50 protein-coding genes, 1 tRNA gene and 1 pseudogene (1 of these 52 running past the window's edge) are annotated in these 57671 nt (G+C 47.5%); 47 read left to right on the forward strand and 5 right to left on the reverse strand.

Annotation, left to right across the window (positions count from 1 at the left end; all coding sequences use genetic code 11):
• On the forward strand, nt 1-206 hold a 206-nt coding region (locus tag BUB35_RS04465), incomplete at its 5' end, for a transposase (RefSeq protein ID WP_200777568.1).
• A 118-nt stretch (nt 207-324) separates the two neighbouring features.
• On the opposite strand, the gene BUB35_RS20340 is transcribed toward BUB35_RS04465, so the two are convergent.
• The gene (locus tag BUB35_RS20340) at nt 325-543 is read right to left on the reverse strand and encodes a hypothetical protein (RefSeq protein WP_330391083.1); all 219 of its coding nucleotides are present in this window, start codon (nt 541-543) and stop codon (nt 325-327) included.
• A gap of 75 nt (nt 544-618) precedes the next feature.
• Here BUB35_RS20340 and BUB35_RS04470 point away from each other — a divergent pair, with 75 nt between their 5' ends.
• The 5 genes from BUB35_RS04470 to BUB35_RS04490 all read left to right on the forward strand — a co-directional run bounded on the left by BUB35_RS04470 (nt 619) and on the right by BUB35_RS04490 (nt 10225).
• Nucleotides 619-8310, forward strand: a complete 7692-nt coding sequence (locus BUB35_RS04470) for a MutS N-terminal domain-containing protein (RefSeq protein ID WP_330391084.1) — start codon at nt 619-621, stop codon at nt 8308-8310.
• Between the two features lies 1 nt (nt 8311).
• Entirely contained in the window at nt 8312-9118 is an 807-nt protein-coding gene (locus BUB35_RS04475; RefSeq protein ID WP_002578490.1) for a DUF3848 domain-containing protein, read from the forward strand.
• Entirely contained in the window at nt 9115-9459 is a 345-nt protein-coding gene (locus BUB35_RS04480; protein WP_002578491.1) for a plasmid mobilization protein, read from the forward strand. The genes BUB35_RS04475 and BUB35_RS04480 overlap by 4 nt, the downstream gene beginning before the upstream one ends.
• A 152-nt stretch (nt 9460-9611) precedes the next feature.
• Nucleotides 9612-9917: a hypothetical protein gene (locus BUB35_RS04485; RefSeq protein WP_002578492.1), complete on the forward strand. Its 306-nt coding sequence runs from the start codon at nt 9612-9614 to the stop codon at nt 9915-9917.
• The gene (locus BUB35_RS04490) at nt 9914-10225 is read left to right on the forward strand and encodes a CD1845 family protein (RefSeq protein ID WP_002578493.1); all 312 of its coding nucleotides are present in this window, start codon (nt 9914-9916) and stop codon (nt 10223-10225) included. Before BUB35_RS04485 ends, BUB35_RS04490 begins: the two co-directional genes overlap by 4 nt.
• 33 nt (nt 10226-10258) lie before the next feature.
• Here the strand turns inward: BUB35_RS04490 and BUB35_RS04495 are convergent, their stop codons facing one another.
• Complete coding sequence (locus tag BUB35_RS04495; protein WP_002578494.1) at nt 10259-10498, reverse strand: helix-turn-helix domain-containing protein; 240 nt, start codon at nt 10496-10498, stop codon at nt 10259-10261.
• A 120-nt stretch (nt 10499-10618) separates the two neighbouring features.
• On the opposite strand from BUB35_RS04495, the gene BUB35_RS04500 reads away from it, so the two are divergent.
• The 6 genes from BUB35_RS04500 to BUB35_RS04530 all read left to right on the forward strand — a co-directional run bounded on the left by BUB35_RS04500 (nt 10619) and on the right by BUB35_RS04530 (nt 15018).
• Nucleotides 10619-11056 (forward strand): hypothetical protein, encoded by a 438-nt coding sequence (locus BUB35_RS04500; RefSeq protein WP_002578495.1) that lies wholly within the window; start codon nt 10619-10621, stop codon nt 11054-11056.
• 136 nt (nt 11057-11192) lie between these two features.
• A complete protein-coding gene (locus BUB35_RS04505; protein WP_002578496.1) occupies nt 11193-11786 on the forward strand; it encodes a type IV toxin-antitoxin system AbiEi family antitoxin domain-containing protein in 594 nt (197 codons plus the stop codon).
• Nucleotides 11783-12637 (forward strand): nucleotidyl transferase AbiEii/AbiGii toxin family protein, encoded by an 855-nt coding sequence (locus BUB35_RS04510; RefSeq protein WP_002578497.1) that lies wholly within the window; start codon nt 11783-11785, stop codon nt 12635-12637. Before BUB35_RS04505 ends, BUB35_RS04510 begins: the two co-directional genes overlap by 4 nt.
• The gene (locus BUB35_RS04515) at nt 12634-12966 is read left to right on the forward strand and encodes a hypothetical protein (protein ID WP_002578498.1); all 333 of its coding nucleotides are present in this window, start codon (nt 12634-12636) and stop codon (nt 12964-12966) included. Before BUB35_RS04510 ends, BUB35_RS04515 begins: the two co-directional genes overlap by 4 nt.
• A 55-nt stretch (nt 12967-13021) precedes the next feature.
• Nucleotides 13022-14437 carry a relaxase/mobilization nuclease domain-containing protein gene (locus BUB35_RS04520; protein ID WP_002578499.1) on the forward strand — a complete coding sequence of 472 codons (1416 nt, stop codon included), beginning with the start codon at nt 13022-13024 and terminating at the stop codon, nt 14435-14437.
• Nucleotides 14438-14721: 284 nt separating this feature from the next.
• Nucleotides 14722-15018 carry a hypothetical protein gene (locus BUB35_RS04530; RefSeq protein ID WP_002576327.1) on the forward strand — a complete coding sequence of 99 codons (297 nt, stop codon included), beginning with the start codon at nt 14722-14724 and terminating at the stop codon, nt 15016-15018.
• Between the two features lie 80 nt (nt 15019-15098).
• On the opposite strand, the gene BUB35_RS04535 is transcribed toward BUB35_RS04530, so the two are convergent.
• Nucleotides 15099-15452 carry a helix-turn-helix domain-containing protein gene (locus BUB35_RS04535; protein WP_002576326.1) on the reverse strand — a complete coding sequence of 118 codons (354 nt, stop codon included), beginning with the start codon at nt 15450-15452 and terminating at the stop codon, nt 15099-15101.
• Between the two features lie 165 nt (nt 15453-15617).
• Between BUB35_RS04535 and BUB35_RS19880 the strand changes: the two genes are divergently transcribed.
• The 27 genes and pseudogenes from BUB35_RS19880 (at nt 15618) to BUB35_RS04665 (ending at nt 43867) form a co-directional block, all read left to right on the forward strand.
• Nucleotides 15618-15815, forward strand: coding sequence for a helix-turn-helix domain-containing protein (locus BUB35_RS19880; protein WP_009246557.1), 198 nt, complete (start codon nt 15618-15620; stop codon nt 15813-15815).
• Nucleotides 15805-16419 (forward strand): bacitracin resistance transcriptional activator BcrR, encoded by a 615-nt coding sequence (gene bcrR, locus BUB35_RS04545; protein WP_072849625.1) that lies wholly within the window; start codon nt 15805-15807, stop codon nt 16417-16419. The genes BUB35_RS19880 and bcrR overlap by 11 nt, the downstream gene beginning before the upstream one ends.
• A 180-nt stretch (nt 16420-16599) precedes the next feature.
• Complete coding sequence (bcrA, locus tag BUB35_RS04550) at nt 16600-17517, forward strand: bacitracin ABC transporter ATP-binding protein BcrA (protein WP_002576324.1); 918 nt, start codon at nt 16600-16602, stop codon at nt 17515-17517.
• On the forward strand, nt 17510-18259 hold the full coding sequence (locus tag BUB35_RS04555; protein ID WP_002576323.1) for an ABC transporter permease: 750 nt from the start codon (nt 17510-17512) through the stop codon (nt 18257-18259). Before bcrA ends, BUB35_RS04555 begins: the two co-directional genes overlap by 8 nt.
• Nucleotides 18259-19086 carry a bacitracin resistance undecaprenyl-diphosphatase BcrD gene (bcrD, locus tag BUB35_RS04560; RefSeq protein ID WP_002576322.1) on the forward strand — a complete coding sequence of 276 codons (828 nt, stop codon included), beginning with the start codon at nt 18259-18261 and terminating at the stop codon, nt 19084-19086. Before BUB35_RS04555 ends, bcrD begins: the two co-directional genes overlap by 1 nt.
• 167 nt (nt 19087-19253) lie before the next feature.
• Entirely contained in the window at nt 19254-19724 is a 471-nt protein-coding gene (locus BUB35_RS04565) for an RNA polymerase subunit sigma-73 (RefSeq protein ID WP_033125331.1), read from the forward strand.
• 476 nt (nt 19725-20200) lie between these two features.
• Nucleotides 20201-20431 carry a hypothetical protein gene (locus BUB35_RS04570; protein WP_002576320.1) on the forward strand — a complete coding sequence of 77 codons (231 nt, stop codon included), beginning with the start codon at nt 20201-20203 and terminating at the stop codon, nt 20429-20431.
• Between the two features lie 84 nt (nt 20432-20515).
• Entirely contained in the window at nt 20516-21727 is a 1212-nt protein-coding gene (locus tag BUB35_RS04575; protein ID WP_002576319.1) for a tyrosine-type recombinase/integrase, read from the forward strand.
• Between the two features lie 145 nt (nt 21728-21872).
• Nucleotides 21873-23084 carry a tyrosine-type recombinase/integrase gene (locus BUB35_RS04580; RefSeq protein WP_002576318.1) on the forward strand — a complete coding sequence of 404 codons (1212 nt, stop codon included), beginning with the start codon at nt 21873-21875 and terminating at the stop codon, nt 23082-23084.
• 648 nt (nt 23085-23732) lie between these two features.
• Nucleotides 23733-24026 carry a hypothetical protein gene (locus tag BUB35_RS18825; protein ID WP_143158941.1) on the forward strand — a complete coding sequence of 98 codons (294 nt, stop codon included), beginning with the start codon at nt 23733-23735 and terminating at the stop codon, nt 24024-24026.
• Nucleotides 23975-24403, forward strand: coding sequence for a hypothetical protein (locus tag BUB35_RS04585; protein ID WP_143158942.1), 429 nt, complete (start codon nt 23975-23977; stop codon nt 24401-24403). The genes BUB35_RS18825 and BUB35_RS04585 overlap by 52 nt, the downstream gene beginning before the upstream one ends.
• Complete coding sequence (locus tag BUB35_RS04590; protein ID WP_072849629.1) at nt 24404-24859, forward strand: phage holin family protein; 456 nt, start codon at nt 24404-24406, stop codon at nt 24857-24859.
• A 202-nt stretch (nt 24860-25061) separates the two neighbouring features.
• The gene (locus BUB35_RS04595; RefSeq protein WP_084730569.1) at nt 25062-25514 is read left to right on the forward strand and encodes a MarR family winged helix-turn-helix transcriptional regulator; all 453 of its coding nucleotides are present in this window, start codon (nt 25062-25064) and stop codon (nt 25512-25514) included.
• A 39-nt stretch (nt 25515-25553) separates the two neighbouring features.
• Nucleotides 25554-27302, forward strand: coding sequence for an ABC transporter ATP-binding protein (locus tag BUB35_RS04600; protein ID WP_072849633.1), 1749 nt, complete (start codon nt 25554-25556; stop codon nt 27300-27302).
• 8 nt (nt 27303-27310) lie between these two features.
• Nucleotides 27311-29203, forward strand: coding sequence for an ABC transporter ATP-binding protein (locus tag BUB35_RS04605; RefSeq protein WP_242949203.1), 1893 nt, complete (start codon nt 27311-27313; stop codon nt 29201-29203).
• Nucleotides 29204-29530: 327 nt separating this feature from the next.
• Nucleotides 29531-30328: pseudogene (locus tag BUB35_RS20065) on the forward strand (FAD binding domain-containing protein).
• The gene (locus BUB35_RS04615; protein WP_072849681.1) at nt 30328-30789 is read left to right on the forward strand and encodes a (2Fe-2S)-binding protein; all 462 of its coding nucleotides are present in this window, start codon (nt 30328-30330) and stop codon (nt 30787-30789) included. The pseudogene BUB35_RS20065 and the gene BUB35_RS04615 overlap by 1 nt, the downstream one beginning before the upstream one ends.
• Nucleotides 30790-30791: 2 nt before the next feature.
• Entirely contained in the window at nt 30792-33068 is a 2277-nt protein-coding gene (locus BUB35_RS04620; RefSeq protein WP_084730570.1) for a xanthine dehydrogenase family protein molybdopterin-binding subunit, read from the forward strand.
• Complete coding sequence (locus BUB35_RS04625; protein ID WP_072849639.1) at nt 33065-33646, forward strand: nucleotidyltransferase family protein; 582 nt, start codon at nt 33065-33067, stop codon at nt 33644-33646. Before BUB35_RS04620 ends, BUB35_RS04625 begins: the two co-directional genes overlap by 4 nt.
• Before the next feature lie 305 nt (nt 33647-33951).
• Entirely contained in the window at nt 33952-35313 is a 1362-nt protein-coding gene (locus tag BUB35_RS04630; protein ID WP_072849641.1) for an APC family permease, read from the forward strand.
• Between the two features lie 245 nt (nt 35314-35558).
• Nucleotides 35559-35930: a DUF134 domain-containing protein gene (locus tag BUB35_RS04635; RefSeq protein ID WP_072849642.1), complete on the forward strand. Its 372-nt coding sequence runs from the start codon at nt 35559-35561 to the stop codon at nt 35928-35930.
• Nucleotides 35927-36751 carry an Mrp/NBP35 family ATP-binding protein gene (locus BUB35_RS04640; RefSeq protein ID WP_072849644.1) on the forward strand — a complete coding sequence of 275 codons (825 nt, stop codon included), beginning with the start codon at nt 35927-35929 and terminating at the stop codon, nt 36749-36751. Before BUB35_RS04635 ends, BUB35_RS04640 begins: the two co-directional genes overlap by 4 nt.
• A 12-nt stretch (nt 36752-36763) precedes the next feature.
• Entirely contained in the window at nt 36764-37168 is a 405-nt protein-coding gene (locus BUB35_RS04645) for a NifB/NifX family molybdenum-iron cluster-binding protein (RefSeq protein WP_072849646.1), read from the forward strand.
• A gap of 216 nt (nt 37169-37384) precedes the next feature.
• Complete coding sequence (locus BUB35_RS04650; protein WP_072849649.1) at nt 37385-38941, forward strand: amidohydrolase; 1557 nt, start codon at nt 37385-37387, stop codon at nt 38939-38941.
• A 12-nt stretch (nt 38942-38953) separates the two neighbouring features.
• Nucleotides 38954-40033 (forward strand): endonuclease/exonuclease/phosphatase family protein, encoded by a 1080-nt coding sequence (locus BUB35_RS04655; protein ID WP_072849651.1) that lies wholly within the window; start codon nt 38954-38956, stop codon nt 40031-40033.
• A 481-nt stretch (nt 40034-40514) separates the two neighbouring features.
• Complete coding sequence (locus BUB35_RS04660) at nt 40515-41882, forward strand: alanine/glycine:cation symporter family protein (protein WP_072849683.1); 1368 nt, start codon at nt 40515-40517, stop codon at nt 41880-41882.
• 617 nt (nt 41883-42499) lie between these two features.
• Nucleotides 42500-43867 carry an alanine/glycine:cation symporter family protein gene (locus tag BUB35_RS04665; RefSeq protein WP_072849685.1) on the forward strand — a complete coding sequence of 456 codons (1368 nt, stop codon included), beginning with the start codon at nt 42500-42502 and terminating at the stop codon, nt 43865-43867.
• Nucleotides 43868-44006: 139 nt separating this feature from the next.
• Here the strand turns inward: BUB35_RS04665 and BUB35_RS04670 are convergent.
• Both BUB35_RS04670 and BUB35_RS04675 read right to left on the reverse strand, forming a co-directional pair.
• Nucleotides 44007-44080, reverse strand: a tRNA-Arg gene (locus tag BUB35_RS04670).
• 126 nt (nt 44081-44206) lie between these two features.
• Nucleotides 44207-45523, reverse strand: a complete 1317-nt coding sequence (locus BUB35_RS04675) for a glycosyltransferase family 4 protein (RefSeq protein ID WP_072849653.1) — start codon at nt 45521-45523, stop codon at nt 44207-44209.
• Nucleotides 45524-45698: 175 nt separating this feature from the next.
• Here BUB35_RS04675 and BUB35_RS04680 point away from each other — a divergent pair, with 175 nt between their 5' ends.
• The 8 genes from BUB35_RS04680 to BUB35_RS04715 form a co-directional block, all read left to right on the forward strand.
• Complete coding sequence (locus BUB35_RS04680; protein WP_072849655.1) at nt 45699-47573, forward strand: ATP-dependent helicase; 1875 nt, start codon at nt 45699-45701, stop codon at nt 47571-47573.
• A gap of 82 nt (nt 47574-47655) precedes the next feature.
• On the forward strand, nt 47656-50175 hold the full coding sequence (locus BUB35_RS04685; protein ID WP_072849657.1) for a hypothetical protein: 2520 nt from the start codon (nt 47656-47658) through the stop codon (nt 50173-50175).
• Nucleotides 50168-51094 (forward strand): ABC transporter ATP-binding protein, encoded by a 927-nt coding sequence (locus BUB35_RS04690; RefSeq protein ID WP_072849659.1) that lies wholly within the window; start codon nt 50168-50170, stop codon nt 51092-51094. Before BUB35_RS04685 ends, BUB35_RS04690 begins: the two co-directional genes overlap by 8 nt.
• Entirely contained in the window at nt 51091-51972 is an 882-nt protein-coding gene (locus BUB35_RS04695) for an ABC transporter permease (protein WP_072849661.1), read from the forward strand. Before BUB35_RS04690 ends, BUB35_RS04695 begins: the two co-directional genes overlap by 4 nt.
• 3 nt (nt 51973-51975) lie before the next feature.
• Nucleotides 51976-53442 carry a coiled-coil domain-containing protein gene (locus BUB35_RS04700; protein ID WP_072849663.1) on the forward strand — a complete coding sequence of 489 codons (1467 nt, stop codon included), beginning with the start codon at nt 51976-51978 and terminating at the stop codon, nt 53440-53442.
• 17 nt (nt 53443-53459) lie between these two features.
• Nucleotides 53460-54047, forward strand: coding sequence for a hypothetical protein (locus BUB35_RS04705; RefSeq protein ID WP_072849665.1), 588 nt, complete (start codon nt 53460-53462; stop codon nt 54045-54047).
• A gap of 21 nt (nt 54048-54068) precedes the next feature.
• Nucleotides 54069-55865 carry a vWA domain-containing protein gene (locus BUB35_RS04710; protein WP_072849667.1) on the forward strand — a complete coding sequence of 599 codons (1797 nt, stop codon included), beginning with the start codon at nt 54069-54071 and terminating at the stop codon, nt 55863-55865.
• Nucleotides 55855-57671 carry the 5' portion of a vWA domain-containing protein gene (locus BUB35_RS04715; protein WP_072849669.1) on the forward strand. It continues 940 nt past the right edge of the window, so the window shows 1817 of its 2757 coding nt (coding positions 1-1817); the start codon lies at nt 55855-55857; the stop codon falls past the right edge of the window. The genes BUB35_RS04710 and BUB35_RS04715 overlap by 11 nt, the downstream gene beginning before the upstream one ends.

Raw genomic sequence — 57671 nt, forward strand, 5'->3', positions numbered from 1 at the left:
TGATGATATTTGATCGGCATGCAAATCTAAAATATAAATATGGGAGAAGAAATTTCTGGGCAAGAGGATATTTTGTTGACACAGTAGGGCGAAATGAAAAGGTGATAAAAGAGTACATAAAAAATCAGTTGGAAGAAGATTATATGGTAGATCAGATTTCATTAAAAGAGTATACAGACCCGTTTACGGGTAATAGAGGAGAATAAGGCGAAAAAAGACAGCCACTTTTAGTGGCTGCCTGTAATCGTAATGCGATGCCAAATCTTCAATATTCCCTTTTAGGGAATCAGCACGTAATACCCCTTCTAGGGGTTGTTCAAACCACTAGTTTACTAGTGGTTTTGATTTGCCCAGGCTGACATCGACCATGTGCTGCGGCTGGGCGGCAACACCTATCGCCAGAGAGAGCGCATTGTCGCGGCCTTTGAGGAGCAGAAGTCCACCACCGAGATCGCAGACACCCTGAAAACCCTGTACCATGGCGGCAACGGGATTGGCAGCATCACTGCATGGTATGCCGAGGATGGAATCCATCTTTCCCACGGCAAAACTGCCCGTTACGATAAGTCCGCCCAGGTCATTTCCTGGGAGAGTGCCGCTGAGCGTATCGGCCAGCTTTTGCAGGACGGCCAGTTTGCCACCAATGTGGAGCTGGCTGAGGCTGCGGGCTATGAACGCTCCCTCCTCGCGGAAAAGTTCTGGAATCTGTACCACGATTTCAGCGAGGAAGCCAGAGAAGCTGGGTATCTGCCCATCCTTTCCAACAATCCGGGGCGCGGTTTCCCGGAGGAATCTGCATGGCTCACCGAACAGCTGAAAAGCCCGGAGTTTCGCCAGAACCTTGCGGAAGAATATGCTGCCTTCTGGACGGCCTACCAGCAGGATCGGGATTTGCTGCGCTTCCACTACCATAAACCCAAAGAAATTTGGGAGAACCTGCAAGATCTGTCCTTGCCTCGCACCACCTTTACCTCTCAGTTGACGGAAGTACCTTCGGTCAAGCAGTTTATCTCTGAGGACGAGATCGACGCCGCCATGACCAGAGGCAGCGGATTTGAGGGCGGTAAGGGCCGAGTTTTCACCTTTTTCCAGGAACCCCATACGGATAAGGAAAAGGTGGATTTTCTCAAACATAAGTATGGTATTGGCGGTCACTCCCATGCCCTGTCCGGTGCAATGAAAAGCGATGAAAGCCACGACGGAAAAGGTCTGCACTACAAAAAAGACGGCTGCCCGGATGTGCATTTCACCTGGGAGAAAGTCGCCAAACGGATTACCGACCTGATCCAGAAGGGACGCTATCTCACAGAACAGGAACAGGCGGAGTATGACAAAATCCAGGCAGAAAAGGCCCTGGCGGAAGAAGATGCCCTGCAAGCCCAGCAGCCGGACCCGGCTGTGTGGGAATACAACGGCGTCAAGGAGCGCCACCCGGATGATATAATCCTCTACCAAATGGGGGATTTTTTTGAGCTGTACGGTGAGGACGCCAAAACTGCTGCTGCGGAACTGGACCTCAATCTCACGACCCGCGCTATCCCCGGCGGTGGCCGTGTGGAAATGTGCGGCTTTCCGGCAAACCGGCTGGAGCAGGTTGTGGAACAGCTGCGGGATAAGCATGATGTGACCATTTCCGCTGTCCCGAAGGGCGGCAGGGAGCGGCAGGAGTATTCCATGCCCTCTATCGACCATGAGGCGGAACAGCACATCAATGCCCAGGAAGCGGAGTTTGGCGCAGACGGGACCAGAGTATTTCAGGAGACCGAAGCAGCCGCAGCCCCTACGATTCGAGAACTGCATGAGCAATACAAGCCCATTGTACTTGCCGCTGTTATGGAAGATGTGCCATATCGCAATGCCTGCGGTCACAGTGACCATGAGAACGCCGTGATCGAGGGCAATGCCGCTATTCGCCGTGCTGTCCTGGGATCTGGCAACATGGAGCTGCTCCGCCTCTATTCCGACACACCGGAGTTCCGCCAGCGCCTTCATCGAGAAATCATCGACGAGACCTATCCCAAGCTCCATGAGCTGCTGCACCCTCTCACGGACAATGACATCGACAAGGCTATCCAGGACTGGAACGGCAAAATCGAAAGTAAACACGCCGTTGTCCGTTACATGGAGAAACATGGGCGGGAAAAAGATACCGCTGCATGGCTGGCCCATGAGTTTGACGGCGGCGATGGCAAAACCCCGTTTTCGGTTCGCCCGGAAAGCCCCGAAGGAACGGTGCTGCCCTGGCCCAAGGTACAGCGCCGGATCGCTCAGCTTATCAAGGAGGACCGGTTCTACACCGAAGCGGAACAGGACCGGTTCGACAACATCGACCCCATCGCCATTCGGGAGGCTTTGGCCGAGCGCGGCATTGTGAATGGTGAACTGGTGGATGAGGAAAAACTGGATAATGACCCATTCATCCAGCGTGTTATGGCGGATGTGGAGGCCATATCCAGAGAGAGCGTCCCGGCAGATGAGCCGGAACAGCCTTCTCCCCATAATTTGCGTGTTCTGGTTTCAGATGAGGAATACGCTGCGGCTCGTGGCACACTCCGGGAGCGAACCTCCTACGATCCAGCGGTTCCTCCTTACAATGTGGGTGATATTGTCTATCTGGATGACCGGCCCCATCAGATCACAGAGCTGCGGGATGACACGGTGCAGCTGCTGCCCACCGGCATGAGCTATCCCATCTACCGGGCTGAGAGCCGGGAACGGTTTGAGCAGCTTTTGCGGGAGGATAACCGCAACGACTTCTATACCGAATTCCTGCCTGCAAATCTGGATACGGTGGACCAGGACCTTCGGGATGTGCTGGCCCATGGCCTGATTGGTGAGGCGGACAAGGCGGAGCTTTCCGAGCTTCTTCGCAACGGCAAGAGTAACCAGGAGGTAGCCTTGTGGCTGAGCCGGGCCTATCCCAACATCGTGGAAACGATGGAGCTGGAGACCGGCGAGACCGCCGATTACCGCACGATGCCGGAAGGTATCGAGCTGGAAGTGCTGGATGCAGATGAAAAGCGTCTGGCCATGCTGTTCTTCCAGTGGAGCGAGGTTGCGCCTTTGCTGCGCGGGATGTATGCCCGTCAGTTGGACGGTTTTGAGCAGGAACGCCCCGAACCGGCTGCCGAAACCCCGGCCTTCCAAGCCGAGACTGTGGCTGTCTATCCGGGCGATAAGAACAATCTGCCCTATGATGTGGTTGTTCAGACCCTGCGAACCAATGAGCCGGAGCCGCCCACGCCTGCTGTCGAGCCGGAAAAGACTCTGGATGAGGTACTGGACGAACACCCCGTTTCCATTCAGGTAAACGGCGAGTGGCAGACCTTCCCCAATGTCAAAGCTGCCGAGGAAGCCTCTTATGAGGAATACAAGGCCAATCTGCGTCGCACCGCCGAGAATTTCCGTATCACTGACGATCACCTGGGCGAAGGCGGCCCCAAGGCTAAGTTCCAGGCCAATGTCGAGGCAATCAAGCTGCTGAAATACCTGGAGGAAACCACCGAGCAGGCAACGCCGGAACAGCAGAAAATCCTTTCTCGGTATGTGGGCTGGGGCGGCCTTGCCGATGCCTTTGACCCCGACAAGGAAAGCTGGAGCAAGGAATATGCCCAGCTGAAGGAACTGCTGACCCCGGAGGAATACGCTGCTGCCAGAGGTTCCACCCTCAACGCGCACTACACCAGCCCTACGGTCATCAAAGCGATTTACGAGGCTGTGGGCCGCATGGGATTTGAGACCGGCAACATCCTGGAGCCGTCCTGTGGTGTAGGCAATTTCTTCGGTATGCTGCCGGAGGAAATGCGAAACAGCCGTCTTTACGGCGTGGAGCTGGATTCCATCAGCGGGCGTATTGCCCAGCAGCTCTACCCCAAGGCCGACATCACCGTGGCAGGGTTTGAGACCACCGACAGGCGGGATTTCTACGATCTGGCGGTGGGTAATGTACCGTTTGGCCAGTATCAGGTTCGGGATAAAGCCTATGACAAGCTGAATTTCAGCATTCACAACTACTTTTTCGCCAAGGCTCTGGATCAGGTTCGTCCCGGTGGCGTGGTGGCCTTTGTCACCAGCCGCTACACGATGGACGCCAAGGATTCCACCGTGCGCCGGTATCTTGCTCAGCGCGCCGAACTGCTGGGGGCCATCCGTCTGCCCAATGACGCTTTCAAAAAGAACGCAGGTGCCGAGGTCGTTTCGGACATCATCTTCCTGCAAAAGCGTGACCGTCCGTTGGACATCGTGCCGGAGTGGACGCAGACCGGGCAGACCGAGGACGGCTTTGCCATCAACCGCTATTTCCTGGACCACCCGGAAATGGTGCTGGGCCGACAGGAACCGGAAAGCACCGCCCACGGCATGGACTACACCGTGAACCCCATCGAGGGGCTGGAGCTTGCCGATCAGCTGCATGATGCCGTGAAGTACATTCGCGGCACCTACCAGGAGGCCGAGCTGCCGGAGCTGGGCGAGGGCGAAGCCATCGACACTTCTATCCCTGCTGACCCCAATGTGAAAAATTACTCCTACACCGTTGTGGACGGCGATGTGTATTACCGTGAAAACAGCTGTATGGTACGGCCTGACCTGAATGCCACCGCCGAAGCCCGTGTGAAAGGACTGGTGGGTCTGCGAGAATGTGTCCAGCAGCTCATTGATCTGCAAATGGACGCCGCCACACCGGACAGCGCCATCCAGGACAAACAGGCCGAACTGAACCGGCTCTATGACAGCTTCTCTGCAAAATATGGTCTTATCAATGACCGGGCGAACCGGCTGGCCTTTGCTGATGATTCCAGCTACTATCTGCTCTGCGCGCTGGAAGTCATTGACGAGGACGGCAAGCTGGAGCGCAAGGCGGATATGTTCACCAAGCGCACCATCAAGCCCCACAAGGCGGTGGACACTGTGGATACCGCAAGTGAAGCTCTGGCCGTATCAATTTCCGAAAAAGCCTTTGTCGATATGGCGTATATGGCGGAGTTGACCGGCAAGACCGGCGACGAACTGGCCGCCGAGCTAAAAGGCGTGATCTTCCGTGTACCTGGGCAGTTGGAGAAAGACGGCACTCCCCATTATGTAACAGCCGACGAATACCTGTCCGGCAATGTGCGGCGCAAGCTGCGTCAGGCACAGCGGGCCGCACAGCAGGACCCTTCCTTTGCAGTCAATGTGGAGGCCCTTACCGCTGCCCAGCCCAAAGACCTGGATGCGTCGGAGATTGAGGTGCGCCTGGGCGCTACCTGGATCGACAAAGAGTACATCCAGCAGTTTATGTATGAGACCTTCGACACGCCGTTTTATCTCCAGCGCAATATCGAGGTCAACTATTCTTCTTTCACCGCTGAGTGGCAGATCACCGGCAAAAGCTCTGTAAGCCAGAACAATGTGGCAGCCTATACCACCTACGGAACCAGCCGTGCCAATGCCTACAAGATTCTGGAGGACAGCCTGAACCTGCGGGATGTCCGTATCTACGACACCATAGAGGATGCAGACGGCAAAGAGCGCCGGGTGTTGAATGCCAAAGAGACCACCCTGGCCGCCCAAAAGCAGCAAGCGATCCGGGACGCTTTCAAAGACTGGATTTGGAAAGACCCGGACCGCCGCCAAGCTCTGGTCCGCCAGTACAATGAGGAAATGAACTCCACCCGTCCCCGTGAATACGACGGCGGACACATTACTTTCGGTGGTATGAACCCGGCCATCACCTTGCGGGAACACCAGAAAAACGCTATCGCTCATGTGCTGTACGGCGGCAATACGCTGCTGGCACACGAGGTAGGCGCTGGCAAAACCTTTGAAATGGTGGCTGCCGCCATGGAGAGTAAGCGCCTGGGCTTGTGTCAGAAATCCCTCTTTGTGGTGCCGAACCATCTGACCGAACAATGGGCGTCGGAGTTTCTGCGGCTCTATCCTTCCGCCAACATTCTTGTCACCACCAAAAAGGACTTTGAGACCCACAACCGCAAGAAGTTCTGCGCCCGCATTGCCACCGGCGATTATGACGCCATCATCATGGGACACAGCCAGTTTGAGAAAATCCCCATCAGCCGAGAGCGTCAGGAACGGCTCCTTCAGGAGCAGATCGACGAGATCACCGAGGGCATTGCCGAGGTGAAGTACAGCGGCGGTGAGCGTTTCACGGTCAAGCAGTTGGAACGCACCAAGAAGTCCCTGGAAGCCCGGCTGGAGAAATTGCAGGCCGAGAGCCGCAAGGACGATGTGGTAACATTCGAGCAGTTGGGTGTGGACCGCCTGTTCGTCGATGAGGCGCATAACTATAAAAACCTGTTTTTATACACCAAGATGCGGAATGTGGCAGGTCTCTCCACAAGCGATGCCCAAAAGTCCAGCGATATGTTTGCAAAGTGTCGCTATATGGATGAACTGACCGGAAACCGTGGTGTGATTTTCGCCACTGGCACCCCCGTATCGAACAGCATGACCGAACTTTACACCATGCAGCGGTATCTCCAGTATGACCGCCTGCAAGAGCTGAACATGACCCACTTCGACTGCTGGGCCAGCCGCTTCGGAGAAACCGTCACGGCGCTGGAGCTGGCACCGGAAGGCACCGGCTACCGGGCAAGAACGAGATTCAGCAAGTTTTTCAACCTCCCGGAGCTGATGAACTTGTTCCGTGAAGTTGCCGACATCAAAACCGCCGATCAGCTGAACTTGCCCACCCCGGAGGTGGAATACCACAACATCGTGGCCCAGCCTACTGAACACCAAAAAGAGATGGTGCAGGTTCTCTCCGAGCGCGCCTCCAGGGTACACAGCGGCAGCGTTGACCCCTCAGAGGACAATATGCTCAAGATTACCGGCGATGGCCGCAAGCTGGGTCTGGACCAGCGTATCATCAACCAGCTGCTGCCGGATGAACCCGGCACCAAGGTCAATCAGTGTGTGGGTAATATCATGCAGATCTGGCGGGACGGCGAGGCTGACAAGCTGACCCAGCTGGTATTCTGCGACATTTCCACGCCCCAGGCAGCCCCCTCCAAAAAGGCAGCCAAACAGCTGGATAATCCCACACTTCATGCGCTGGAACAGGCTGTGCCGTTGGATGAGCCTGAGCCTGCCTTTACCATCTATGAGGACATCCGCCAGAAGCTCATCGCCCAGGGAATGCCCGCCGAGCAGATTGCTTTTATCCACGAAGCCAAGACCGAGGTGCAGAAGAAAGAACTGTTTTCCAAGGTTCGCACTGGGCAGGTGCGCGTCCTGCTGGGCAGCACCTCCAAAATGGGCGCTGGCACCAATGTGCAGGACCGGCTTGTGGCGCTCCATGACCTGGATTGTCCGTGGCGTCCGGGAGACCTTGCCCAGCGCAAGGGCCGTATCGAGCGCCAGGGCAACCAGAATCCGCTGGTCCATGTGTACCGCTATGTTACCGAGGGAACTTTCGATGCCTACCTGTGGCAGACGGTGGAGAACAAACAGAAATTCATTTCGCAAATCATGACCAGCAAAAGCCCGGTCCGCTCCTGCGATGATGTGGACGAAACGGCGCTGTCCTTTGCCGAGATCAAGGCCCTGTGCGCCGGAGACCCCCGTATCAAGGAGCGCATGGATTTGGATGTGGAGGTTGCGCGTCTGAAGCTGATGAAAGCTGACCATCAGAGCAAGCAGTACCGCCTGGAGGATCAGTTGCTCAAATACTTCCCCCAGGAAATCGAAACTAACAAGGGGTTTATTAAAGGCTTTGAAGCGGATCTGGAGACCCTGGCCGCCCATCCTCACCCGGAGGATGGCTTTGCTGGAATGGAGATCCGGGGCGATGTGCTGACTGACAAAGAAAACGCCGGTGCAGCCTTGCTAGACGCCTGTAAGGAGGTCAAAGGCTCCGAACCGGTGCAGATCGGCAGCTATCGGGGCTTTACTATGTCCGTGGAGTTTTCCGCTTGGAAACAGGAATATACGCTCCTGTTGAAAGGCCAGATGACCCACCGGGCAAGCCTCGGCACAGACCCGCGCGGAAACCTCACCCGTATCGACAATGCACTGGCTCAAATGCCTCAGCGTTTGGAAGCCGTGAAAAACCAGCTGGACAACCTTTACCAACAGCAGGCCGCAGCCAAAGAGGAAATCGGAAAGCCGTTTCCCTTTGAGGATGATCTGCGAGTCAAGTCCGCCCGTCTGGTGGAACTGGACACGCTGCTGAACATTGACGGCAAGGGCCATGCCCAGCCGGAAACTGTGGTTGCCAAGAGCGCACGGCCTTCGGTGCTGGACAGCTTGAAGCGCCCGGTGCCACCCCGTAGCCCTGAAAAGAAACCGAAACAACATGAGGAGGTGCGATAACATGAATACCAACGATCTGAATACGGCCCTTTATGAGAAGATGGCCGCTGAACAGGACAAATACCGGGACTGGCTGAAAAGCCAGCCCCCGGAGGAAATCCTGCACCATACCTATGAGTACACCGTCCGGGAGGACATTGTGATGGCGATGGAGGACTTGGAGCTGACCGATGCCCAGGCCCAGGCGCTTTTGGATTCGCCTACACCGCTGGCCGATGTGTACCGTCACTTTGAGAAGCTGGAGACCGGCTACATGGATGTGATCCGGGACAGCATTGAAAACCGAGCGGATGATGTGTGTAAGGTTTTGGAAGAACAGCGGTCCATCCCTCTCTATCTCCATTCTGCCGCCTATGCGTCCCAGCATGGGGAGATGGCACAATATAACCGCTCTTATCAGGCAAACTTTGACTGTAAAGAGGCCATTGAACACGCCATCAGCGCCCACTATGCGGATAACCGACTGGATACGGAGTCTGCGGTTAAGGCGGTGCTGGAAAAGTTCGGGTCGGAACGAGTACAGTTCATCCTTGCCAACACCATCCAGCATAAGGACAGCGACGGTCGCGTTTCCCGTGACAACAAAGCCTGGGCAAAGACCATTCCCATGCCGGAGGACAGCGGCACTTCGCGCCACTGTGCTTATCTGGTTGTGGATGAGGTCAATCTTGGTCTGACCGATCTGTTTACACGGCAGGCACGAAAAACGCTTCAGGAACCGGAGAAAGGCTCTGTCTTGCAAAAGCTCAAACAGGAGCCTACCACCCACAAGCCTGCTTTATCGAAGAAACAGGAGCCGGAACGATGAGCGCCAAAAAGCGTAAACGGGATGTGCCGGTCCTGTTTTGGGTTTCCGATGCGGAGATGGAAGCGATCCAGCAGAAAATGGCACAGTTCGGAACAAAAAACCTGAGCGCCTATCTGCGGAAGATGGCTGTGGACGGCTATGTGGTACAGCTGGACTTGCCGGAGCTGAAGGAACTGGTATCCCTGTTGCGCCGAAGCAGCAATAACCTGAACCAGCTCACCCGACGGGTACATGAAACGGGGCGGATTTATGATGCTGACCTGGAGGATATAGCCCAACGGCAGGAGCAGTTATGGGAGGGCGTGAAAGAAATCCTAACCCAGCTTTCCAGGCTTTCGTAACAGGGATATATGCCCCAACTGCGGAGGGAGGAACGGCGTTCTTTTCGCCGCGCCTTCCTCCGTTTTTTCTTTTGCCCATATCCTTGTCTTTTTGAAATGTTGGAAGGATAATATGGGTAGAAAACAGATTGCCGCAAAGGAGTTGAGAATAGATGAAAACCTTTGAGAAGGTGTTGGAGATTTTTCGTGAGTATTTGGACTGTGATCTAGAGGAAGAAGTCCTCCCTTGTCGAGAAGGTTATCTCCGCGTCACATGGAATGGAGATTCCCGCTACTGTGTGGATGGACTTCTCAGCCGGACACCGGACGAACTATTCGAGGTGCTGTTATCTGATTATCGCAGCTATGAGGAACTGCGGCTAACCAAAGGATGCCGAGAAGTGACGGAAGAAGATGAAAGACAGGCAGAAATTCTCTGTCAGAGCTTTCGGGAACGATGGAAGGAGGAAGAAAAATGAGGGCGATCTGGTTCATTCTGAAACTGCCGTTGAAGATTTTAATGGCTCCGGTGATTCTGTCGCTGACCCTGTTCGTCTGGATTTGTGTGGGGATTGTCTATGTCTCCGGTTTGGTGCTGGGGCTTATCAGCATGGTGGTTGCCCTGCTGGGTGTGGCAGTTCTGATTACTTACTCCTTGCAAAACGGCATTATCCTGCTGGTGATAGCATTTCTCATTAGTCCCTATGGTTTGCCAATGGCTGCAATCTGGCTACTGGGCAAGGTACAGGACTTGAAGTTTATCATTCAAGATTTGGTTTATGGATAATATGAAAACCTCCGACGAATTTCGTCGGAGGTTTTATGGTTCTAGGTTATCTTCTTGAAAAAGCGGCGATGCAAAAAAGGTATCTATCCCAATCCCCATTCCTTGGCACATCTCATGAATGATCCGTAGCTTAACCGAATCATACGAGCAGTTGATGACATTTCCAATCGTAGACTTGGGAACACCGCTTTTCATATACAGTTGATATTGTGTCATTTTTCTTTCATCTAGTAATTCTAACAGACGTTTGCTTACCGCCTCGTTTAGCTTCATTCTATACACCGCCCCTGTGACTGTACTATATTTAGTATATGGGCAGTTTTGCTAAAATTGGTCCCTGTACCTGTACTAATAGAGCTATTTGCAGTATGATGGTAATAGGGGTGCCATCGTATGAACGTAACTTTTTGTGGCCATTCGCAAATCACAAAGGCAGACAATATTGCGAATTGGCTTCGCAATGTAACACAAGACCTAATTGAGCAAGGAGCAACAACTTTTTATCTTGGAGGATATGGAGAGTTCGACAGTTTAGCAGCGTCTATTTTACGGGAACAAAAGAAAAAGTATCCGCAAATCGAGCTGGTTCTTGTATTGGCATATTTGAACACTGGCCGGGATGTTTCTGGCTATGACAGTACCGTGTATCCACCGCTGGAAAACGTACCGCGCCGTTTTTCGATTTCTCATAGAAATCGCTGGATGGTAGAGTCCGCCGATGTAGTGGTGGCCTATGTTCTCCATGATTGGGGCGGAGCAGCCACAACGTTACGGTGTGCCAAACAGAAAAAGAAGCAGATTATTTCATATCGTGATGAAATGGGCAGCTGAGGTTGTCTATTTTGCTGCCACTTCATATTTCCAAAACTGTTGAACGTTAAGCTGTCGGTAAAATTATGCCGAATTTTCATCACTTTACTTTTGAACTAATATTGCTTATAATATTAGTGTGAAAGGAAGTGGTACGGTGGGACAATTTGAACAGCTGGATCAGCTGCTGGAAACACAGGATGGGATGCTGCGAACAGCTCAAGTAGTATCTGCTGGTATTTCTAAGCCTGTTTTTTATGATTATGTGCACTCACGGGAATTGGAGCGGGTCGCGCATGGAATTTATCTTTCCAAGGATGCCTGGGTCGATGCCATGTACTTACTTCATCTGCGGGTCGAACAGGCAGTGTTTTCCCATGAGACAGCTTTATTTTTTCACGATCTGACAGACCGCGAGCCGCTGGAATATACGGTCACAGTCAAGACCGGATATAATCCCTCCAAGCTGAAAGCAGAGGGCGTACAGGTATTCACCATTAAGGCGGAACTGCATGGGGTGGGCCTGACAACGGCTCAGACACCATTTGGGCATACAGTTCCTGTCTATGACCTGGAGCGCACCATCTGCGACCTGCTCCGCAGCAGGAACAACATGGAGATGCAGACTTTTCAAGGGGCATTAAAGATGTATGCCAGAAGAAAAGACAAAGACCTGCGGACATTGATGCGGTATGCCGGTATGTTCCGGGTAGAAAAAATTCTGCGGCAGTATTTGGAGGTGCTTTTATGATAAAAACAGCAAGGCAGTTGAAGGATCTGATCCGCAATCTTTCCAGAAAAAAATCTGCGGACGCCCAGCTCTTGATGCGGAACTACATGATGGAGCGTTTTCTGGAGCGTATCTCCCTTTCTGAATATCGTGACAAATTTATTCTGAAAGGCGGTATGCTGGTAGCGGCTATGGTTGGTCTGGATGCCCGTTCCACGATGGATTTGGACGCTACTGTAAAAGGAGCCAATGTCAATGTGGAGGACATAGAGAATTTGATTTCCGCTATTGTGAGTGTCCCGCTTGATGATGGCGTCAAATTCCAGCTGAAAAGTATTTCGGAGATTATGGATGAGGCGGAATATCCGGGGATTCGCGTAAATATGACTACAACCTTTGACGGTGTGGTGACGCCTTTGAAGATTGACATTTCCACAGGGGATGCCATTACCCCCAGGGAGATCCGCTACTCTTTCAAGCTGATGCTGGAAGATCGCTCCATTGATATTTGGGCGTACAATCTGGAAACGGTTCTGGCCGAAAAGCTGGAAACGATCATTACCAGAACTACCACCAACACCCGCATGAGAGATTTCTATGACATTTATATTCTGGAACAGCTGCATGGGAATACATTGGACCCTCAGATTCTCCATGATGCGCTGCGGGCCACTGCTCACAAACGCGGGACAGAACGACATCTTGCAGAAGCTGCCGAAGTTTTTGAGGAAGTGGAGAACAGCTCGGTTATGCAGAAACTTTGGGAATCGTACCGCAAAAAATTTTCCTATGCGGCAGATCTGGAGTGGAACATCATCATGGGGGCGGTGCGCAGTTTATACGCTCTCAGTGAAAAGGAATCGAGCCTATGAAGAAGCACGGCCATTATTGTAAAGTCTGCGGAGAATATAAGGCTAATGAAAAATTTTCCGGCAAAGGTCATGCGGCGCACGTCTGTAAATCCTGTGCTTCTTTGCCGCCGGAGAAGCAAGCGGAGCAAATGACAATAAACCGCTTGCTGAATCTCCCATGGAGATTATCAAAGGAGCAGATTTCCTGGCTGAAGAACCGAATGAAAGATAAGCGCCGGGAAGTTCGTGCGCTGGCAAAAGAACAATACGAGATGAGGTTTCCTCCGAAGCGGTTAGAGGACATCGAGGACAATTTTGATTTTCTCGATGAGGACGATTTAATAGAATAACAAAAGCGGTCTGCACCATGCAGGCCGTTTCTTTTTTGGAAAGGAGGTCTCCCTTATGGCAACCACACGCATCATGCCGCTGCATATCGGCAAGGGTCGGACTGAGAGCCGTGCCATCAGCGATATTATTGACTATGTGGCAAATCCCCAAAAGACCGACAACGGAAAATTGATTACCAGCTATGGATGTGACAGCCGCACTGCTGATGCAGAGTTTCTGTTGGCAAAGCGGCAGTATATTGCCGCCACCGGACGAGTGCGCGGTACAGATGATGTGATCGCCTACCATGTGCGCCAGTCGTTCAGGCCCGGAGAGATCACACCGGAGGAAGCCAACCGGCTGGGCATAGAATTTGCCAGGCGGTTCACCAAAGGCAATCATTCCTTTGTGGTCTGCACCCACATCGACAAATCGCATATTCATAATCACATCATCTGGTCGGCGGTCAATATGGATTGTGACCGGAAGTTCCGTAACTTTTGGGGAAGCACCAGAGCTGTTCGACGTTTAAGTGACACCATTTGTATCGAGAACGGACTATCCATTGTGGAGAACCCCAAGCCCCACGGAAAAAGCTACAACAAGTGGCTGGGCGAACAAGCCAAGCCCTCCCATCGGGAACAGCTACGGGTGATGATTGACCGGGCGCTGGAGCAAAAGCCAGCAGACTTTGACACACTTCTGCAACTGCTTTCCGAGATGGGCTGCGAGGTATCTCGGCGCGGGAAAGCAATCCGCCTTAAAGCTCCCGGCTGGAAGAATGTAGCCCGTATGGATGACAAGCTGGGAGCCGGGTACAGCGAAACAGAAATCCGTGCGGTGCTGGCTGGAGAAAAGCAGCACACGCCCCGCAAGAAATCCACCGTGCAGCCGGAGCCACCCAAGGTCAATTTGCTGGTGGATATTCAGGCAAAATTGCAGGCCGGGAAAGGTGCTGGATATGCACGCTGGGCCAAGGTTTTTAACTTAAAACAGATGGCGCAGACCGTGAATTTTCTTACCGAACATCACCTACTGGACTATACAGAGCTGGAAGAAAAAGCGGTGGCGGCTACCGCCCATCACAATGAGCTGTCAGCGCAGATTAAGGCGACGGAGAAACGCATGGCAGAGATCGCCGTCCTGCGTACCCATATCGTTAATTATGCCAAGACCCGCGAGACCTATGTTGCCTATCGCAAGGCCGGTTATTCCCGAAAATTTCGGGAGGAACATGAGCAAGAAATTCTGCTCCATCAGGCGGCAAAAAATGCCTTTGATGAGATGGGAGTGAAGAAGCTGCCCAAGGTCAAAGACCTGCAATCTGAGTATGCCAAACTGCTGGAGGAAAAGAAGAAAACCTACGCCGAGTACCGGCGTTCCCGTGAGGAAATGCGGGAACTTTTGACGGCAAAGGCCAATGTGGATCGGCTGCTGAAAATGGATGAGGAACAGAAAAAAGAACAAGAAAAAGACCACGGCCAGCGGTAAGCCGGTCATGGTCATAAGCGTCCATCGGACGCGTAGCCGCAGAATGAAATTCTGCGTTCAAAGGGGCTTGGGGGCGCTGCCCTCAACAAGCAAAGCAGAGGGGGAAATCACGTCAGGATTTTTCCCTCTGTGGGCCGAGTGTATTAACACCGGCATTGCTTGCCACTTTTGTTCGCAAACAATATCCGTATCCTTTACACGATGATTTACTTTTATTATCATAGTCGTAATAAGTATATAAACTACTTACATATAAGCACCTAAAATATGAAAGGGCTGATAAAATGATGACCTTTGAAAAGGTTTTAGAAGTATTCAACGATTACCTAAATAAAGATAGTGTTTTGGAGGTGGTGAACACTAAGCGAGGATACACCGTTATGATTTGGGATGAAAAAGATGAGCAATGGTTTGGTGTGGAACATTGCAAAGCCCCCGAGCTTTTACGGGATGCCTTACTTGATGGCTATCGTGATTTTTTAGAGCAACAACTTACTCATAACCGCAGGAGTTTAACCGAAACAGAAATCTTAGATATTCAAAACCGATGTGAACAGCTTTATGATTTGTGTGGAGAATAAAAAAATAACCTAAAAAGTGCGATAGCCTGTGTAGGTGTCGCACTTTTTTCAGTTGGCTTGGCTTACGAAAACAGCGTTAATTATTCCGCAGTTTCTCTTGCCTTTTTCAAGCCTTGAGCCGTAGCTTCCATCACGATAAGCTCCTTTTCTTCCATATCATTCAACAGTACATCAACTTGTTTGCGGCGATTGTTGTCGCCATCTTCATTGCATGGAAAAAAGAACTGGTCTACAGAGATGTCAAGCAAGGTAGTAATGAGATAAAATTTGTTAAGCCTTGGGTGCTGCCCCCTGTTCTCTATATACATAATAGAGCGTGGCGTAAGGTCTACCAGTTGGGCAAGATATTCCTGTGTCCACCCTTTTGCTTCCCGAGCTTTTTTTATCGCTATACCTAACGGCTTAAAATCAAGTTTTCTTTCATCTTGGTACATTTTAATATCATCCTATATCATTGTACATTTCGGGTGATGATATTTGAACGAAGTATGATTTTATGTTTAGTAGTGTATAATTTCGTATTAGTGGAGAGAAACTTGCTATTATTCGTCATTCCGTATATAATAATTATATACTCTTTGCGAAAGGAAGTTGATATTATGAATTACATTTCTGTGAAAGCCGCTTCTGAAAAATGGGGCATATCGGAAAGACGGATACAAAAATTATGTGAGGAAAATCGCATTGACGGAACTGAAAAATTTGGTCGTGCATGGATGATACCAAAAGATGCAGAAAAACCCGTTGATGGACGTATGAAAACAAGGAACAAACAGGAGGAGAATCATGGAATTTAATGAAAAGCTACAACAGCTTAGGACTGGAAAGAACTTAACGCAGGAACAACTTGCGGAGCAATTATATGTATCAAGAACAGCCATTTCAAAATGGGAAAGCGGCAAGGGTTACCCTAACATTGAGTCGCTCAAGTGTATTTCTAAATTCTTTTCTGTGACCATAGATGAACTGCTATCGGGCGAAGAACTGATTACACTTGCCGAAACTGAAAATCGTTCCAACTTGAAAAAAATTTACAGTTTCATTTATGGAATATTAGATATGATGGCGGTTACTTTTATACTTTTGCCGTTGTATGGTAACCTTGTTGACGGATATATTTATTCTGTCAATCTACTTTCATTTACAGACACTACCCCAATATATCTTGCAATCTATTGGATTGTTTTTATTGTTTTGATTGCACTTGGGATAGCGAAACTGATGTGTGTTTGTTTTGAAAAGGAATCATGGAGCAACATAATCACAAAATGCTCTCTCGTGCTGAGTACGCTTTTTATCTGCTTCTTAGCTGCGGCAAGACAACCCTATGTAACCGCCCTTATGTTTCTGCTATTTGTTGCTAAAATATTTGTCTGGATAAAGCAAACCCAAACAAAGTAAAATGCCATAAACCCTTTAAAATAGGCTCTGACACGATAAGTGTCGGAGCTTTTTTCGTGCTGACATCTATTGTGTCGGCATTGTGACGGTAGATTTCTTGGCTTCTATGCAATACTCGTGGATAATAAGATTGTGGTCAGCGAAAACAAGAACAGCAACCCACGGAAAGGAGAATCAAATATGGATTATATCATTGAAACAGAAAATCTTACGAAGCGATACGGAACAGCCACCGTTGTCGATAAGGTAAATCTTCATGTGCCAAAGGGCAAAATTTATGGTTTGCTCGGCAGAAACGGAGCAGGCAAAACCACAGCAATGAAAATGATGTTGCAGCTTGCTTTCCCAACGGAGGGAACGGTACGCTTGTTTGGCACAAACTATAAGGAAAATATCCATACCCTTTATAGCAAAGTAGGCTCTATTATCGAAACACCGGGATTTTACAGTAATTTAACAGGGTATGAGAATTTGCAAATTCTCGCTAAACTGCGAGGGGGAGTATCTAAAAGTGGAGTAGAAAAAGCTCTTGAAGTTGTGGGGCTGCATAAGGAGAAAAGAAAAGTCTTTTCCGATTATTCCCTCGGAATGAAGCAACGGCTTGGTATTGCCGCCGCCATTATGCACGAGCCGGAGCTTTTAATACTTGACGAACCGATTAACGGACTTGACCCCATTGGAATAGTTGAAATACGCTCATTTTTATCTGAACTTAGTCACAATCATGGCATTACCATTTTTATCTCAAGCCATGTTTTAAGCGAGATTGAACAGATAGCAGATATTATCGGCGTTATGCACGAGGGGCATTTAGTAGAGGAAGTGAATATATCCGAGCTTCACAAAAGGAATCGAAAATACATTCAATTTGATTTATCTGACAGTGAGATAGCCGGAAAGATTTTAGAAAACCACTACCACATGACGGATTTTACAGTGCAGGACGGTACGGTGAGAATTTATGACTTTAGCCAAAGTGTTGGAGAAATCAATCGAGAATTTGCACGAAATGGACTGCTCGTGACAAGGATAAATGATAGTGAGGAAAACTTAGAGGACTACTTTTCTAAACTGATTGGAGGTGGCGGTATTGCTTAATCTTATTTCTTGTGAATTATTAAAACTAAAGCGTTCAAAAATGGTGCTAATTAGTGTGGCAGGGGTATTATCTACCCCACTTTTGATGTTAATAGAAGCCTTGCAAACACATTTTGATAAGCCGGAGATTATCTTTACCTTGTCTGACATATACAGCGACAGTGTACTGTATATCATGCTGCTGGTAAACATTATGATATATGTGGCAATTGCAGCTTACTTGTTTAGCAGAGAGTACACAGAAAGCACCCTCAAAACCATATTGCCCATACCCATTTCAAGGACAAAACTATTAATTGGAAAATTTTGCACCCTGCTTCTTTGGATTGTTATGCTAACCCTTGTAACATGGGCAGGTATATTTATCGTTTGTGGGCTATATGACGCTGTCTTTACATTGGAGGGATATAGCTTACTAGTGGCAATAGTATGGCTCCCCAAGTTTTTGTTTGGCAGTATCCTGATGTTTTTAACAGTTTCTCCTTTTGTGTTTGTTGCTATGAAAACAAAAGGATTTGTCGCCCCGATGATTGGCTCTGCCGTGATTGTCATGGGAAGTGCCGCACTTTCAAATCAAGAATGGGGAGCGTTGTATCCGTGGACAGCCACCTATTTCTTGGTGCAGGGTAAACTTCAGAGTACCGGCTATCCTACACTGCTGTCTGTATCTATTATTATTCTTGTATCAGCAGTTGGTTTTCTTATGACCTTTCATCATTTTAAAAAGGAGGATTTGAAATAATGGTACTTGATTTTATAGAAATTTTAAAAGTTATTTTTCTTGGAATTGTTGAGGGTATTACTGAGTGGCTACCTATCAGCAGCACAGGACATATGATTCTTGTGGACGAATTTATCACACTTAATATGAGCGAAGCATTTAAAGAAATGTTTTTTGTTGTTATTCAACTTGGAGCTATACTCGCAGTGGTTGTAATGTTTTGGAACAAGATGTTTCCCTTTCAATTTAAGAACAAAGCACAGTCAATTGTTAAAAAGGATACTTTCTCGTTGTGGTTCAAGGTTGCGGTAGCTTGTGTACCGTCAGCTATTATGGGGATTCTATTTGATGATTATTTGGATGCTTACCTCCAAACCCCCATTGTGATTTCAATCATGTTAATCTTTTATGGTTTGTTATTCATTCTCATAGAAAATTGGAATAAAAAGCGTACTCCTACTACTATGGCACTTTCTGACATCAGCTATAAAACAGCAATCTTGATAGGGGCATTTCAAGTGTTATCACTTATACCCGGCACATCACGGTCGGGAGCAACGATTATAGGTGCTTTACTCATAGGAGTTTCACGAGTGGCAGCAGCAGAGTTTACTTTTTTCCTCGCAGTACCTACTATGCTTGGAGCAAGTGCTTTTAAGCTGTTAAAATTCGGGTTTGAATTTACAAGTGCAGAACTGCTCGCTCTTGTTCTCGGTATGGCTGTGGCATTTGCGGTATCTGTCTTAGTAATTAAATTCCTAATGAACTTTATCAAAAAACATGATTTTAAGGTGTTTGGTTGGTATCGAATTGTGCTTGGTATACTTGTTGTACTTATAAAATCTTAATAATGCGTTTTCTTTGTGCGCGAATAAAAATGCCAGTTGGTCCTTAAGATCAGCTGGCATTTTTGTTTCTGGGGATGGAAAACAACCCAGAGATTCTCGTTGTCGATCTCCTCCTGATTTTAGTTTGCATGGTGAATTTTGCAAATTGAATCTACAGGAGGTTAATAATGGGATTTAATTATGGATATGAGAAAAAGAAGTTTGATAGTAGATGGAAGCGTTTAGAAGTTGAGTATTGTGATGCAGGGATGAGCGAAGAACAGATTGCTGCCATGAAAGAATATGACTGGGCATGGTTTTGCAGTCAAAGGGTTTTTCAAAACTATACGCAACCAATACCTTGTGAACAATATGATGAAGTATGTGGTCAATCACAGCTGTTCCGAAAGTTTGCATCGTTATCTTATCAATGGGATGTTGATAAGATTGATCAAACGCGATATGGATGGTTGGCTTCGGTGGAAAACGAACAACTACTGTTGAGATTGAAGAAGCTGTCGAAGAAAGATTTGGAGCTATTGACATTACTTTTTGTGGATGGTTATCGTCAAATTGATGTAGCACGTCTTTGGCATTGTTCCAGAAGTGCTGTTGCACAAAGATTTAAAAAAATAAAAAAATTTTTGAATAACACTTAACAAATGAAGCGTATCAGTGCCTACCCATTGAGGGAAGAACATTCTCCCAATGTGGAGCTTGACAATTTCATAGACGGCATTTCCGGTACATAACCTATGTACGAGCGAATCAGGCACGCCGCGAAGATGGACAGCCCCAGGAGGTGATGAATAGGACTGTTCCGAGCGATCCACGTCAGCCTGATACCCGAAAGTGGCATTTCAGGGCGCGATGACTGCATAGGGGTTAAAGATACTTCCTCACGGCCTCCTAAAGACTTGGGGGGAACTCTGCGGCGCACGAGTAAAACGACGCTGTGGAGTTATGACAGCCGCGCCAGCGGAGACCGGAATGTCCCCATCGCCAGGGGTGCGTGGCAAATGTGGCGAGTAAATTTTTCAAAGTCAGATACCATGCGCTGGCAGCTTCGGTTGCCAGCGCATTCATGTGATTTTGAAAGCAACAACCACATCTTTGACAGAAAGGGGGACCACCTATGGAAAAATTGATTTCGCGGAAAGAGGCTGCCAAATTACTGGGGATTAGCATTGCCACTTTGGATGCAGCTCGAAACAGTGGGCTAATTTCCTATGTTCAGTATGTGCAAAATGGTTGCGTGTACTTTACAGATGCTGGCCTTCAGGAGTATATCGCAAAATGCACCCATCGTGCAAAGCCAGTGGAAAAAAGCGCTACATACCGCAAGCTGCGAAGTGTCCGAGCTTGAGCTGTTCCGTATCCTTGCTGGAACCTAATATGTCTGATAAAACAAAGGTACAGCGCTGGACATTATTCTTAGGAGGTGACGGAATTGGCAAAAAGAAAAAGGGCAATTCCTCAATATGGTACGGTCGTGCTTAACGGCATTGAATATTATAGAACCAGAGTCGAAGATTCGGATGGAAACAGAGTGGCGCTTTATGCAAAGACGCCCGAAAAGCTTTATGACAAGGAACTGGAGGCGTTAGAGCAGATTGACAGTACTACGTTTCGTCGAAGATCGCCTACGGTTGCTGAGTACTGTGAGAAGTGGCTGCTGATGCAGTCCGTCCATGTTCGGGCCACCACCTTGACAGATTATACCTCTAAGGTGCGGCGGCACATTATTGGAGGGCTGGGAGACAAGAGAATGGCTGATGTATCCCTGGATGACATCCAACTTGCCCTCGTACCTGTTTCCAAGAAGTCGGCTTCGGTTTATAAGTCTGTGGTGATTCTCTGCAAGTCCATTTTCCGGGCGGCCAAGGAGAGCCATGTGATTGACGAGGACCCGACCATATACCTGGATGCAAAGGGAGGAGTTCCCCAGGAAGAAAGACAGGCATTGACGGATGAACAGGTTGAGCGGCTTTTGGACACGATCCGGGATTTGCCGCCCTATGTATTTGTGATGATCGGTTTATATGCCGGTCTGCGCCGGGAAGAAATCCTGGCGCTGCAATGGGATTCTGTGTATCTGGATGCAGAGGCTCCGTACTTAACGGTACGGCGGGCATGGCACACAGAACATAACAGGCCGGTCATTCTTACCGAGCTAAAGACCAAAGCGGCACAAAGAAACATTCCTCTCCCGGTCTGTCTGGTTGAATGTCTGAAAGATGCAAAGAAAAAATCCACTTCGGATTATGTGATTGCCAATCGGGACGGTGATCCGCTATCCTATACACAGTTTAAGCGGCTGTGGCAGTATATTGTGACGCGGACTGCAAAGCCGAGAATGGCCAGAAAACTTGTGGACGGAAAGTATGTAAAATATATGCTTTACCCGAAACTTGGAGAAAAAGCCAGGAATAACGGCCATGTGGTATATAGCCTGGATTTTGAAGTGACACCGCATCAGCTGCGGCACACCTACATCACCAATCTGATTCATTCTTCGGTGGACCCCAAAACGGTACAATATTTGGCGGGCCATGAAAGCAGCAAAATCACGATGGACATTTACGCAAAGGTCAAATACAACAGGCCGGATGATCTTGTCAAAGCAATGGGCTGTGCCTTTGACTTATGGGACGCTGTGTAAGTTCCGAACAATTCAGAAAATGAAGTAAGAGCGAGACAAGGATGTCTCGCTCTTAGTTTTTCCTTGGCCGTATCTTTGATTCAATTTGAAATCTCTGATAAAAAGGAGGTGTAGATACATCACCACGCGAGAAAGGAAATTAATTATGGCAAAGAAGAAAAAAAACATACCTCAATATGGAACCGTCACACGAAAGGGTGTCCTGTATTACAGAACCCGGATTCTGGACGCAGACGGCAAGCAGGTGAGCTTGTATGGGACTACCTGCGAGGAACTGTACGATAAAGAGCAGGAGGCGAGACGCCAGGTAGCGGAGATCATCTTCCACCGGGAGCATCCTACTGTGGCCGAGTATTGTGAGAAGTGGCTGTTGATGCAATCCGCAAAAGTGTCGCCGGCTACACTGAAGGGCTACGCCTCCAATATGAAGAACTACATTATCAAGCCTTTGGGAGATATGTATATGGAGGAAGTAACAGCGGATGATATTCGTCTGGCGCTGATCCCATTGTCCAATAAGTCCGAGAGCCTGCACAATACGGTGAATATGCTCCTCAAGTGCATTTTTTACTCGGCAGAGCGGAGCCAGTTGCTGGAATACAATCCGTGTGAGGGGATTTCGGCAAAAGGAGGGAAACCGACCCAAAAGAAAGATTCGCTGACAGACCAGCAGGTGGAAGTGCTGCTGGAAACCGTCAAAGGACTTCCGCCGTATCTGTTTACCATGATCGGCTTATATGCCGGTCTGCGCCGAGAAGAAGCTCTCGCCTTGCAATGGGATTGTGTGTTCCTCGATGCACCCACTCCATATATCTCTGTGCGGCGCGCATGGCGATCAGAGCATAACAGACCGGTTATCTCTACAACGCTTAAGACGAAAGCAGCAAGAAGGGATATTCCCATTCCCAAATGCCTTGTGAATTGTCTGCGGGAAGCCAAGGCTGCCTCCAAATCGGAATATGTGATTGCCGATAGTGAGGGACAGCCCTTGTCATATTCGCAGTTCAAACGTGTCTGGCAGTACATCGTTGTTCGGTCTACCAAGGAGCGTACCTATTATAAGTATGTGAACGGACAGAGCATCAAGTACACTGTTCAGCCGAGTCTGGGAGGACATCAGAAAAACAATCCCAACATTGTGTATAGCCTGGACTTCGATGTGACACCGCACCTGCTGCGGCATACCTACATCACCAATCTTCTGTATGCAGGTGTTGACCCCAAGACGGTCCAGTACCTTGCCGGACATGAGAACAGCAAGACAACTATGGACATCTATGCAAGAGTAAAGTATAATAAACCAGAACAGCTATTCGATGTAGTAAATTCTGCATTTCATCAAGCTGTCCCCTCGTAAAAGTGGCCTGTTTTTTGGTTAAGGAATAGGACAACCGAGGGGCCGAGGCTCAAAAAAGCCCGGAATATCAAGGAAAATCATCGCTCAGACGATTGAAATACGGTCTCAAAGCAGCAAGACGTGCTCCTCAGTTCTCCAAGAGATAATCATTTATCTGGGAACATCATCCCGAAGATCTTATGGGTCTTCGGGATTTTTTTGTGGAGAACAGAGGGTCCTCGCAGGCAAGCTGCTGCGGTCGCAGCTAAAAATATGCCACAGGCATATTTTCTAAACGCCACGACAGTTCTCCAAGAGATAATTACTTATCTGGGAACCTTATCCCGAAGATCCTATGGGTCTTCGGGATTTTTTTTCGTGCATATAAATCCCATCCTATGGATTTCATTTGTATTTTTTACATACAATTCCATAAAATCCTGAAAAATCAGTATTTTTTTGATCTGATTTCTGATATTCTGAAAAATAGATAGAAACAAAGAGGAAAGGGGCAAAAAAGTACATGAAGAAACAAAAAGAGCTGACAATGATTCTGGGAGTCATTGTGCTGGTTTTTGTACTGAACTTTTTTGTTTTTCGCCTGGCTTATTTACAGGAACCGATTTTTTGACCCACGCCTATGCTTTTACGGCAGAGGAGTCTTCCCATATGGGATTTTATTACATCACCAATGCAGACGAAAAACGCCAGCCATTGGAAATTACCTGCCCGGAACTGGGGGAGGATGAGATTTTTGAAGTCATAGATACTGAGCAATGGCAGGGGAATGGCATGTATACCTGGAATGAAATGTGGGTGGATTTCGACGTTCCAGACCGTGTAGGAGATTTGAGCAATGTAATCCTGACTCTCAGATGCAGGTCAAGTGGTCTGACGGCACAGAAACGCCTGTGGACATCGGAGAGGTACGTTTTCTGGCGGCGCAGGAAGAACAGGCTTTGACATGGTCAGGGATGGGCGCAGGGGATACAGATGCTTCTTATTCCATGGAGGTACCGGAAGATTTGACGGTAACAGGCATTCGTATGCCCATGGAAAATCATTTTTCCGATCTGCTGATGGTAAAAGACGGGGAAGGACAGCCCATGACGTTTCCAGCGTCCTATCAGCAGGGGGATACCCTTTCTTTGGAAACAGAATTATCTCTGACGGAGAAGGACAACCGTGCCCATATGGTCATTGATGTGGTGCCTGTGCTGGAAATGGAAACAGCCAAAGGAGAAAAAGTATGTGCCTATCTGTATGACAGCATGAAATATACGCCGGATATGAATATACTGGAGATTTACCGTATTCTGCACATGAAAGAAGACATGTAAATGAAAAACATCAGAAATTGGATGCTTTTTGCCATGGTGCTTCTTTTCTTTGATGTGCATATTGGTATCGTCAATCTGTTGCCCAATTGGGCAGCTTATCTGATTTTGGCATACTGCGCCAAAAAGATGATGGCAGAGAAAGGCGGGTTGACGGCAGCGCTTGGCATCTGCGCTGCTGTTTTACGGCTTGGCTACAGGCATTTTGCAGCTGCAGGAAAAAGAAGGTCTATGGATCCGGCGGAAAATATTATTGATGTTGTACGCTATTTCCATTGTAGCCTGCGGTATGACGCTGAATGTAAGACCAATGTTCATCCTTGCGGGCGTTATGATGTTCTGTGCCAGACTTTATTTTCTGTTTGGGCTTTGGCGTTTGATTCCGAAAGAAGAACAAACAGAACCAGAGGAAGAAAAAGAGGAAATTTTATAAGAAAACGATACAGCTGGAATCCTTGAACCAGAAAGGGTTCCGGCTATTTTTTTGAGTGAAGATTGCTTTTTGGCAGATAATTGTCGCAGTTTGCCTTAAGAAAAGATGATTTTTGAGAAAAATGAGAATTTCATTAGAACCAAGAAAGGTCGTTGACATTTATCAGAAAACCAGTATAATGTTTCATGTAAAACAGTTCGACGGCTAACAATATTAAAGGGGGAAAAAATGATGCAGGATAAGCCGGTATTGTTGATGAAAAAAGTAATCAATCTGTTTTTTCGTGAACTGGATGCGATGAATACAGAAAAGCTGCAGGAACCCATTTCGGGGCATAACATGATCGTCATTGAATATTTGACTAAGCATGAAGAACCTGTTTATCAGCGTGATTTGGAAAATCATTTTTTTGTACGTCGTTCCACGGTTTCAAAAGTGCTGCGTTTGATGGAAGAAAAAGGCATGATTGAACGCCTTTCTGTTCATGATGATGCTCGTCTGAAACAGATTGTTTTGACAGATTATGGACGCAGAATCCATGGAGCAGCCGTCCATCATGCGCATATGCTGGAAGAAAAGCTGTATCGCAATTTCACAGAAGAAGAAATGGATACACTGCTGCTTCTTTTGAAAAAACTGGAGCATAATATGGAAGAAACAGAAAAGGAAACTTTATGTTAAGAACCCAATATGCTTTCGAACAAAAAAGGAGGTTTTGGAATGGTTAGAAAGTTGCTTCGCAGCGTCAGGGAATATAAAACCAGTTCCTTACTGGCGCCGCTGTTCGTGACCTGTGAGGTCATTTTGGAAGTTATCATTCCCATGTTGATGGCAAACCTCATCGACTTTGGGATTGAGGCAGGTAACATGCAGTACATCCTGAAAATGGGTCTTGCATTGGTCATCTTCTGTATTGTTTCTCTTACCTTTGGCGCACTGTCCGGGAAATACGCGGCAGTGGCTTCTGCGGGCTTTGCAAAGAACCTGCGTGAAGATATGTACAACAAGGTACAGGAATATTCTTTCTCCAACATTGATAAGTTCTCTACCGCAAGTATCGTAACGCGTCTGACAACAGATATTACCAATATCCAGAACGCGTACATGATGTCCATCCGTGTAGCGGTGCGCTGCCCGATCATGTTGATTTTTGCTTTGTTTATGGCTTTCCAGATCAATTCCCATCTGGCACCCATATTCGTTATTGCCATCCCCATTTTGGCAGTTGGTCTGGTAATTATCATTTCCAATGCGAAACGTATCTTTGAACGGATATTCCGCACATACGATAAATTGAACAACGTTGTACAGGAAAACCTGCACGGCATTCGCGTAGTCAAATCTTTTGTACGTGAAGACCATGAAACAGAAAAATTCTGTTCCGTTTCCAAAGAAATTTATCAGGACTTCTCCAAAGCAGAAAAAATTCTGGCGTTCAACGCGCCTTTGATGCAGTTCTGCGCATATGGATGTATGCTGCTGATTTCTTGGCTGGGTGCAAAACTCATTGTGGCTTCCGGTAACAACCCCGCTGTGGGCATGACCACAGGGGACTTGACCAGTATGTTCTCTTACACCATGCAGATCCTTATGAGTCTGATGATGTTCTCCATGGTATTCGTTATGATTACCATTTCTTACGCATCCATGGAAAGAGCGGAAGAAATTCTGGATGAAAAAAGCGACCTGCATAACCCGGAAAACCCTGTTTATGAAGTCAAAGACGGCAGCATCGAATTTGACCATGTCAATTTCGTATACGGCAAAAATGCCGACAAACTTTGTCTGGATAATGTAAATCTGAAAATTCCTTCCGGTGCGACAGTAGGTATTATCGGCGGTACCGGCAGTTCCAAGAGTACATTGGTACAGCTGATTCCACGTCTGTATGACGCCACAGAAGGTGCTGTCAAAGTAGGCGGCAGAGATGTCAGAGAATACGACATCGAATCCCTCAGAGAAGAAGTTGCCATGGTACTGCAGAAAAACGTACTGTTCTCCGGCACCATCAAAGACAACCTGCGTTGGGGCAAAGAGGACGCAACCGACGAGGAAATGCGTCACGTTTGCCAGCTGGCACAGGCGGATGAATTTATCCAGACCTTCCCTGACGGTTATGATACCTATATCGAACAGGGCGGTACCAACGTTTCCGGCGGTCAGAAACAGCGTCTGTGTATTGCCAGAGCGCTGCTGAAAAAACCGAAAATCCTGATTCTGGACGACTCCACCAGTGCCGTAGATACCAAAACAGATGCCCTCATCCGTATGGCATTCCGGGAAGAAATCCCCAATACCACAAAGATTATCATTGCACAGCGTATTTCTTCCGTAGAAGACGCAGACCTGATTTTGGTATTGGATGACGGTAAAATCAACGGCATGGGCACCCATGAGGAACTCCTTGCCAATAATGAAATCTATCGTGAAGTATATGAATCTCAGCAGAAAGGGGGACTGGAAGAATGAGTGGACATATGAGAGGTCCCGGACGTGGCGTACCCATCGGACGGGCAAAAATGGACAAAGTCACCATGAACCGTTTGCTCAGCTATCTGAAAGAGTATAAACTGCGTTTTACCGTTGTTTTGATCTGTATTCTGATCAGTGCGGTGGCAGGCGTTGCAGGTTCCCTGTTCCTGCAGGTAGTTATTGACGATTATATCACACCACTGCTGAAAACAGCTTCTCCTGATTTTGCGGGACTGTTTCAGGCGGTGCTGACTATGGCTGCCATTTACCTCATTGGTATTCTGGCAACACTCTTTTACAACCGTACCATGGTTTCCATCTCTCAGGGGATTTTGAAGAAAATCCGTGACCAAATGTTCTCCCACATGCAGCGGCTGCCGATCCGGTACTTTGACACCCATACCCATGGGGATGTCATGAGCCGTTACACCAACGATACAGATACCCTGCGTCAGATGCTTTCCATGAGCGTACCACAGATGTTTTCTTCTATCGTGACCATTGTGGCGGTTATCTGTGCTATGCTTTACACCAGCGTATATCTGACCATTCTGGTAGCCATTGTGGTATTCTTCATTATGAAGGTATTCAAATTCATTGCCAGCCACAGTGGGAAGTACTTCATCAAACAGCAGGAAACACTGGGCGATGTGAATGGTTATATCGAAGAAATGATCAACGGGCAGAAAGTTGTCAAAGTTTTCTGTCATGAAGAAAAAGCAAAAGAAATTTTCCGTGAAAAGAATGCGGCTTTGTGTGAAAACGCTACCAAAGCCAACCAGTATGCCAATATCCTCATGCCCATCATGATGAACCTGGGGAACTTACAGTATGTGCTCATTGCCATTGTCGGCGGTGCACTGGCAGTAAACGGCATCGGCGGTTTGACACTGGGCGCCATTGCTTCTTTCCTGCAGCTGTCCAAGAGCTTTTCTGCTCCCATCAGCCAGGTTTCTCAGCAGATCAACTCTGTTGTTATGGCGCTGGCAGGTGCGAAACGTATTTTTGAACTGCTGGATGAAGAAGAAGAAGCCGATGACGGTTATGTAACACTGGTAAACGCAAAATATGACGATAACGGCGAACTGGTGGAATGCCCCGAACATACAGGTCTGTGGGCATGGAAACATCCTCATGAAGATGGCACCATCACTTATACCCAGCTTACAGGGGATGTACGATTCTTTGATGTGGACTTTGGTTACACAGAAGAAAAAATCGTCCTCCACAACATCAGTCTGTATGCAAAACCCGGTCAGAAAGTGGCTTTCGTTGGCGCAACTGGTGCCGGCAAGACCACTATCACCAACCTGATCAACCGTTTTTATGATATTGCCGACGGTAAAATCCGTTATGACGGCATCAACATCAATAAGATCAAAAAAGAAGATCTGCGTCATTCCTTAGGGATTGTATTGCAGGATGTCAACCTGTTTACAGGTACCGTTATGGACAACATCCGTTACGGAAAACTGGATGCTACCGATGAAGAATGTATTGCGGCGGCAAAGCTTGCCAATGCCGACAGCTTCATTCGGATGCTGCCCAACGGATATAACACCATCCTTTCCGGTGACGGCTCCGGTTTGTCTCAGGGTCAGCGGCAGCTCATCTCCATTGCCCGTGCGGCGGTGGCAGATCCTCCCGTTATGATTCTGGACGAAGCAACATCCTCCATCGATACCCGTACAGAAGCCATTGTACAGAGAGGTATGGATGCCCTCATGAAAGGCAGAACTGTATTTGTCATTGCCCACCGTCTGTCTACGGTTCAGAACTCCAATGTTATCATGGTTCTGGAACATGGACGCATCATCGAACGTGGTACCCACGAAGATTTGATTGCGGAAAAAGGCAAATATTATCAGCTTTATACGGGTGCCTTTGAACTGGAATAAGTTTTCATAGGAACAGAAAAGATAGCTGGAATCTTTGTAATGCAAAGGGTTCCAGCTATTTTCTTTTTGTCGGAAACATTTCAGCCATTGCTGTTTTTGAAAGCATGCTCTTTTTTGTATGGAAATTTGTACAGAGCCTGTTTTTTTGCAGAGAATATGGTATCATAAAAGAAGATTTTCCGAAAAAAGCATTGCGGCAGGTACTTTTGGATGATATACTAAGCAATAGTGCTTTTTTACGAGAAAAGCGAAAAAGAGGAAAAAAACGGCAGAAACAGGGTGTTTTGCCGGAAAAGATACATGAAGGAATGTGGAAGGAGGAACAACATGTTTACCATTCGGGAGTATGTGAAAGTTTCCAGTCTGGAAGAAGCATACGAATTGAATCAGAAAAAGGCAAACGTGGTATTTGGCGGCGGCGTATGGCTGCGTCTGGGCAGAAAGAACATCCAGACAGCCATCGATCTGTCCGGTTTGGGTCTGGACGAAATTACAGAGGATGAAAAGGAATTTTCAGTGGGATGTATGGTTTCCCTGCGTCAGCTGGAAACTCACAAAGGCATTGACGCTTAAACAAAAGGTGCGGTGAAAGAAAGCCTGCGCCATATCGTAGGGGTGCAGATGCGTAACTGCGCAACAGTCGGCGGCAGCATTTACGGCAGATTCGGTTTTTCCGATATTCTCTGCTGTTTGCTGGGGCTGGACTGCGACGTGGAACTGTATAAACAGGGCAGAATGCCTTTGGCAGATTTCGCAAAAATGAAAAAAGATAACGATATTCTGGTGCGTGTCATCATCAAAAAGACACCTCTGGAAACCGTATACCTGTCCCAGAGAAACACAGAAACAGACTTTCCTGTGGTTTCCTGCGCAGTGACAAAAGACGCAGAAGGTTATTATGCGGTCATCGGTGCAAGACCTTGTCAGCCTGTTGTAGTCCGTGACAGCGAAGGTATTTTGGCAAAAGCGGAAGTGACAGCAGAAGATTTGGCAGCTTTTGCGTCCAAAGTACAGAACGGCATGGACTTTGCCGACAATACCAGATGCAGCGGCGCATACCGCAGACATGTGGCAGGCGTTCTGGTGAAAAGAGGACTGAAACAGCTCATGGGAGGGGACAAATGATGCAGATTACTGTAAAACTCAATGGAAAAAATGTGACTGCTGAAGTGGCACCAGATATGGCTCTGCTGGATTTTGTCAGAGACCACGGCTGTTACAGCGTCAAAAGAGGCTGCGAAACATCCAACTGCGGTCTGTGTACGGTACTGATGGATGGCAAGCCCGTTTTGTCCTGCTCCACACTGGCAGTTCGTGCGGACGGTCATGAAGTGGTGACTATGGAAGGCTGTCAGGAAGAAGCGGAAGAATTTGGCGCATTTCTGGCAGATCAGGGGGCAGAACAGTGCGGTTACTGCAGCCCCGGCTTTATTATGAATGTACTGGCAATGTGCAAGGAAATGGAAAATCCCACAGACGATGAAATCCGGGAATACCTTTCCGGCAATCTTTGCCGTTGCTCCGGCTATGAAGGTCAGCTCCGTGCCATTCATGCCTATCTGGATTACAAGAAAGGGGCGAAATGAGAATGAAATATGTAAATCAGCCCATTCGGAAAAAAGACGCCATGGCATTGGTAACAGGCAAACCTGTTTACACTGATGACATTGCGCCTAAGGATTGCCTGGTGGTAAAGGTGCTGCGCAGCCCCCATGCCCATGCGGAAATTCTGGAAATCAAAAAAGATATCGCTGAAAAACTGCCCGGTATCGTTTGCGTTCTGACTTATGAAGATGTGCCTCAGAAGCGTTTCACCATGGCAGGGCAGACATATCCCGAACCCAGCCCCTATGACAGACTGATTCTGGACAAACGTGTCCGTTTCGTTGGGGACGCTGTTGCCATTGTGGCAGGGGAAACAGAAAAAGCCGTAGATCAGGCAATGAAAGTCATTAAAGTAAAATATGATGTGCTGGAACCTGTGCTGGATTTCCACGAAGCAAAGGATAATCCCATTCTGGTGCATCCTGAAGATAACTGGCAGGCACTTTGCCCTGTAGGCGCAGACAACAAGCGCAATCTGTGTGCAAGCGGTCTGGAAGAACATGGCGATGTGGATAAAGTCATTACGGAAAGTGATGTTGTTGTGGAAAACACTTACCATACAAAAGCTGTACAGCAGACCATGATGGAAACATTCCGTACTTATACCCAGATGGATACTTACGGCAGACTGAACATCATCAGCTCCACACAGGTGCCTTTCCATGTACGCCGTATCCTGTCTAACGCACTGGATATTCCCAAATCCAAGATTCGTGTCATCAAACCTAGAATCGGCGGCGGTTTCGGCGCGAAACAGACGGTTGTAGCGGAAGTATATCCCGCTATTGTTACACTGAAAACAGGCAGACCTGCGAAAATCATTTATACCAGAGAAGAAAGTCTCATTGCTTCTTCTCCCAGACATGAAATGGAAATCAAAGTGCGCATCGGTGCCAACAAAGACGGTCATATCCGCGGTATCGAAGTGAAAACACTGTCCAATACAGGGGCATTCGGGGAACACGGTCCTACGACAGTTGGTCTGTCCGGTCATAAATCCATCCCTCTGTACAGCAAGGCAGAAGCATTCCGCTTCCAGTATGATGTTGTTTATACAAATAAAATGTCCGCAGGTGCGTACCGTGGTTATGGCGCAACACAGGGTATTTTCGCTGTGGAATCTGCCATCAATGAACTGGCAGTGAAGCTGAACATGGACCCTGTGGCATTGCGTGAAATGAACCTGACCAGAGAAGGCGACGTGATGCACGCATACTACGGCGAAACAGCAAACAGCTGTACACTGGATCGTTGTCTGGAAAGAACAGCGGAAATGATCGGCTGGAAAGAAAAATATCCTTGCCGTGTCATGCCTGATGGCAAAATCCGCGGCGTTGGTATTGCCATGGCTATGCAGGGTTCCGGTATTTCCAGCGTAGATACTGGTTCCGTTTCCATCAAGATCAATGACGATGGTTTCTATGCTCTGACCATTGGTGCATCCGATATGGGTACTGGCTGTGACACCATTCTGTCCCAGATGGCAGCGGATTGTCTGGACTGCTCTGTGGATGACATCATCGTTTATGGTGTTGATACAGACGTTTCTCCTTACGATAGCGGCTCTTACGCATCCAGCACCACTTATGTGACAGGTATGGCGACTGTAAAAGCCTGCCAGACACTGGTGGATAAAATGAAAGCATACGGTGCGGAAAAACTGGGCTGCTCCGTAGATGATGTGGAATTTGACGGGGAAAAAGTATACAGCTTGAAAGACGGCAGCAGCATCAGCCGGAAAGACATCGGCAATGCCATCATGTGCGCAGGGGAAAATGCCCTCTTTGCCACAGAAGCTCATTCTTCACCTGTTTCTCCTCCGCCTTTCATGGCTGGTGCCGTGGAAGTGGAAGTTGACCCTGAAACAGGCAGTGTGAAACTTATTGATTATGCGGCAGTGGTAGACTGCGGTACCGTTGTGAACCCCAATCTGGCAAGAGTACAGGTAGAAGGCGGTCTGGTACAGGGCATCGGTATGGCACTCCATGAAAATATCACCTATAACGAAAAAGGTGAACTGGCTGAAAATTCTTTGATGCAGTACAAAATCCCGACTCGTATGGATATGGGCAAACTGCGTGTGGAATTTGACAGCAGCTATGAACCTACAGGACCTTTTGGTGCGAAATCCATCGGGGAAATCGTGATCAATACACCGGCACCTGCCATTGCACAGGCGATTTATAACGCAACAGGTCTGCGCTTTACAGAACTGCCCATCACACCGGAAAAAATCGCTATGGGCATGATGGATAAATGAAAATCCACTGGATATTACTGGCGGCGGGATTGAGCAGAAGATTCGGGGAAAATAAGCTGCTCTATCCCGTCAATGGGAAAAAACTCTACTGCTACAGTCTGGAACGCATGGCGGCGTTGGCAGAAAAGCGGCAGGAGCGTCTGGTGGTGGTCACTTCCCATGAAGCTATTCGACAGGAATTGGCAGGAGAGAAGGCGGAAGTGATTTGGAATCCAAAGGCGGAAACAGGCATTGCATCCTCTATTCATTGTGCTATCAGGCATTTGGGCGTATCAGAGGATTGTGCTTACCTGTTTTCCGTTGCAGATCAGCCATTTTTAAAACAGGAAGATCTGGGGGCGTTTATAGAAGGCTTTCTCCGTTCCGGCAAAGCCATGGGCTGTATGGCACACCAGGGGGTGTGGGGAAATCCTGCTGTTTTTTCCGGGGAGTATGTGCAGCAGCTCCTTTCACTGGAAGGAGATCAGGGCGGCAAAAGAATCCTGCTGGCATCACCGGAGCAGGTATTTGTCTTTGACTGTGCAGAGGAAAAAGCTTTCTACGATATAGATGAGAAAAAAGATTTGAGAGAGTTCTGAAAAATAGAACTCTCTTTTTTGTTTGCCGAAAAATACATATATATAATAGGAAGAAACTCCATCAAATAACGCTATTATTTTGTCTGATATCGGCTTAATTACAATAAAAAGAAAGTTGTATTTTAAAAAATCGTGTAAAAATTATATTTTTATCCTATATCGTGCATGATGTATAGCAAAAAGAACAATGCATTTCTGTCTGAAAACTTGATTTTGTCATGACAAAATGGTATCTTTACTTTCGCATAACAAAGCATAAAAGCGTTGACGCGAACACGCGTCGAAGCAAGAAAGGGTGAAAAGGTGTGAAAGAAGAACTGGAGAAGAAGTACGGGCTGCTGACTGCCATTGCCATGGTTGTGGGCATTGTCATCGGCAGCGGCGTATTCTTCAAAGCGGAAAAGGTATTGTTGGCCACAGGCGGCGATCTGCCCTTAGGCATATTGTCCTGGTTTCTGGGGGGACTGGTGATGATCATCTGCGCCTATAACTTCGCCGTTATGGCAACCCGTTACGAAAAAGTCAGTGGCGTTGTGGATTATGCGGAAGTAATGGTGGGCAGAAAATATGGATACTATTTCGCCTGGTTTATGGCAGTCATTTATTTTCCTGCCATGACTTCTGTGGTGGCATGGGTAACGGCAAGATATACGGCAGTTTTGTTGGGATGGGATATCGCCGGTCCCCAGGCAATGACTCTTGCAGGACTGTATCTCATCGGCAGTTTTACCGTTAACGCCATTTCTCCGAAACTGGCAGGAAAATTTCAGGTAACCACCACTGTGGCAAAATTGATTCCTTTGGGATTGATGGCGGTGGTAGGCACCATTTATGGATTGAGAAACGGTGTCATGATACAGAATTTTACCAGCGGCGCCATTGTGGAAGTCAGCGGAAATCCTTTGTTTACGGCAGTGGTAGGTACTTGTTTTGCTTATGAGGGTTGGATTTGTGCCACTAGCATTAACGCGGAATTGAAGGACTCCAAAAAGAACCTGCCTCGTGCATTGATGTTTGGTTCTGTTTTCGTTGTGTTTGTGTATGCTCTGTATTATGTAGGTCTGGCGGGAGCTGTAGAAAATGAAGTCATTATGGCTGGCGGCGAAACCGGCGCAAAAATTGCCTTTTCTACAGTATTTACCAATGTTGGGGGAACACTGCTGTTTGTATTTGTTGTCATTTCCTGCTTTGGGACTTTGAACGGATTGATGATGGCATGTACCCGCAGTTTTTATGCTATGGCAAACCGGGGAGAAGGTCCTGCATCCCATATCTTCAGCAACGTGGACAAGGTGACCAATATGCCTACAAATTCCGCTATTATGGGCGTATTCATGGCTGCCCTGTGGCTGACTTATTTCTATGGGGCAAACCTGGTGGAAACATCCTGGTTTGGCAATTTCAGTTTTGATAGCTCTGAACTGCCTATCATCACCATTTACCTCATGTATATCCCCATTTTCTTCATGCACATACGGAAGGAAAAGGAACTGCCTGTTTTGCAGCGGTTCATCATGCCTATTTTGGGCATTGGCGCCAGTCTGTTTATGGTGCTGGCTGCCATTGTTTCTCTGGGAGAAAAGATTATTTATTACGGTATTATTTTCCTTGTGGCTATGGTGCTGGGATGCGTTCTGAAGGGCAAGAAAAAAGAAGAGATTTCATAAGATATAGAAGAAAAGCCGCTGTGTTAGGGGCATTTTCATAAGAAAATAAAAAAGCTGAAATCCTTGTTATATGGGGGATTTCAGCTTTTTCATGTTTACTGAGATTTTGTTTGATGTGCGTTTTTCTGAAGGCAGCCGTTTCATGCTGTTTGTTTTGTAAAAAATGCAGGATTTATATTGACATATGTCATAAACGGAGTATACTGAAGGAGTAAGTAACATATGTCGAAAACAGGAGGTGTCATATGCCCAGACCGAGAAAGTGCAGAAGGGTTTGCGCCATGCCAAAGAGCAGCCGTTTTGGTCCTTTGAATGGAAGCTGCTGCGGCGAGGTGGTCATGACCGTAGATGAGTATGAAACCCTGCGGCTCATTGATCTGGCGGGATATACCCAGGAAGAATGCGCGGCACAGATGGGCGTTGCCCGGACAACGGTGCAGGGGGTATATAACGACGCCAGACGTAAAGTGGCTGAGTCCCTGGTAGACGGCAAGGTGCTTGTCATCAAAGGCGGCGACTACGACCTTTGCGAAGGCACCGCAAGACCCTGTGGCAGAAAATGTCATCCCATCTGCTGCAAAAAAGATGAAAAACACGAAGGAGATGTAACCTTATGAGCGAAAATTGTTCCCATAACTGCGGCAGCTGCTCCTCTAACTGCAGCAACCGCAAACCGGCGGATTTTCTGGTAGCACCAAATCCCCACAGCAGCATTAAGAAAGTCATCGGCGTTGTCAGCGGCAAAGGCGGCGTTGGTAAATCTATGGTTACCAGCACACTGGCAGTACTGACCCAGAGAAAAGGCAAACAGACAGCCATTCTGGATGCAGATATCACAGGTCCTTCCATTCCCAAGGCTTTTGGCATGAAGGAAAAAGCTTACGGCACAGAACTGGGTATGATGCCCTGCAAAACAAAAACAGGCATTGACGTTATGTCCGTAAACCTGCTGCTGGATAACGAAACAGACCCCGTTGTATGGAGAGGTCCTGTCATTGCGGAAACTGTGAAACAGTTCTGGCGCGACGTTGTATGGGAAAATGAAGAATATATGTTCATCGACATGCCCCCCGGAACAGGTGATGTTCCTCTGACTGTATTCCAGTCCATCGCCATTGATGGCATCATCATCGTAACTTCCCCTCAGGAACTGGTTGGCATGATTGTTGACAAAGCAGTAAAAATGGCAGAAATGATGAACGTACCAATTTTGGGTATCGTAGAAAACATGTCTTATTTCGTTTGTCCTGACTGCGGCAAGAAACATCAGATCTTCGGTGAAAGCCATATCGAAGAAATTGCGGCAAAACATAACATTCCCGTTGTATGTAAACTGCCCATCAATCCTGAAATCGCTGCAAGATGTGACAATGGGGAAGCAGAAAGCTATGAAGGCGAATGGCTGAATCCCATGATTGACTTTTTGGAAAAAATTTGAGGAGGAACTATCATGAAAACAAGAGTAGCAGTTACTTATGAAAACGGCCAGGTATTCCAGCATTTTGGCCATACAGAACAGTTCCAGATTTTCACTGTAGAAGACGGCAAAATCCTGTCTGACGAAATCGTATCCACAAACGGCAGCGGTCACAGCCTGCTGGCAGACTTCCTGGTAGTACAGGGTGCAAGCGTTCTGATCTGCGGCGGCATCGGCGGCGGCGCAAAAATGGCGCTGGCACAGAAAAACATTTCTGTATTCGGCGGCGTAACAGGCGAAACAAGAAAAGTGGTTGAAGATTATCTGGCAGGCACACTGCTGTTCAATGCAAACGCAGAATGTGCAGACCATCACCACCACGACCATGAAAACTGCGGTGAACATGATCACCATTGCGGCGGTCACTGCGGTCACTAAACAGCATACTTTTTGAAATCTATAAGGAGTCGAAACTTCCATTTTCAGATATGGAGTTTCGGCTCTTTCTTTGTTTGATTTGAAAAAATAATAGTTTTCTTACCTATTTATAAATGTTTTCATAAGAAAAATAAATTTTTTGGAAAAAGACATGGAATTTCATTTTTTTGTGGTATCATAATACCATTACAAAAAAGCGGGACAGGAGGCGGAGAAATGCAAGGGACATTATATACAGGCGGAACCATCTATACCATGGAGCCGGGTGTGTCCGTGGTGGAAGCGGTACTGGTGGAAAATGGACGAATTCAGGCAGTAGGCAAAAGAGCGGAGCTGGCAAAAGACGCGGAGAACGTTGTGGACTTAGAAGGCAAGACCATGCTGCCGGCATTTATTGACAGCCATAGCCATTTGATGGGTGTGGCAAACGGTATGCTGCAGGTGGATTTGGCAGAAGCATCTTCTTTTGCAGAAGTGAAAGAACGGATTGAACATTTTATCCGGGAAAATCAGGTGCCCAAAGGAAAATGGGTGCTGGCGAAAGGTATCAATCATGGAAATCTGAAAGAAAAACACCTGCCGGAAAAAGCATTTCTGGATGGAATCACTGCGGAACATCCCCTGCTCATTCAGCATACCTCTGGTCATTCTGGTGTGCTCAATTCCATGGGGCTGGCAGAATTGGGTATTACAGAAACAACCACTGATCCGGAAGGCGGACGTATTGACTTTGGGACAGGTTTGCTGGAAGAAAATGCCCTCATTCAGAATATGGACAAGTTTCCTCTGCCGACAGGAGCGGAGCTGGTATCTGCTTTTGAAAAAGCACAGCACTTATATGCTTCCAAAGGTATTACCACTGTTCAGGAAGGGATGTTTGTGGAGCAGATCAAAGGCATTTATAACATGCTCTATGAACAGAACCGACTGTGGCTGGATGTAGTAGCATATATGGATTTGAAAAATAGTCCCGAACTCATTGATGCTTTCCCCTCCTGCAAAGGGGAGTATGACCACCATTTGAAAGTGGGCGGCTACAAAGTTTTGCTGGATGGTTCTCCTCAGAGCAAGACCGCATGGGTGACGAAACCTTATACCGATGGCACTAAGGGGTATCCTATGCTTTCCGACGAAGAACTGGAACCGTTGGTAGAACGGGCAGTACGGGAACAGAAGCAGCTTTTGATGCATGCCAATGGGGATGCGGCTGCTGACCAATATCTGAGGGTATATGAGAAAGTGATGAAAAAATGGGGCCCCGGTATCCGTCCTGTTTTGATTCATGGACAGATTATGCGCCATGACCAAGTGAAGGAACTGGCAAGACTGGGCATCAAGCCATCCTTTTTCCTTGCTCATGTGTACCATTGGGGCGATGTGCATATGGAAAATCTGGGCATGGAACGAGCAAGACGCATCAGCCCTGTGAGAGATGCCGAGGAAAAGCAGATTCCTTTCACACTGCACCAAGATTCTCCTGTGATTCCGCCGGATATGATGGAAACGGTTTGGTGTGCTGTGAACCGGAAAACGAAAAACGGTGTTGTGCTGGGCGGAGAACAGAAGTTGTCTGCTTATGAAGCTTTGCAGGCAATTACCATCCATGCGGCAAAACAGTATGGGGAGGAACAGGAAAAAGGCACCATTGCTCCCGGCAAGCGGGCGGATTTTGTGGTGCTGGACAAAGACCCCATGACAGCAGAACCGAACGATATACGAAACATACAGGTCATGATGACGGTCAAAGACGGTCAGACCATTTATCAGGTATAAGGAGGAGAAGGCTTGGGAAGAAAAAAGAAAATTGCGGCATTATGCGGCGGTATCGCAGTGGCAGCAGTCATTGGTTATGCCGCTTATGTACTGCTGACTTATCACCGAATTCCTGACGGGAAAGAAACTGGAATTGAGAAAAAAGCGGAAGGACATGTACTGAAAGAGGAACAATCCTATACAATTTCTAGCTACAATATTGGTTTTGGGGCATATACGCCCGAATTTACGTTTTTTATGGATGGCGGAAAGCAATCTGTCGCAGAAAGTCCAGAAAGCGTTGTAGCCTGCGTAAAAGGGGCAGGAGAGGAAATTGCAGAATTTGCACCGGATTTTGCCTTATTTCAGGAAGTGGATCTGGATTCTACCAGAAGTCACCACATCAATGAATACGGTATGTTGAAAGAATTTTTCCCGGCACAGGACACCACATTTGCTGTCAATTATGATTCTGCATACCTGATGGTGCCGCCTTGGGAGCCTCATGGGAAATCCCTGTCTGGTATGGCTGTTTTTTCATCTTATCCCATAGAAAGCGCCATCAGAAGAAGCTTGCCTATTCAGGAAGATTTCAAAAAACTGCTGGATTTAGACAGATGTTATCAGGTGGTAAAAATTCCTGTGGAAAATGGGAAATATCTCTGCCTGTATCATGTACATCTTTCTGCTTATGGTCATGATGATTCCGTGCGGGCAGGGCAGATTGGCATGCTGACGGCGGACATGCAGGCAGAACGGGAAAAGGGCAACTATATTGTCTGCGGCGGTGACTTCAATCATGAAATGTGCGAGAAGTCTCAGGAAGGAGAAGCCTACAGCTGGGCACATATTTTCCCCAGAGAAATGCTGCCGGAAGGCTTTACCGTTGCCATGGATACGCTGACTGAGGAACAGAAGGCGGATATGCCACAGAGCACCCGTTATACAGACATTCCCTATGACCCGGAAACTTCTTTCCAGGCAACCGTAGATGGATTTTTGATTTCGGATAATGTGGTATGTGAAAGTCTGGAAGTCATTGATACAGGATATGAATTTTCTGATCATAATCCTTTGGTGATGACTTTCCAGCTGAAAGAAATTTCAAAATAAAGCATGGTTTTTGAAAAAGTGTGGAATTTTTTCCACACTTTTTTCGTATGGTAAAAAAGAATAGAGGGATTTTTAGATAAAATGAATGAAATTAATTACATTTAAAAGAATATAATTCAGTAGAATGCAAATAAAAATGCACATTGTATACTTCTGTGAAAAATTAACCGATTGCCATCCGCTTGTGGTGGAAAGTTGTGCTTCATTGACAGAATCACTTGATTTCATGGGGTTAGAGGCTGAAAAATTCCATAGAAAATGGAGAAAAAATGCTATATTTTTTACATATTTTTACATTTTAGGTATAAAGAAACTGTTAAAATATGGAAGTCCCTATTGCAGAATTTACAATTTCTGGATAAAATGGCAGTGAGTTCTAATCAATTTATATGAAGGAGATACCCTGCAGGAACCGCGGCTTGCCGGGCGTCTCTGCGAACCAAAGGACTTATATTTTTAAACTAGGGAGGGAATTAATATGATGGACGTTATTTCTAGTATCCAAGGGGTTGTATGGGGACCCGTCATGCTGGTACTGTTGTTCGGTACACACGTATTCCTGACACTGCGTACAAGAGTGATCCAGAGATATGTGTTCAAAGGCATCAAGCTCTCTGTAACACCTGATAAAGAAGCAAGCGGTGACGTATCCGGTTTTGGTGCGCTGGCAACTGCATTGGCAGCGACCATTGGTACCGGTAACATCGTCGGCGTCGCTACAGCGATCGCATCCGGTGGTCCCGGTGCGGTATTCTGGGTATGGCTGACAGGCTGCTTTGGTATGGCTTCCAAATACGGCGAAGCGATTCTGGCAATCAAATACAGAGTAAAAGGGAAAGACGGCGGTCTGATCGGTGGTCCCATGTATGCTCTGGAAAGAGGTTTGAAACAGAAATGGCTGGGTATTTTGTTTGCACTGTTTGCAGGTTGTGCGTGCTTCGGTATCGGTAATGGTACACAGGGCAACTCCATTTCCAGCATGGTACAAGATACCTTCGGCGTTTCTCCTTATATCACAGGTGTGGTTCTGACAATCCTGACAGGTATCGTTATCATCGGCGGCGTTAAGTCCATCGCAAGAGTATGTGAAAAACTGGTTCCTTTCATGGCTGGTTTCTACATCATCGGCTGTATCATTATCCTGATTTTGAACCATGATTTTGTATGGCCCGCAGTGAAGACAATCGTTACAAGCGCGTTTACACCTCGTGCGGCAGGCGGCGGTTTTGTTGGTGCTACCGTTATGATGGCAATCCGTTTTGGTATTGCCCGTGGTCTGTTCACAAACGAAGCTGGCTTGGGTTCTGCGCCTATCGTTGACGCGGCAGCTGCAACCAGAAACTCCGTTCGTCAGGGTCTGATCGCCATGACTGGTGTATTCTGGGATACCATTATCGTATGCGCTTTGACAGGTCTGGTTCTGGTTTCTTCTATCCTGAAGAGCCCCGAAAGTCTGGCTGGTTTGACAGGCGGCACACTTTCTTCCGCAGCTTTCGCAAGCATTCCTGTTGTAGGTCCTATCGTATTGACAGTTGGTCTGATTTGCTTCGCATGGTCTACCATCCTTGGCTGGAGCTACTACGGTGAAAGATGCTGGGTATATCTGTGTGGTCAGAAAGCAATCATGCCTTTCCGTATCATCTATACACTGGTCGTATTTGTTGGTTCCGTTATGACACTGGACGCAGTTTGGGGTATCGCGGATATTCTGAATGCATGTATGGCATTCCCCAACTTGATTGCTCTGCTTGGTCTGAGTGGTGTTATCGTAGCTGAAACCAAGAAATATCTGTTCAGCGACAATATGGATGGTTGGTCTGATGATGAAATTCCCGTTGTGGATAAATAAGATTTGCTACCATAAAGAGCAGAAAAAAGCAATTATATAAACTGAACAAAAATGAAGCGGCTGTACGATTGAAATGCGTACAGCCGCTTTTTTTACGCATAAATTGGAAAAAAATTCCAATTTTTTGAAAAAATATACATTTGTGCAAAGTGAGAATTTACATTTTTTTCCAGTGTCCGTTTTAGGAAGTACAAATGTGCGTGATAATCGCCTAAATTGGGCTTTTTCTTGTTTGATTTTGATAATTCGCAATGGGTTTTGCAAGGTGGATTTTGTTAGAAGTATATTAAAAGCTTTTCACAAATAAAATTTACTCGTTCAGAATATATTCATAAAAAAGGTATAAAAAAATGCGAATCATTTAATAAGAATTGTATATTTTTGTATCGAAAGAAGGTTTTTGGTAAATTTCTTTCGTAAAAAACTTCTTGTAATTTCTGAAAAATAAGATAAAATAGTAACAGGTGAGGGAATCGACAAGGTATACATAATCAGAATAGACAAAAACCGAAGATGTTTTCGTGGGACATTGTAAGGTTTGCTATTTTGAAAATGTAAAGTCGGTTTCTGCCAACGAAATTATTTTATATTTCATAAAATGGGAGGGAATTAATATGATGGATGTTATTTCTAGTATCCAAGGCGTAGTATGGGGTCCAATTATGCTCGTATTACTGTTTGGTACACACGTATTCCTGACACTGCGTACAAGAGTGATTCAGAGATATGTATTCAAAGGCATCAAGCTTTCCGTAACACCCGACAAAGAAGCAGAAGGTGACGTATCCGGTTTCGGCGCGCTGGCAACTGCACTGGCAGCGACCATCGGTACCGGTAACATCGTCGGCGTTGCTACAGCGATCGCATCCGGTGGTCCTGGTGCGGTATTCTGGGTATGGCTGACAGGCTGCTTCGGTATTGCTTCCAAATATGGTGAAGCTGTTTTGGCTATCAAGTACAGAGTTAAAGGTAAAGACGGCGGTATGATCGGTGGTCCTATGTATGCTCTGGAAAGAGGCTTGAAACAGAAATGGCTTGGCATTCTGTTCGCGCTGTTCGCTGGTTTTGCCTGCTTCGGTATCGGTAACGGTACACAGGGTAACTCCATTACAAACATGGTAGAAAATACATTTGGTATTTCTCCTGTTATCTCCGGCGCTGTCATCACAGTTCTGACAGGTCTGGTTATCCTGGGCGGCGTTAAGTCCATCGCTAAAGTATGTGAAAAACTGGTTCCTTTCATGGCTGGTTTCTACATCATTGGTTGTATCATCATTCTGTTCCTGAACGGTTCTTATGTACTGCCCGCACTGAAACTGATCGTTACAAGTGCATTCACACCTCAGGCTGCAGGCGGCGGCTTCATCGGTTCCACAGTTATGATGGCAATTCGTTTTGGTATTGCACGTGGTTTGTTCACTAACGAATCCGGTCTGGGCTCCGCTCCAATCGTTGACGCGGCAGCCGTTACCAGAAACCCCGTTCGTCAGGGTCTGATCGCCATGACTGGTGTATTCTGGGATACAGTTATCGTATGTGCTCTGACAGGTCTGGTTCTGGTATCCTCTATCATGAAAGACCCCGCTGGTATGACTGGTCTGACTGGTGGCGATCTGTCTTCCGCAGCGTTCAACAACATCCCCGTTATCGGGCCTATCGTATTGACAGTTGGTCTGATCACTTTCGCATGGTCCACAATCCTTGGTTGGAGCTACTATGGTGAAAGATGTTGGGTATACCTGTGTGGTCAGAAAGCAATCATGCCTTTCCGTATCGCATGGACAATCGTTGTATTCATCGGTTCCGTTGTCAGCCTGGACCTGATCTGGGGTATCGCGGACATCCTGAATGCTTTGATGGCATTCCCCAACTTGGTTGCTCTGCTTGGTCTGAGTGGCGTAATCGCAGCAGAAACCAAGAAATATCTGTTCAACAACAATATGGATGCATGGTCTGATGACGAAATTCCTGTTGTTGACAAATAATCAAAATCTTATCCTACCACGAATGAAAAGGCGGCTTTTAAAAGCCGCCTTTTTTATGTTTCTTTTTATATTCTCGATAGGGAGAGAGTGATTGTTTTTTGGAAAAAGAAAAAGAGCTGTTCATTTGAACAGCTCCTAACGTGAGTGACATGATTCGAACACGCGACCTTCTGATCCGTAGTCAGACGCTCTATCCAGCTGAGCTACACTCACATACGTGATTCACGCAAGAAATATAATACAAGAAAGTACATGTTTTGTCAATAGATTTTTTTAGTTTCTTTATGTATTTTTGAGGGGACAATCTGAAGCCCCTCAAAAATACAATTTTATTGTGTATTAGGAACGGTGTCTGGGCAGGAACGACAGTCTTTCTGCAATATGAGAAGAATAAGAACGACTGCGGTGTGCCAGCTTTTTGGGTATTTTTGAAATACGATGGGCAACTCTTGTGCCTTTGATGACGGGCAAAGAGGGCAGTGGAATATTTTCTGCATTCTGGCATGCCCTTACGACTTTCTGATACAGTCCCTCCACATGGTTGCCAAAGGTTTCCACGGAAAGGCTTTCCATGGTGTTCTGGGATGTTGTGGAAAGGTGTTCCCGCAAAGGTTCATCTGTCAGCACGCGATAAAGCAGGTCAGGCAGTTCTGCCGGATCATCAAAAAACATGCCCGTTTCTCCATGGGTCATGAAGTTGACAATGCAGTCATCCCGTCTGGCAACAACGGGAATGCCGCCAGCCATGGCTTCCGCAAAGGTAAGCCCCTGTGTCTCTGACAGAGAAGCACTGCAAAAAACATTGCCCAGCTGATAATATTTTCCGATTTCTGACCAGGGTTTCCCGCCTGTGAAAAGCAGATGGTCGCCAATGCCCAGAGATTCGGCGTATTTCTTCAGATTTTCTATTTCCATGCCTTCCCCAACAATGACCATCATGGTATCCGGCAGTTTTTCCAGCAATTTGGGCAGAGCGCCAATGATGACATCAATGCTTTTTTCCTTGGCAATACGCCCGATGGAAATGAGCACAGGTGTATCTGCCTTCAGTCCAAGGCTATGGCGCAGTTCCAGTATTTCCGCAGGGTCGTAATTGGATTTGCGGAAATGTGAAGTATCGATGCCTGTGGGGATGATGGAAATGGGTTTGTTGACGCCGTAGCTGCGCAGAAGCCGCTCGGTTTTTTTGGTAGGTGCAATGACTGCCATGGCAGTGTTGCAGAAAATGCGGCTAAATTCTCTTGCACCTTCAGCGGAAATAAGATGACCGCCTGCAATGTAATGGACGTAATCTTCATACATGGTGTGATAGGTATGTACCATAGGGATGCCGCATGTTTTGGAAATAAGTTTTCCTAAAAATCCAAGAGAAAATTCCGTCTGTGTATGAATGATATCCAGTTTCAACTGGTGAATCTTACGCAGAATATGGGGCGGGCAGACAAAACAAGCCCGATAATTTTTGACAAAGATAAAGGGCATACTGGGCAAACGGAAGATATGGTCGTCCGTTTCCTGCTGCTGCCGCGGGTCATAAGGCGTGAAGATATATACCTGATGTCCCTTTTTTTCCAGTTCCCGCCGCAAGGTCTGTACGGAAGTTGCGACGCCGTTGAGCTGCGGGAAATAGGTATCGGTAAAGATCCCGATATTCAATTTTGCCACCTCCTGTTTTGATCTTTCTTATGCGATTTTAATATAAAAGACACCCTTTGACAAGTAACAATCCGTTACGAACGTATAAAGATTTTTTTAAGACCTCCCCAGTCTTATGGCGGAGCGGGAAAATATGGTATACTGGAAGCAGAACCCAAAAGGAGGAAAACACATCATGGCAAAGACATTGCATCCCAATCAAATACACGCCATATCCCATGGGGCAGGACCTATGCTGGTGCTGGCAGGTCCCGGCAGTGGCAAGACAACGGTCATCATCCAGCGGATACGCCGCCTGACGGAAAAAATGGGTGTGTCCCCCTATCGGATATTGGTCATTACCTTTACGAAAGCGGCAGCAGAACAGATGAAAACAAGATATGCCGCTTTGCAGGGAAAATCGGGTGTGATGTTCGGTACATTCCATAGTATCTTTTTTCGTATTCTTCGCCAAGCCTGCGGTTACAGTCTGGAACAGGTCCTTTCCGAGGACGAACGGCGGAATACCTTGCAGAAATTGGTGACAGAAGCCCGCATTTCTGTGCAGGATCAGGAGGAATATATCCAACAGTTTTTCAGTCAGTATTCTCTCATGAAAAATCAATTGCTGGATGTCAGTGACTTTATGCCGGATGGGCTGCCAAAAGATGAATTTGTGGCTTTGACAAAGAAATTTGATGGCTGGAAACGGCGGAATGAAAAAATTGATTTCGATGATATGCTGACAGAATGCTATGATGTTTTGTCACAGGATGAAAAGGTTCGGAAAGCCTGGCAGGATCGTTTTGACTATATATTGGTAGACGAATTTCAGGATGTGAACCGTGCCCAGTATGCCTGCTTGCAAATGTTGGCGGCACCGAAAAACAATCTGTTTGTGGTGGGAGATGATGACCAGAGCATTTATGGCTTCCGTGGTGCCAGCCCTTCCTTTATGCTGGATTTCCCAAAAGATTTTCCGGGAACGGAAAAAGTTTTTCTGGATGTGAATTACCGCTGTTCCGGGCGTATCATCCGGTTGGCATCTCAGGTTATCGGTACCAATGTAAGCCGTTATGCAAAGGAAATCAAAGGCAATCGGGAACTGGGAGATCGCATCAATGTTTTTGTGGCAAAAGACAGCGGGGATGAGGCGGAACTGACAGCTCAGAAAATTGCGCATTTATTGGAAGAGGGAATGCCCATAGAAGAAATAGCCGTGATTTATCGCACCAATATCCAAGGGGGCGCGTTTGCCAGAGCCTTGTTCCGTCGGGGGATTCCCTACCATCTGCGGGATGGAGGGTTTCATCTCTATGACCACTGGATTGCAAGAGATTTGGCGGCTTATCTGTTTCTGGCGGAAAATAGGGACAGTGACGCTTCTTTGTTGCGCATTGTGAATAAACCGAAACGGTACATCAGCAAGGATTTACTGGCAGAGGCAGAACAGATGCCCTATGGTTTGTTGCGGAGCCTCCATGTCTGCCCCTCTTTGCAGAAATGGCAGGCGGAACATCTGGAAAGTTTAGAGGAAGATTTGCGGCAGATTCAAAAGCGAAAGCCTTATGAGGCTTTGCGGTATGTGCGGAAAGTGGTAGGCTATGACGAATATCTTTCGGACTATGCGGCTTATCGAAAAGCCAGCCTGTCTAATATGATAGAAATTGCCGACGAAATTACGGAAACGGCTAAAGGAACGGAAAGCGGCACGGAGTTTGTGCGGAAAATGGAGGAATTGAGCCGTCAAATGAAGGAACAATCCAAACAGAAAGGCAATACCCATGGCGTTACCCTGACCACATTCCATGGTGCAAAGGGGCTGGAATTTGGCGCAGTGTTCCTGCCTTCTCTGGCGGAAGGCATCATTCCCTATGAAAAAGGCAGAAAGGGAAGTGCATTGGAAGAAGAGCGGCGGCTGTTTTATGTGGGTTTGACCCGCACCAAGGACAGGCTTTTCCTTTCTTTTACGGAAAACCGCTATGAGAAACCTTTGAAGCCTTCCCGCTTCCTTATGGAGATGGGATTGGATGAACGTCTATTTTTCAAAGAAAATAGAAGAAAATTTTAAGAAAGAGTTAAAACATTCTGAGAAGCCCCTTGTTATAATGAAAGAAAAACAAATGTGTTTCTACTAGACAGGGAGGACAGCTATGAAATATCATCAAAAACAAAAACTCAAACAAAAGATTTTTGCTGTCATTGCGTTGGTGATTGCCTTAATTATGGTGCTGAGCCTGCTGACACCTGTTTTTGCCGCGGCTCCGAATACACAGACCGTCACGGCTGTTACCAATACAGATGTAGCAGAGCCAACGCCGGAACAGGAACAGGAAAAAATCATTGGTGGTGATCATTTTGTTCTGGATTTGCAGATGGGCTTCGACAATTCTTATATTGTAGAAAAAGTCACGCCTATGACGGCCACATTGACCAATAACGGCGAGGCTTTTCAGGGTGAATTTCAGGTGAAAGTTTACACCTATGAAAACACAGACAGCGGTTTCCAGAAATATGCCCTGTACAGTCAAAAGCTGGAATTGCCAGAAGGCGCCACAAAGCAGGTTTCCATGGAATTGGGCTTGAATACGGTACGGCGTTTTATGGAAGTGTCACTGGTGGATGAGGGCGGCAATGTGGTATTTCAGAAACATGTGCCTGTGGACGCCCTTTCTCCAGAAACGGTGGCTGTGGGCGTTCTCAGTGAACAGCCTGCACAGGTACAGTATCTGGCAGGTATGAACTTGTCTGAAAAAACTTCTGTTTTCTTCTTGGATCGGGATACGTTCCCGGAATCCCAAAGTGTTATGGAAAATTTCGCGGTGCTCATCATCGACGATTTTGATACAGCTACACTGGGAGATGCCCAGAAAAAAGCCCTGAAAAACTGGGTGGATAATGGGGGACTTCTTGTACTGGGTACAGGGGTGCAGGCACAAAAAGTTCTTTCCGGTTTGGATTTTGTGGATGTTTCTCTGAACGGTACCCAGAGTGTCAGCGGCATTTCCGCGCCTGATGGAACTGCTTTGTCCTTGTCTGCGCCTCTGACTGTTGCAGGGATTTCCGCAGAAAAGGCGTCTGTAAAATGGGAGGCAAATGGTACGCCTTTGACTTCTCTCATGCCTTATGGCGGCGGTTATGTGCTGCTGAACCATTTTGCTTTGGGTCTGGCGCCTTTTGCCAATATGCCCCAGCAGACAGCTGTGCTGAAAGGGCTTTGCAGTGGTTTGTATGATGCGGAAGGAGAAAATGCAGGGGCGGAAATCACCAACCAGCTGCGTTATGCAGCAAATAGTTTCCCTTCTGTGACAGGAAATTCCATAGTTGTAATCTTTTTGGCAGTCGGTATTTATATTGTACTGGCAGGTCCTGTTATGTATCTTGTGCTGAAGAAAAAAGACCGCAGAGAACTGGGGTGGATCACCATTCCCGTATTGTCTGTTGTATTTTTTGGTGTGGTATTCCTGCTGGCAGGCAGAAGTACTTATCACAATGGTATGATCAGCACAAAAGCCATTGTGGAAATGGAAGAAGGCAGCAGCGTTGGGGAAACTCAGATTGCCATGGCTATGAAAGTGCCTGGCAATGGTGATGTGACTCTGGAAAGTGAATTACCCATTCCTGTGCAGCCCCAACTGGATAATGGCTGGTATGACGGCAATGGCAAAGCAGAAGAAATAGATTATAAAGTCACCACAGGGGATGGCACAAATATCGTCTTTTATGACAATATGGCATGGGAAACAAACTTTGTCAGTGCCTCTGCCACATTGGAACTGGGCGGCAGCGTTACCAGCAATGTAGCCTTTGATGGAGAAAAAGTTGTGGGCACCGTGACAAACGGAACTTCTGTAAATTTCATGGATGCTTATCTGAAATTGGATTATATATACATTCCTCTTGGTGAACTGCCGGCAGGAGAAACCATGGAGGTTTCTTATGATTTGAGTACGGAAAACATCAATGACCGTTATGGGGAACGAATGACCAACTTGGTTACAGGAGATGACACAACGATTTGGGATCAGGTGCAGAATGGTACCATTACGGAAGAAAGAGGGTACACACTGCGCCGTGAGCAGGAATTGATGGAAATCCTCTATAATTGGGATACGACAGAACAGAGCAGCTGGGAAAACAGTCAGATTACGTACGAATTCTTCGGCTTTAGTGATATGCCAATCTTTGACAGTGTGAAATATCTCAATGGAAAACCCGCAAGGGAAAATTGCCTGGCCATGTTCCATACTGTAGGCACCAAAGATCTGAGCCGTGAAAAATCCTTTGATCTGCCATTTACAGTTTTGCCGGAAACAACAGATCAGGCAGTGAATTATGGCGTGTATTATGACAATCGGAACAATTTCTGCGAAGTAAACAACTATATGGATGCAGAGCAGGAAGTTGTTTTGCAGTATGTCGTTGGTGAAGGTGTGCGTATTGATGAAATTCAGTTTGCTTTCGATGAAAGCTATCGTTCCGGTATGTATGCAGACCCTCAGGTATATAACGTGAAAACGGGACAATGGGAAGATTTTGTGGAAACACCTTATGCACCCGGCGAGGACTATATCAACGAAGAACGTGTGGTACAGTTCAAAATGTATCTGGAACCGGGCGTGTATACCCATGCACCCAGAATGCGTGTGAAAGGAGGCGGTCTGTATGCTTGAAATGAAAGAACTGGTGAAACGTTACGGCAATTTTACGGCAGTGGATCATTTGACACTGACCGTGCCTGACGGCAGCATTTACGGCTTTGTAGGACCCAATGGCGCCGGAAAGACCACCACCATGCGCATGATGGCAGGGCTTTTGCAGGCAACAGAAGGCAGCATCTGGATGGATGATGTGGACATGACAAAAAATCCCAGACTGCTGCGGACGAAAATTGGATATATGCCGGACTTTTTCGGTGTGTATGATAATTTGAAAGTAACGGAATACATGGATTTTTACGCAGGGACTTATGAGGTTCCCTATAAAGACAGAAAAGATATTATTGATGGTTTGCTGGATATTGTAGACCTGTCCCATAAGAAAGAGGCTTATGTGGACTCCCTTTCCAGAGGGATGAAACAGCGCCTTTGTCTGGCACGAAGCCTCATCCATGACCCGAAACTGCTGATTCTGGATGAGCCCGCATCGGGTCTTGACCCTCGTGCCCGGGTGGAAATGAAAGAAATCCTCAAGCAGTTGCAGTCCATGGGGAAAACCGTTGTCATCAGCTCACACATCTTGCCGGAATTGGCGGAGATGTGTACAGAAGTGGGTATCATCAATCAGGGAAAACTGGCAGCCCAAGGGACGGTACAGGAAATCATGCGGCAGCTGACCCAGAAACGCATCATTTATGTGCGTCCTTTGGCGGATGTGTCCAAGACAGTAGAAATCCTGCAGGAAATGCCTGCGGTAAAAGAAATCACGGAAAATACCGCCGATCTGGAATTTGTATTCGACGGCAGCGAGGAAATGCTGGCGGAAATCCTGAAACGTTTGGTAGAAAGCGGCATTGGAATCGTGTCTTTCCGTGAGAAAGAAGGCAATCTGGAAGAAATCTTCATGCAGGTGACAGGAGGTGCAGGCGTATGATGAATCCGGTTTTGCGCAAAGAAGCCATTACCACCATGCGAAGCTGGAAAACTTATGGAGCATTGGTGCTGTTTCTGGTGATTTCGGCAGTCGGCGCCATGCTGTATATCGATTTGGCCATGTTCCAGAATCGCGACTTAAGTTTTGATCCTTCCTCTATGGTTTGGCTTTATGTGGTGCTGGCTGCGGTGCAGATGGGACTGGTCCTTTTGACAGCGCCGGCAGTGGCAGCGGGCAGTATCAGCGGCGAAAGAGAACGGCAGACATTGGATCTGCTGCTGGTGACAAAAATGAGCCCTCTTTCCATCGTGTTGGGCAAACTGGCATCTTCTTTGATGTATGTGATGCTGCTGGTGGTGGCAACATTGCCCATTTTTGCCATTGCCTTTTACTTCGGTGCCGTATCGGTGGTGCAGGTGGCGGAAGTATTTGCTTTCGTGCTGGTGACAGCCTGCATGGTAGGCAGTGTTTCTGTATTTTTCTCCTGCCTGTTTAAGCGCACCATCGTATCCATTGTGCTCATGTATCTGGTTATCGGATTTTTGTGCTTCGGTACCTTGGTACTGCTGGCATTTTACTATATGTCTTATGATGGTTTGTATAATGGGGATATTCCTGTATTGGCAACCATTTTGATTCTCATTCCCAATCCTGGTGTGGCGTTTTTCTCCTTGATGAATGCCCAGCTGGGGACGGATGTGACATATTCGCTGTTGCGGATGACCGACCAGACTTCCGCAATCTATCAGTGGATGGGAACACATATATGGCTGCTGCATCTGGTATTCGATCTGGTGGTCATTGTAGTGTTTGTACTGCTTTCTGCTTACATCATCAATCCGGTGCGGGAAAAGAAGGTACGAAAAAAGAAGGGATAAGCCATGAAAGAATTTTTGCGTTTACTGGCTCCCCTGCGGCATAAGCTTATGGCGGAGCGGTTTTTGAAATGGTTTATATATGGAGAAACAGCGGCAGGCATTTTATGCCTTGCCGTTGTTGTATTGTCGAAATTTTGGACGGAAATTCCGGTTTTGCCTCTCTGCGGCGTGTTTGTTTTGCTGGGGCTGCTCATAGCCCTTACGGCAGCCTTTTTCCTGCGAAAAGTGACGGAGAAAGAAACGGCAGAAACGGCAGACGCCTTGGGCGGCGCAGAGCGAATGATTACCACCATGGAGCTTTTGGGCAAAGGTACGCAAAATCCCGTGGAGGAAATGGCAGTGGCAGACGGTTTTGCCAAAGCCAAGGAAACGGATTTTGCCAAGCTTTATCGGATGCGCCTGCCCGTGAAGGTGCTGCGTGTCCTTGCGTTGGTGGTGGTGCTTACCATTGGTGCTGGATTTATGCCGGTGCGGCGGGATAAGGATGCGGAGGTCTATGCCAATGCCCAACTGGAGAGAATCGAGCAGGTAAAGGCGGAAGAAACGCCGGTGCTTTCCAAAGAAGAAAAGAAAGTCTTTCTGGAAGCGGCAAAGGCATTGGAAAAAGACCTGAAAACAGCAAAGACCAAAAAAGCCGCGGAAGAAGCTGTGCGGGAAGCCCAGCAGAATATGAAACAACTGGAAAAGGAGAGCGTTTCCAAAGATTTGAAAGAACTGGCAGAAACCTTGAAACAGGAAGAAGACACGGCGGCATTGTCTGAAGCCTTGGAACAGGGAGATGAGGCATCCATTTCTCAGGCAATGGAACAGTTGTTGCAGAAAATGGCAGCCATGGATAAAGGTCAGGCAGCATCCTTGGCACAACAATTGGCAGAAGCTGCGGAAAATATCAGTGATGAGGAGTTACAGGAAGCCTTGAAAGCTTTGGAAGAAGCTCTGGAAAATGGGGCAGACCCCTCAGAAGCAGGAGAGGCTGTGAAAAATGCCTTGCTTTCTCAGGCACAGGTGAATAGTGCTCTTAGAAGCAGCCTGCAAAAACTGAACCGCAACGTGGGACAGCAAAGTCTGGCGAAAAAAGTGGAAAGCGGCAGTGAGTCCACAGGCGGTGAAGGTCAAGGCGAAAGCGGTCAGGGAACCGGCGGTCAGACGGGCAGTGGCGGCAGCGGAACCGCTGGCGTAGGTAATGGCGGTCAGGGTCGTGGATTCGGTCATGCAGAGCCGGAAAAAATCTATACCCGTTCTGCGGCAGGCAAAGACGGTTACGATGCCCAGCTGAAAGGAACGGATTCCGACGAAGGTCAGACCACCATAACGGAACACCGCACCATGGGGCAGGCAGGAACATCCGTGCCTTATGATACGGTCTATGGTCAGTACCGCAACGAAGCCATGGAAACGCTGGAAAACAGCAGTGTGCCCTATGGCATGCGGGAACTGGTTTCTGATTATTTTGCCACACTGGAACGGTGAGAAAGAAGGGATTTTATATGAAAATCTGGAAAATAGCAGGTGTTTTATCTTTCTGTATGCTGGCAGGCTGCGGCAATCTTTCCGCTGCGGATGAACAACAGCTGAAAGATGGCTTGCAGGATGCATCCCAGCAGCTGGGCAGTGCCGTGGAACAGGCTGGAGAAGCATGGGACAAAGCCCAGGCGGAAATCGAAGCAGAAATGGCAAAAATCAACTGGGCAGAAAAGATCTTTCTGGAAGAAAACAGCGACGGCAAGCCTGTCCGTGTGGTGAAAAATGACGGTACTACCGTAGAGGATATGGACGCTTTTCTGGAAGCCATCCAAGTTTCTGACTGGACAAAGGTGGATGCACTGCCAGCAGATGTGACAGAAAGCGGCACTTTTGCTCTGCGGCAGAATGCCACCATCAAACTGGGAGAAACGGTATCCAATACGGATTATAAGATTGCCCAAATGACTGTTTATAAAGAAGGTTATGTGACACTGGAGATTCTGGACGGCATGACGAAATATCTGGATATTCTCATTCCAAAGGAAAACTTTGTGGCAGTGTATCAGGTACCGGAGGATGTGGCAGCATACTTACAGGATTGCGCCGCTTAAATAACAGAGAGGAGGGGGACGATGCACTTTGCACAGCCCCTTTTGGGATTGTTGGCACTTCTTGCGGTGCCAATTATCCTGTTGATGTATTTACTGAAACAAAAATATAAAGAAAAACAGGTGCCTAGTCTGTATCTTTGGGAAAAGGTATTGACCCAGACAAAGGCACAGGAGCCATGGCAGAAGCTGCGGAAAAATCTGCTGATGTTTTTGCAGATTGCGGCAGCACTTCTCCTTGCTCTTGCCTTATCCGGTCCTTATCTTATGGGAAAAATACAGGTGCGGGATTATATCATTGGTTTGGACTGCTCTTTGAGCATGCAGGCGACGGATATGGAAAAAAGCCGTTTTGATGCCGCAAAGGCAGATTTGACAGAACTTTTGGAAAATACAGCGCCCGGCTCTCGTTTTTCTCTGGTGATGCTCACAGACACGCCTACATTGGCTGTCAGCGGCGGAGAAAAGGATGTGGTTCTGCGTATGGTGGAAAATGCGTCCCCTACAGCGGGTGGCGTCAACTGGGAAGAAGCGAAAAGCCTGCTTTCAGCGGAACAGGAAGCGCTGGGCGGCGAAATCGTGGTGTATACAGACGGATATGGCAATTTGGGCACATTATCCGCAACAGAACAGGTCTATGCCGGAGATGGAGAGAATACAGCGGTAACACTCCTTTCCCATACGGCACAGGAAGACGGATTGTATGTGATGGCAAGGCTTCATCACTATGGCAAAAGCGACCAGGAGAAAACCGTTACCCTTTACGCAGACGGTGCGGCTTTTGACACCAAAACTGTCACAGCAGCAGCTGGAACAGATACGGATGTGGTATTCCGTGGCGTTCCCGAGGAAACAAAGACACTGGAAGTGCGGATTTCTCCAGAAGATGCCTTGGCGGCAGATAACAGCCGTTTTGCGGGATTGGCAGCGGCTAAGCAGCAGAAAGTGCTGCTGGTTTCTGAAAGCAATCTCTTTCTGGAAAAAGCCCTTTCCCTGTCCGATCAGGTGGAACTCTACCAGACAGATACCTTGCAGGAAAATTTATCGGGCTACAGCCTGTATGTGTTTGACGGGGTATTACCGGAAACCATGCCTACGGATGGTCATTGGCTCCTCATCAATCCACCCAGCGGAAACGGTATCGTGGAAACGGGAGCGGAACAGGAATTTGCGGCGGATGTCCGCGGACTGGCGGACAGTGGCTTGGAAAACTGCGGTGATATTTCTTTTGCATTGGCGAAAGGAAAGCCTCTTTCTGCTTCCTGGGGCACAGCTTTTTTGCAGGCAGAGGGGCAGACCTTGGGGCTTTACGGAGAAACAAATGGCAGAAAAGTGGCAGTTCTGGGCTTTGACCTCCATGACAGTGATTTTCCTTTGCAGACGGAATTCCCTATCCTGCTGTATCGATTGATGGAATGGTATTTCCCTGCCAATGGTTCCGGGGTTTCTCAAGTGACAGCGGGAGAACAGGTGAGCCTTTCTCTGCTGCCTACTACAGAAACGGCAACAGTCATGACAGCCGCAGGCAAGGAAATTTCCATTGCGCCGCCATTTCCTTCTCAGACATTAACGGAAACGGCAGAACCGGGGCTTTATACCCTTCGGGAAACAGACAGCGCACAGAATATGACAGAAACGCCCTTTGGTGTCAATGCGAAAACCGAAGGAGAATCAGATTTGTCCCTGCGGGGAGAACAGGCGGAAGAGACACAATCCACAACGAAAGAAATTCAAGGCAGCAGAAGCGTCCTCAAGTGGGTACTGTTGCTGCTGCTTGTGGTATTACTTGTAGAATGGCGGGTGAATTGCCGTGAACATTGATTGGCAACAGCCTTACTGGCTGATTTTATTGATTCCTGTAATGGCAGCCATACTGTTTTTTGCCAAAGGCGGACAGTTTGCATCGCCATTTCGGAAAAAAGTCCATACCATCATGCGGGCAGTACTTTGCTTTGTGCTGATTCTTGCCATGGCAAATCCTACATTGCTTATGACGGCAAATACCACCACAACGGTGTTTGCTGTTGACCGTTCCGCCAGCGTGGAAAAAACGGAAGGGGCGGTACAGGCGTTTTTGCAGGAAGCCCAGCAGGCTAAGGAAAATCGAGACCAGTTGGGTCTGGTTTCCTTCGGGAAACGGGCAGGGGTGGAACTGACACCGGACAAAGATACCGATGTGACCGCAGGCTTCTTGTCTTTGGTGGATAAAGGCGGCAGTTCTCTGGAAAATGCCCTGCGTCTGTCTGCTTCCCTTTTGCCGGATGGCACCGCAAAACGTATTGTCCTCCTGTCTGACGGCAACGAAACGGAAGGAAATGCTTTGCAGCAGGCACGGGCATTGGCGGCGCAGGGCATTACCGTGGATGTATATCCTCTGGTGTCCGAAGAACAGCCGGAAGTGCAGCTGACGAAGCTTGAATTGGCGGAAGTCATCAACATCAACAGCCGCTATGAATTGGCATTGCAGATTGATGCAAATATTGATACTACGGCACAGGTGCGGCTTTACAAAGGTAATACCCTCATTGCCGATGAATCTGCGGAAATCCATAAAGGGGAAACCCGCATGGTATTTTCCGATATCACCACCACTGGCGGCGGTGTGACCTATCGGGCGGAAATTGTTCCGGCACAGGACACTATGGCAGAAAACAACCGGGTTTATGCCTATACTTATATAGAAGATATTCCCAGAATCCTCATTGTGGAGCAGGAGGACAGCGGCAGGGAATGGGAAAGCATGCTGTCTGGTCAGGTGGCTGTCCAGAAAGTGACAGCAGCCAGCGCACCCACTGCCATGGAGCAGCTGGGAACCTATGACGGCGTCATCCTTGCCGATGTATCGGCGGAAAATCTGCCGGATGGATTTTTGACTGCACTGGAAACTTATGTCCGCACCACCGGCGGCGGTCTGCTGGTCAGCGGCGGTGAAAATGCTTTTGCGCTGGGCGGTTATCAGAATACCCCGCTGGAGGAAATGCTCCCTGTGGATATGGATTTGAAAACAGAAGGGCAGAATTCTGATTTGACTATGATTATGGTCATTGACCGTTCCGGCAGTATGATGGACGGTAATTATGGTGTTTCTCGTATTGACATGGCAAAAGAAGCAGCTATCCGCAGTCTGGATCATTTCCAGCAGGGTGACAGGGTAGGCGTGGTGGCTTTTGACTCTTTTCCCGAATGGGTGATGGAACCTTGCAATGTCACAGAAAACAAAGACGCTCTGACGAATGCCATCGGCAGTATTCAGGCGGACGGCGGTACCAGCATATTGCCTGCCCTGAAAATGGCAGTGGATGCCATGAAGGAAGAAAATACCAAACAGAAGCATATCCTCCTTTTGACAGACGGTCAGGCGGAACAGTCCGGCTATGACAGTGTTCTGACAGAAATGCGTCAGCGGAACATTACTCTTTCGACAGTAGCCGTAGGGGGCAGCGCAGATACGCAGTTATTGCAGCGTTTGGCGGAAAACGGCAATGGGCGGTATTATTTTACGGATGAATTTACGGACTTGCCGGAAATTTTCGCAAAGGAAACCATTTTGGCAGGGAAAGAATTCATCAATAACCGGACTTTTTACCCTGAACAGCAGGACGCTTCCGCCATTTTGTCGGGCATTGA

Source organism: Anaerotignum lactatifermentans DSM 14214, from assembly GCF_900142265.1.
Classification (GTDB): Bacteria; Bacillota; Clostridia; order Lachnospirales; family Anaerotignaceae; genus Anaerotignum; species Anaerotignum lactatifermentans.

Excerpts from the sequence above, each read along its gene's own strand:
- BUB35_RS04475 (WP_002578490.1), top strand. The coding sequence starts at position 8,312 with ATGAATACCAACGATCTGAATACGGCCCTTTATGAGAAGATGGCCGCT.
- BUB35_RS04480 (WP_002578491.1), top strand. The coding sequence starts at position 9,115 with ATGAGCGCCAAAAAGCGTAAACGGGATGTGCCGGTCCTGTTTTGGGTT.
- BUB35_RS04485 (WP_002578492.1), top strand. The coding sequence starts at position 9,612 with ATGAAAACCTTTGAGAAGGTGTTGGAGATTTTTCGTGAGTATTTGGAC.
- BUB35_RS04490 (WP_002578493.1), top strand. The coding sequence starts at position 9,914 with ATGAGGGCGATCTGGTTCATTCTGAAACTGCCGTTGAAGATTTTAATG.
- BUB35_RS04495 (WP_002578494.1), bottom strand. The coding sequence starts at position 10,498 with ATGAAGCTAAACGAGGCGGTAAGCAAACGTCTGTTAGAATTACTAGAT.
- BUB35_RS04500 (WP_002578495.1), top strand. The coding sequence starts at position 10,619 with ATGAACGTAACTTTTTGTGGCCATTCGCAAATCACAAAGGCAGACAAT.
- BUB35_RS04510 (WP_002578497.1), top strand. The coding sequence starts at position 11,783 with ATGATAAAAACAGCAAGGCAGTTGAAGGATCTGATCCGCAATCTTTCC.
- BUB35_RS04515 (WP_002578498.1), top strand. The coding sequence starts at position 12,634 with ATGAAGAAGCACGGCCATTATTGTAAAGTCTGCGGAGAATATAAGGCT.
- BUB35_RS04520 (WP_002578499.1), top strand. The coding sequence starts at position 13,022 with ATGGCAACCACACGCATCATGCCGCTGCATATCGGCAAGGGTCGGACT.
- BUB35_RS04530 (WP_002576327.1), top strand. The coding sequence starts at position 14,722 with ATGATGACCTTTGAAAAGGTTTTAGAAGTATTCAACGATTACCTAAAT.
- BUB35_RS04535 (WP_002576326.1), bottom strand. The coding sequence starts at position 15,452 with ATGTACCAAGATGAAAGAAAACTTGATTTTAAGCCGTTAGGTATAGCG.
- BUB35_RS19880 (WP_009246557.1), top strand. The coding sequence starts at position 15,618 with ATGAATTACATTTCTGTGAAAGCCGCTTCTGAAAAATGGGGCATATCG.
- bcrR (WP_072849625.1), top strand. The coding sequence starts at position 15,805 with ATGGAATTTAATGAAAAGCTACAACAGCTTAGGACTGGAAAGAACTTA.
- bcrA (WP_002576324.1), top strand. The coding sequence starts at position 16,600 with ATGGATTATATCATTGAAACAGAAAATCTTACGAAGCGATACGGAACA.
- bcrD (WP_002576322.1), top strand. The coding sequence starts at position 18,259 with ATGGTACTTGATTTTATAGAAATTTTAAAAGTTATTTTTCTTGGAATT.
- BUB35_RS04565 (WP_033125331.1), top strand. The coding sequence starts at position 19,254 with ATGGGATTTAATTATGGATATGAGAAAAAGAAGTTTGATAGTAGATGG.
- BUB35_RS04570 (WP_002576320.1), top strand. The coding sequence starts at position 20,201 with ATGGAAAAATTGATTTCGCGGAAAGAGGCTGCCAAATTACTGGGGATT.
- BUB35_RS04580 (WP_002576318.1), top strand. The coding sequence starts at position 21,873 with ATGGCAAAGAAGAAAAAAAACATACCTCAATATGGAACCGTCACACGA.
- BUB35_RS18825 (WP_143158941.1), top strand. The coding sequence starts at position 23,733 with ATGGGATTTTATTACATCACCAATGCAGACGAAAAACGCCAGCCATTG.
- BUB35_RS04590 (WP_072849629.1), top strand. The coding sequence starts at position 24,404 with ATGAAAAACATCAGAAATTGGATGCTTTTTGCCATGGTGCTTCTTTTC.
- BUB35_RS04595 (WP_084730569.1), top strand. The coding sequence starts at position 25,062 with ATGATGCAGGATAAGCCGGTATTGTTGATGAAAAAAGTAATCAATCTG.
- BUB35_RS04600 (WP_072849633.1), top strand. The coding sequence starts at position 25,554 with ATGGTTAGAAAGTTGCTTCGCAGCGTCAGGGAATATAAAACCAGTTCC.
- BUB35_RS04605 (WP_242949203.1), top strand. The coding sequence starts at position 27,311 with ATGAGAGGTCCCGGACGTGGCGTACCCATCGGACGGGCAAAAATGGAC.
- BUB35_RS04615 (WP_072849681.1), top strand. The coding sequence starts at position 30,328 with ATGCAGATTACTGTAAAACTCAATGGAAAAAATGTGACTGCTGAAGTG.
- BUB35_RS04620 (WP_084730570.1), top strand. The coding sequence starts at position 30,792 with ATGAAATATGTAAATCAGCCCATTCGGAAAAAAGACGCCATGGCATTG.
- BUB35_RS04625 (WP_072849639.1), top strand. The coding sequence starts at position 33,065 with ATGAAAATCCACTGGATATTACTGGCGGCGGGATTGAGCAGAAGATTC.
- BUB35_RS04635 (WP_072849642.1), top strand. The coding sequence starts at position 35,559 with ATGCCCAGACCGAGAAAGTGCAGAAGGGTTTGCGCCATGCCAAAGAGC.
- BUB35_RS04640 (WP_072849644.1), top strand. The coding sequence starts at position 35,927 with ATGAGCGAAAATTGTTCCCATAACTGCGGCAGCTGCTCCTCTAACTGC.
- BUB35_RS04645 (WP_072849646.1), top strand. The coding sequence starts at position 36,764 with ATGAAAACAAGAGTAGCAGTTACTTATGAAAACGGCCAGGTATTCCAG.
- BUB35_RS04650 (WP_072849649.1), top strand. The coding sequence starts at position 37,385 with ATGCAAGGGACATTATATACAGGCGGAACCATCTATACCATGGAGCCG.
- BUB35_RS04660 (WP_072849683.1), top strand. The coding sequence starts at position 40,515 with ATGGACGTTATTTCTAGTATCCAAGGGGTTGTATGGGGACCCGTCATG.
- BUB35_RS04665 (WP_072849685.1), top strand. The coding sequence starts at position 42,500 with ATGGATGTTATTTCTAGTATCCAAGGCGTAGTATGGGGTCCAATTATG.
- BUB35_RS04680 (WP_072849655.1), top strand. The coding sequence starts at position 45,699 with ATGGCAAAGACATTGCATCCCAATCAAATACACGCCATATCCCATGGG.
- BUB35_RS04685 (WP_072849657.1), top strand. The coding sequence starts at position 47,656 with ATGAAATATCATCAAAAACAAAAACTCAAACAAAAGATTTTTGCTGTC.
- BUB35_RS04690 (WP_072849659.1), top strand. The coding sequence starts at position 50,168 with ATGCTTGAAATGAAAGAACTGGTGAAACGTTACGGCAATTTTACGGCA.
- BUB35_RS04695 (WP_072849661.1), top strand. The coding sequence starts at position 51,091 with ATGATGAATCCGGTTTTGCGCAAAGAAGCCATTACCACCATGCGAAGC.
- BUB35_RS04700 (WP_072849663.1), top strand. The coding sequence starts at position 51,976 with ATGAAAGAATTTTTGCGTTTACTGGCTCCCCTGCGGCATAAGCTTATG.
- BUB35_RS04705 (WP_072849665.1), top strand. The coding sequence starts at position 53,460 with ATGAAAATCTGGAAAATAGCAGGTGTTTTATCTTTCTGTATGCTGGCA.
- BUB35_RS04710 (WP_072849667.1), top strand. The coding sequence starts at position 54,069 with ATGCACTTTGCACAGCCCCTTTTGGGATTGTTGGCACTTCTTGCGGTG.